The sequence below is a fragment of the Halomonas sp. AOP43-A1-21 genome, from assembly GCF_052376775.1.
Taxonomy (GTDB): domain Bacteria; phylum Pseudomonadota; class Gammaproteobacteria; order Pseudomonadales; family Halomonadaceae; genus Vreelandella; species Vreelandella colorata.
In genome coordinates this window covers 1-57,671 of sequence record NZ_JBQSWC010000002.1, presented here as the reverse complement: position 1 = coordinate 57,671, position 57,671 = coordinate 1, and the positions used below count along the sequence as shown (strand labels likewise).

44 protein-coding genes and 7 tRNA genes (1 of these 51 running past the window's edge) are annotated in these 57,671 nt (G+C 54.1%); 18 read left to right on the top strand and 33 right to left on the bottom strand.

All coding sequences use genetic code 11. The annotated features are described in order from the left end of the window. Nucleotides 1–286, top strand: the 3' end of a protein-coding gene (locus tag ACT3R7_RS01615) for a GntR family transcriptional regulator (protein WP_193092679.1). It extends 407 nt beyond the left edge of the window; 286 of the gene's 693 nt are visible here — the last part of the coding sequence; its start codon lies off the left edge, out of view; the stop codon is at nt 284–286. A 5-nt stretch (nt 287–291) separates the two neighbouring features. Here the strand turns inward: ACT3R7_RS01615 and glcC are convergent, their stop codons facing one another. Further along, complete coding sequence (gene glcC, locus ACT3R7_RS01610; RefSeq protein WP_192539832.1) at nt 292–1,068, bottom strand: transcriptional regulator GlcC; 777 nt, start codon at nt 1,066–1,068, stop codon at nt 292–294. 210 nt (nt 1,069–1,278) lie between these two features. Between glcC and glcD the strand changes: the two genes are divergently transcribed. The 4 genes from glcD (at nt 1,279) to ACT3R7_RS01590 (ending at nt 5,634) form a co-directional block, all read left to right on the top strand. After that, nucleotides 1,279–2,778 carry a glycolate oxidase subunit GlcD gene (glcD, locus tag ACT3R7_RS01605; RefSeq protein WP_193092678.1) on the top strand — a complete coding sequence of 500 codons (1,500 nt, stop codon included), beginning with the start codon at nt 1,279–1,281 and terminating at the stop codon, nt 2,776–2,778. 35 nt (nt 2,779–2,813) lie between these two features. Then, nucleotides 2,814–3,914, top strand: a complete 1,101-nt coding sequence (gene glcE / locus ACT3R7_RS01600; protein ID WP_193092677.1) for a glycolate oxidase subunit GlcE — start codon at nt 2,814–2,816, stop codon at nt 3,912–3,914. 14 nt (nt 3,915–3,928) lie between these two features. After that, nucleotides 3,929–5,167, top strand: a complete 1,239-nt coding sequence (gene glcF, locus ACT3R7_RS01595) for a glycolate oxidase subunit GlcF (RefSeq protein WP_193092676.1) — start codon at nt 3,929–3,931, stop codon at nt 5,165–5,167. 65 nt (nt 5,168–5,232) lie between these two features. Continuing rightward, entirely contained in the window at nt 5,233–5,634 is a 402-nt protein-coding gene (locus tag ACT3R7_RS01590; RefSeq protein WP_193092675.1) for a heme-binding protein, read from the top strand. Nucleotides 5,635–5,773: 139 nt separating this feature from the next. Here ACT3R7_RS01590 and ACT3R7_RS01585 read toward each other — a convergent pair. The 6 genes from ACT3R7_RS01585 to ACT3R7_RS01560 all read right to left on the bottom strand — a co-directional run bounded on the left by ACT3R7_RS01585 (nt 5,774) and on the right by ACT3R7_RS01560 (nt 7,151). Then, nucleotides 5,774–5,850: transfer RNA gene (locus ACT3R7_RS01585), tRNA-Asp, on the bottom strand. 58 nt (nt 5,851–5,908) lie between these two features. Then, nucleotides 5,909–5,984 (bottom strand) — tRNA-Val (locus ACT3R7_RS01580). Between the two features lie 39 nt (nt 5,985–6,023). Further along, nucleotides 6,024–6,100: transfer RNA gene (locus ACT3R7_RS01575), tRNA-Asp, on the bottom strand. Nucleotides 6,101–6,139: 39 nt separating this feature from the next. Next, a tRNA-Asp gene (locus ACT3R7_RS01570) sits at nt 6,140–6,216 on the bottom strand. 60 nt (nt 6,217–6,276) lie between these two features. Beyond that, a tRNA-Val gene (locus ACT3R7_RS01565) sits at nt 6,277–6,352 on the bottom strand. A gap of 88 nt (nt 6,353–6,440) precedes the next feature. Beyond that, nucleotides 6,441–7,151, bottom strand: a complete 711-nt coding sequence (locus ACT3R7_RS01560; RefSeq protein ID WP_193092353.1) for an alpha/beta fold hydrolase — start codon at nt 7,149–7,151, stop codon at nt 6,441–6,443. Between the two features lie 314 nt (nt 7,152–7,465). On the opposite strand from ACT3R7_RS01560, the gene ACT3R7_RS01555 reads away from it, so the two are divergent. From ACT3R7_RS01555 to fnr, 4 genes are all read left to right on the top strand, one after another. Beyond that, nucleotides 7,466–9,271, top strand: coding sequence for a heavy metal translocating P-type ATPase metal-binding domain-containing protein (locus ACT3R7_RS01555; protein WP_193092351.1), 1,806 nt, complete (start codon nt 7,466–7,468; stop codon nt 9,269–9,271). Next, the gene (locus tag ACT3R7_RS01550) at nt 9,268–10,023 is read left to right on the top strand and encodes a sulfite exporter TauE/SafE family protein (RefSeq protein WP_193092350.1); all 756 of its coding nucleotides are present in this window, start codon (nt 9,268–9,270) and stop codon (nt 10,021–10,023) included. The genes ACT3R7_RS01555 and ACT3R7_RS01550 overlap by 4 nt, the downstream gene beginning before the upstream one ends. Before the next feature lie 78 nt (nt 10,024–10,101). After that, nucleotides 10,102–11,529: an oxygen-independent coproporphyrinogen III oxidase gene (gene hemN / locus ACT3R7_RS01545; protein ID WP_193092349.1), complete on the top strand. Its 1,428-nt coding sequence runs from the start codon at nt 10,102–10,104 to the stop codon at nt 11,527–11,529. Between the two features lie 62 nt (nt 11,530–11,591). Then, nucleotides 11,592–12,344 (top strand): fumarate/nitrate reduction transcriptional regulator Fnr, encoded by a 753-nt coding sequence (gene fnr, locus ACT3R7_RS01540; RefSeq protein ID WP_192539155.1) that lies wholly within the window; start codon nt 11,592–11,594, stop codon nt 12,342–12,344. Here fnr and ttcA read toward each other — a convergent pair. The 3 genes from ttcA to ACT3R7_RS01525 form a co-directional block, all read right to left on the bottom strand. Continuing rightward, complete coding sequence (ttcA, locus tag ACT3R7_RS01535) at nt 12,331–13,242, bottom strand: tRNA 2-thiocytidine(32) synthetase TtcA (protein ID WP_193092348.1); 912 nt, start codon at nt 13,240–13,242, stop codon at nt 12,331–12,333. The genes fnr and ttcA overlap by 14 nt on opposite strands. A 108-nt stretch (nt 13,243–13,350) precedes the next feature. After that, nucleotides 13,351–14,004, bottom strand: coding sequence for a 3'-5' exonuclease family protein (locus tag ACT3R7_RS01530; RefSeq protein ID WP_318782775.1), 654 nt, complete (start codon nt 14,002–14,004; stop codon nt 13,351–13,353). Continuing rightward, nucleotides 14,001–15,812, bottom strand: coding sequence for a DUF294 nucleotidyltransferase-like domain-containing protein (locus tag ACT3R7_RS01525; protein ID WP_193092347.1), 1,812 nt, complete (start codon nt 15,810–15,812; stop codon nt 14,001–14,003). The genes ACT3R7_RS01530 and ACT3R7_RS01525 overlap by 4 nt, the downstream gene beginning before the upstream one ends. A 683-nt stretch (nt 15,813–16,495) precedes the next feature. Here ACT3R7_RS01525 and ACT3R7_RS01520 point away from each other — a divergent pair. From ACT3R7_RS01520 to ACT3R7_RS01505, 4 genes are all read left to right on the top strand, one after another. Then, the gene (locus ACT3R7_RS01520) at nt 16,496–16,756 is read left to right on the top strand and encodes a DUF4212 domain-containing protein (RefSeq protein ID WP_018916307.1); all 261 of its coding nucleotides are present in this window, start codon (nt 16,496–16,498) and stop codon (nt 16,754–16,756) included. Nucleotides 16,757–16,762: 6 nt separating this feature from the next. Continuing rightward, nucleotides 16,763–18,544, top strand: a complete 1,782-nt coding sequence (locus tag ACT3R7_RS01515) for a sodium:solute symporter family protein (RefSeq protein ID WP_193092346.1) — start codon at nt 16,763–16,765, stop codon at nt 18,542–18,544. Between the two features lie 103 nt (nt 18,545–18,647). Continuing rightward, entirely contained in the window at nt 18,648–19,169 is a 522-nt protein-coding gene (locus tag ACT3R7_RS01510) for a hypothetical protein (RefSeq protein ID WP_496198732.1), read from the top strand. An 89-nt stretch (nt 19,170–19,258) separates the two neighbouring features. Next, a complete protein-coding gene (locus ACT3R7_RS01505) occupies nt 19,259–23,200 on the top strand; it encodes a hybrid sensor histidine kinase/response regulator (RefSeq protein ID WP_496198731.1) in 3,942 nt (1,313 codons plus the stop codon). Between the two features lie 77 nt (nt 23,201–23,277). Here the strand turns inward: ACT3R7_RS01505 and ACT3R7_RS01500 are convergent, their stop codons facing one another. The 3 genes from ACT3R7_RS01500 to ACT3R7_RS01490 form a co-directional block, all read right to left on the bottom strand. Continuing rightward, nucleotides 23,278–23,940, bottom strand: a complete 663-nt coding sequence (locus tag ACT3R7_RS01500) for a LuxR C-terminal-related transcriptional regulator (protein ID WP_018916303.1) — start codon at nt 23,938–23,940, stop codon at nt 23,278–23,280. 272 nt (nt 23,941–24,212) lie between these two features. Then, nucleotides 24,213–26,162, bottom strand: coding sequence for an acetate--CoA ligase (gene acs / locus ACT3R7_RS01495; RefSeq protein WP_192539149.1), 1,950 nt, complete (start codon nt 26,160–26,162; stop codon nt 24,213–24,215). Nucleotides 26,163–26,331: 169 nt separating this feature from the next. Further along, a complete protein-coding gene (locus tag ACT3R7_RS01490; protein WP_496198730.1) occupies nt 26,332–26,913 on the bottom strand; it encodes a SprT family zinc-dependent metalloprotease in 582 nt (193 codons plus the stop codon). Nucleotides 26,914–26,982: 69 nt separating this feature from the next. On the opposite strand from ACT3R7_RS01490, the gene ACT3R7_RS01485 reads away from it, so the two are divergent. Beyond that, complete coding sequence (locus ACT3R7_RS01485; protein ID WP_192539147.1) at nt 26,983–27,651, top strand: YecA/YgfB family protein; 669 nt, start codon at nt 26,983–26,985, stop codon at nt 27,649–27,651. A 25-nt stretch (nt 27,652–27,676) separates the two neighbouring features. Here ACT3R7_RS01485 and ACT3R7_RS01480 read toward each other — a convergent pair whose 3' ends face one another. From ACT3R7_RS01480 to ampD, 7 genes are all read right to left on the bottom strand, one after another. Next, the gene (locus ACT3R7_RS01480) at nt 27,677–28,804 is read right to left on the bottom strand and encodes a phospholipase D-like domain-containing protein (protein WP_192539146.1); all 1,128 of its coding nucleotides are present in this window, start codon (nt 28,802–28,804) and stop codon (nt 27,677–27,679) included. 47 nt (nt 28,805–28,851) lie between these two features. After that, nucleotides 28,852–29,559 (bottom strand): class I SAM-dependent methyltransferase, encoded by a 708-nt coding sequence (locus tag ACT3R7_RS01475; RefSeq protein WP_192539145.1) that lies wholly within the window; start codon nt 29,557–29,559, stop codon nt 28,852–28,854. Continuing rightward, complete coding sequence (gene tsaB, locus ACT3R7_RS01470) at nt 29,556–30,254, bottom strand: tRNA (adenosine(37)-N6)-threonylcarbamoyltransferase complex dimerization subunit type 1 TsaB (RefSeq protein WP_496198729.1); 699 nt, start codon at nt 30,252–30,254, stop codon at nt 29,556–29,558. Before tsaB ends, ACT3R7_RS01475 begins: the two co-directional genes overlap by 4 nt. 124 nt (nt 30,255–30,378) lie before the next feature. Further along, nucleotides 30,379–31,032, bottom strand: a complete 654-nt coding sequence (gene adk, locus ACT3R7_RS01465) for an adenylate kinase (RefSeq protein ID WP_018916296.1) — start codon at nt 31,030–31,032, stop codon at nt 30,379–30,381. Nucleotides 31,033–31,330: 298 nt separating this feature from the next. Then, nucleotides 31,331–33,394 carry a pyruvate dehydrogenase complex dihydrolipoyllysine-residue acetyltransferase gene (gene aceF / locus ACT3R7_RS01460; protein WP_496198728.1) on the bottom strand — a complete coding sequence of 688 codons (2,064 nt, stop codon included), beginning with the start codon at nt 33,392–33,394 and terminating at the stop codon, nt 31,331–31,333. 59 nt (nt 33,395–33,453) lie between these two features. Beyond that, nucleotides 33,454–36,129, bottom strand: a complete 2,676-nt coding sequence (gene aceE / locus ACT3R7_RS01455) for a pyruvate dehydrogenase (acetyl-transferring), homodimeric type (RefSeq protein WP_193092338.1) — start codon at nt 36,127–36,129, stop codon at nt 33,454–33,456. Nucleotides 36,130–36,511: 382 nt separating this feature from the next. Continuing rightward, a complete protein-coding gene (gene ampD, locus ACT3R7_RS01450; protein WP_496198737.1) occupies nt 36,512–37,096 on the bottom strand; it encodes a 1,6-anhydro-N-acetylmuramyl-L-alanine amidase AmpD in 585 nt (194 codons plus the stop codon). Nucleotides 37,097–37,192: 96 nt separating this feature from the next. On the opposite strand from ampD, the gene nadC reads away from it, so the two are divergent. After that, on the top strand, nt 37,193–38,047 hold the full coding sequence (gene nadC / locus ACT3R7_RS01445; RefSeq protein WP_192539140.1) for a carboxylating nicotinate-nucleotide diphosphorylase: 855 nt from the start codon (nt 37,193–37,195) through the stop codon (nt 38,045–38,047). A gap of 6 nt (nt 38,048–38,053) precedes the next feature. Here nadC and ACT3R7_RS01440 read toward each other — a convergent pair whose 3' ends face one another. After that, complete coding sequence (locus tag ACT3R7_RS01440) at nt 38,054–38,584, bottom strand: GNAT family N-acetyltransferase (RefSeq protein WP_192539139.1); 531 nt, start codon at nt 38,582–38,584, stop codon at nt 38,054–38,056. A gap of 147 nt (nt 38,585–38,731) precedes the next feature. Here ACT3R7_RS01440 and tsaA point away from each other — a divergent pair, with 147 nt between their 5' ends. After that, the gene (gene tsaA, locus ACT3R7_RS01435) at nt 38,732–39,451 is read left to right on the top strand and encodes a tRNA (N6-threonylcarbamoyladenosine(37)-N6)-methyltransferase TrmO (RefSeq protein ID WP_496198736.1); all 720 of its coding nucleotides are present in this window, start codon (nt 38,732–38,734) and stop codon (nt 39,449–39,451) included. Between the two features lie 21 nt (nt 39,452–39,472). Here tsaA and purC read toward each other — a convergent pair whose 3' ends face one another. The 3 genes from purC to dapA all read right to left on the bottom strand — a co-directional run bounded on the left by purC (nt 39,473) and on the right by dapA (nt 42,181). Continuing rightward, complete coding sequence (purC, locus tag ACT3R7_RS01430; RefSeq protein WP_496198727.1) at nt 39,473–40,189, bottom strand: phosphoribosylaminoimidazolesuccinocarboxamide synthase; 717 nt, start codon at nt 40,187–40,189, stop codon at nt 39,473–39,475. 30 nt (nt 40,190–40,219) lie between these two features. Then, nucleotides 40,220–41,203 carry an outer membrane protein assembly factor BamC gene (gene bamC / locus ACT3R7_RS01425; protein WP_496198726.1) on the bottom strand — a complete coding sequence of 328 codons (984 nt, stop codon included), beginning with the start codon at nt 41,201–41,203 and terminating at the stop codon, nt 40,220–40,222. A gap of 93 nt (nt 41,204–41,296) precedes the next feature. Further along, entirely contained in the window at nt 41,297–42,181 is an 885-nt protein-coding gene (dapA, locus tag ACT3R7_RS01420) for a 4-hydroxy-tetrahydrodipicolinate synthase (protein ID WP_018916287.1), read from the bottom strand. Nucleotides 42,182–42,431: 250 nt separating this feature from the next. Between dapA and ACT3R7_RS01415 the strand changes: the two genes are divergently transcribed. Further along, complete coding sequence (locus ACT3R7_RS01415; RefSeq protein WP_192539570.1) at nt 42,432–42,911, top strand: peroxiredoxin; 480 nt, start codon at nt 42,432–42,434, stop codon at nt 42,909–42,911. Between the two features lie 128 nt (nt 42,912–43,039). Here the strand turns inward: ACT3R7_RS01415 and ACT3R7_RS01410 are convergent, their stop codons facing one another. Continuing rightward, a complete protein-coding gene (locus ACT3R7_RS01410) occupies nt 43,040–44,137 on the bottom strand; it encodes an AI-2E family transporter (RefSeq protein WP_192539569.1) in 1,098 nt (365 codons plus the stop codon). Further along, on the bottom strand, nt 44,134–44,397 hold the full coding sequence (locus ACT3R7_RS01405) for a sulfurtransferase TusA family protein (protein ID WP_192539568.1): 264 nt from the start codon (nt 44,395–44,397) through the stop codon (nt 44,134–44,136). Before ACT3R7_RS01405 ends, ACT3R7_RS01410 begins: the two co-directional genes overlap by 4 nt. Nucleotides 44,398–44,551: 154 nt before the next feature. Here ACT3R7_RS01405 and ACT3R7_RS01400 point away from each other — a divergent pair, with 154 nt between their 5' ends. Then, nucleotides 44,552–46,012, top strand: coding sequence for a M48 family metalloprotease (locus tag ACT3R7_RS01400; RefSeq protein ID WP_193092333.1), 1,461 nt, complete (start codon nt 44,552–44,554; stop codon nt 46,010–46,012). Between the two features lie 94 nt (nt 46,013–46,106). On the opposite strand, the gene nadA is transcribed toward ACT3R7_RS01400, so the two are convergent. The 7 genes from nadA to ACT3R7_RS01365 form a co-directional block, all read right to left on the bottom strand. Further along, nucleotides 46,107–47,135, bottom strand: a complete 1,029-nt coding sequence (gene nadA / locus ACT3R7_RS01395; RefSeq protein WP_193092332.1) for a quinolinate synthase NadA — start codon at nt 47,133–47,135, stop codon at nt 46,107–46,109. A 355-nt stretch (nt 47,136–47,490) separates the two neighbouring features. Then, nucleotides 47,491–47,566 (bottom strand) — tRNA-Lys (locus ACT3R7_RS01390). A 76-nt stretch (nt 47,567–47,642) separates the two neighbouring features. Next, nucleotides 47,643–47,718, bottom strand: a tRNA-Lys gene (locus ACT3R7_RS01385). Between the two features lie 53 nt (nt 47,719–47,771). Then, complete coding sequence (locus ACT3R7_RS01380; RefSeq protein ID WP_192539565.1) at nt 47,772–49,010, bottom strand: HlyD family type I secretion periplasmic adaptor subunit; 1,239 nt, start codon at nt 49,008–49,010, stop codon at nt 47,772–47,774. A 70-nt stretch (nt 49,011–49,080) separates the two neighbouring features. Next, nucleotides 49,081–51,321 carry a type I secretion system permease/ATPase gene (locus tag ACT3R7_RS01375; RefSeq protein ID WP_193092331.1) on the bottom strand — a complete coding sequence of 747 codons (2,241 nt, stop codon included), beginning with the start codon at nt 51,319–51,321 and terminating at the stop codon, nt 49,081–49,083. After that, on the bottom strand, nt 51,318–52,748 hold the full coding sequence (locus tag ACT3R7_RS01370; RefSeq protein WP_226940227.1) for a TolC family outer membrane protein: 1,431 nt from the start codon (nt 52,746–52,748) through the stop codon (nt 51,318–51,320). The genes ACT3R7_RS01375 and ACT3R7_RS01370 overlap by 4 nt, the downstream gene beginning before the upstream one ends. Before the next feature lie 1,055 nt (nt 52,749–53,803). Continuing rightward, nucleotides 53,804–57,671 (bottom strand): hypothetical protein (locus tag ACT3R7_RS01365; protein WP_496198725.1); only part of this gene is annotated, 3,868 nt, incomplete at its 5' end.

The following is a 57,671-nucleotide window of genomic DNA, read 5'->3' as shown; positions in this document are numbered from 1 at the left end:
TGAAGGTATTTTGGCCGCCTCTAAAAACGAAGTGCTTCAGGAGATGTACAGCAATCTTAGTCAGCGCGTAAAACGCGTGCGCTACTCGAAAAAGATGACCCAGGCGTTTTGGGATCAGGCGGTCAAGGATCATGAAAACATGATCAATGCGCTGGAAAAGCGCGATAGCCAGCTGCTCGGCCAGATTCTGCGCGACCACCTGTGCAATAAGCTTGAAGTGGCGACGTTAGCTGGGGTGATCGAAGATGAAGCGCCTGATGAAGGGCATAGCGTTGTTAACGCATAAACGTGCTACCAGGGTTCCATACGCATCGCGGAGCGCTCCAGGCGCTCGCTTTCTGCCTCCAGCTCACGCAAAAGCTCGGTAATGCTGGTGAGATGCTCAAGCGCGACCTGGCGTGCCTGCTCGGCATCGCCGGATACCACGGCATCGTGAAGCTTTGCATGCTGGCGGTTGATCATCTCGCGCGGGCCCTCGCGATGATAAAGGTGCTTGACGGAAGCAAACACCGAGCTCAGCAGCAGATCGGTCAGGCTTTGTAGCGTATGCACCAGCACGGGGTTGTGGGACGCCTGGGAAACTGCCAAATGAAACGCGTGGTCCAGCCGCGCCAGACGCTCCACATCGATAGGATCTGAATGCTCGGCATAATCCGCCATTTCCCGGTAGCGTCTAGTAATCAGCACGCGATCCATGGACGTGCCTCGCCTGGCGGCCAAAAACGCCGACTCGCCTTCCAGCAGAGCGCGCACTTCGAGTAAATCAAACAGCGTGCGCGGATGGTCATGAAACAGGTGCATCAGCGGGCTTTTATCCTGCATGGGCAGAAGCGACGCCACGGTTGAACCGTGGCCCTGGCGCGTTTCGATCATCCCTCTACTACGCAAAATCCGTAGGCCTTCACGTAGCGAGGCGCGTGACACCTTGAGCCGCTCGCACAGCCGCCTTTCTGACGGCAACAGCTGTCCAGGGCGAAAAACACCCTCCAGAATCAAACGCTCCAGCCGGGCCGCTACGTTTTCAGGCGTACGCCTGCCCATGGACATGTCTTCACTGGAAAAGCCCATGCTCGTTCCTTTCAAAAGCCCACCTAGATGATCCATAAGATAAACCTCATCGTACCGTAACTATCAAGCTCAACATTGCATGATTATCGACCAATTACTGGTCTGACCATTGCACCACACTCTGGACAGGCATACAAAAACAGCTCAGATTGACCCATGCTTGATTGACCGTGCGGTTACCTTAAACGATAAAAAACCTGGGATGTTGTGATGAATATCCTCTTTGATGAGCGTCTTGATGGCGAGCTTGCCCGCCGTGATAAAACCGAGGTTTTAACCGATATACAGCAGGCAGTGCCGACCCTGACCCTGCTCCACCGTGAAGAAGATCTGCGCCCCTTCGAGTGCGATGGCTTGGCCGCTTACCGGGTATTGCCCATGCTGGTAGCGCTGCCCGAAAACCTTGACCAGGTCGAAGCCCTGTTAAAACGCTGCCACGCATTAGACGTACCAGTGGTGACGCGAGGTGCGGGAACCGGCCTTTCCGGCGGCGCGCTGCCGCTTGAGCAGGGCGTACTGCTTGTGATGTCGCGGTTTAACAAGATACTGAGCGTTGACCCTGATGCACGCATGGCCCGCGTGCAGCCTGGGGTGCGCAATCTGGCCATTTCCGAGGCGGCCGCGCCTTACGGGCTTTACTACGCCCCCGACCCGTCATCGCAAATTGCCTGCTCGATTGGCGGCAACGTGGCGGAAAACGCCGGCGGCGTACACTGCCTTAAATACGGTCTGACCGTACACAACGTACTGCGCGTTGATGTGCTGACCATTGAAGGTGAGCGCATGACGCTGGGCGCCGAATCGCTGGATGCGCCGGGTTTTGATCTGCTCGCACTGATGAACGGCTCAGAAGGCATGCTGGGTGTGGTCACCGAAATTACCGTCAAGCTGCTGCCCAAACCGGAGACCGCCAAAGTCTTGATGGCAAGCTTTGACGACGTTGAAAAAGCCGGCCGCGCGGTGGGCGATATTATTGCGGCGGGCATTATCCCAGGCGGCCTGGAAATGATGGATAAGCTTGCCATCAAGGCCGCTGAAGATTTTGTCAAAGCGGGCTACCCGCTGGACGCCGAGGCGATTTTACTGTGCGAGCTTGATGGCGTTGAAGCGGACGTAGATGACGACTGCGAGACGGTACGCCGAGTGCTCGAAAAAGCCGGTGCCACGCAGATTCAGCAGGCCCGTGATGAGCTGGAGCGCGCCAAGTTCTGGGCCGGGCGCAAAAATGCCTTTCCGGCGGTTGGTCGCATGTCGCCTGATTACTACTGCATGGACGGTACGATTCCCCGCTGCGAACTTCCCCGCGTGCTCAAGGGCATCGCGGCGCTTTCTGAACAGAGCGGCCTGGCGGTAGCCAACGTCTTTCACGCCGGTGATGGCAATATGCACCCCCTGATTTTGTTCGATGCCAATAAAGAGGGTGAGCTGGCACTGGCCGAAGAGGTAGGCGGCAAGATTCTGGAGCTGTGCGTGGCCGCTGGTGGTTCGATTACCGGCGAGCATGGCGTAGGGCGCGAAAAGATCAACCAGATGTGCAGTCAGTTCCAGGCGGATGAGATCAGCATTTTCCATGCGCTAAAAGCCGCGTTTGATCCCAAGCGACTGCTTAACCCAGGAAAAAACATCCCCACACTGGCCCGCTGTGCTGAATTTGGCGCTATGCATGTCCATAACAATGAATTGCCGCATCCAGAGCTACCGCGCTTTTGATGATAAATCGAACAAGGCAAACACCAGGAAAGACCATGACTGATTTAGCGATTCACGCCGCCGACCGCGATATTTCTGAGCGCCTGTGTGAGCAGGTGCGTACGGCTTATGAAAAACGCACGCCGCTACGCCTTGTGGGCGGCGATACCCGCGCATTTTATGGCCGCCCGGTAGAAGGCCAGCCGCTTTGCATAGCCGAACACAGCGGCATTGTGTCTTACGACCCGGTTGAGCTTGTGGTAACAGTACGCGCCGGTACGCGATTAAGCGCGCTGCAGAAAGCCCTGGCCGAACACCATCAGATGCTTGCCTTTGAACCGCCAAGTTTCGGTGAGAACAGCACCATCGGCGGCGCGGTGGCGACCGGCCTTTCCGGGCCTCGCCGCCCCTGGGCGGGTGCAGCGCGTGACTTTGTGCTTGGCACGCGAGTAATTACTCAGGAAGGCAAGCTGCTGCGCTTTGGCGGCGAAGTCATGAAAAACGTGGCGGGCTACGACCTTTCCCGCTTAATGGCTGGCGCCCAGGGAACGCTTGGCGTGCTTGCGGATATTTCGTTTAAAGTGTTGCCGATTCCGACAGCAAACCACTGCTTGCGTCTACCCATGGGCCTAGAAGATGCTTTGAATAAACTGGCGGAACTGGGTCGTTTGCCATTACCCATCACCGCGGCCGCCTGGCATGCAGGCGAGCTTTATATTCGCCTGGAAGGCGGCAACAGCTCGGTAAAAGCGACCCAGGAGCGCTTGGGCGGCGAACCACTGGAAGCCAGTTTCTGGCGTTCGCTTGCCAATCAAACCCATGGATTTTTTCATCTTGAGGATGGTAAGGCGCTTTGGCGACTGTCGCTACCCACGCATACCGCGCCGCTTGCGCTGGATATTCCCGAAGCCGATATCTTCTACGACTGGGGTGGCAGCCAGCGTTGGGTAAAAACCACGCTTGATGCAGCAATACTACGCAACGCGTGCCAGGCCGCCGGTGGGCACGCCACCTGCTATACGCCGCAAACGCAGGGTGGAGCGGCAGAGCCGTTTACCCCGTTAAACAGCGTGGTTGAAAAATATCACCGCAATTTAAAAGCGGAGCTGGATGTTCACGGCATTTTCAACCCCGGTCGTCTTTACGCGGCGTTTTAATCAGGAGAGCTGATATGCAAACGCATTTTACCGATGCAGATCGTCAAAAGCCGCATATTCAGGAAGCGGAGCGTATTTTGCGCACCTGCGTCCACTGCGGCTTCTGTAACGCCACCTGCCCCACCTACCAGTTGCTGGGTGATGAGCGTGACGGCCCTCGCGGGCGCATCTACCTGATGAAGGAGCTGCTGGAAAGCCGTGACGAAGATGACCAGGTCACCGCAGAAACCCGGCTGCATCTGGACCGCTGTCTGACCTGCCAGAACTGTGAAACCACCTGTCCGTCTGGGGTCGAGTACCACAAGCTTTTGAATATCGGCCGCGCGGAAATTGAGCGCCGTGTACCGCGCCCGCCGGCCGACCGCGCCCAGCGCTATGCGTTGCGCAAAATGATGGTGGAACCCAAGCGTTTTCAAACGCTGTTAAAACTGGGACTCACGTTCAAACCATTGGTGCCGAGCAAGCTGCGCAACAAGATGCCTGCAGCGCCGGTCAATGCGGGCAAGCGGCCTGATAGTAAACTGCATACTCGCAAAATGCTGATTTTAGAAGGCTGTGTACAACCTGGACTGTCACCCAATACCAACGCCGCGACAGCACGCCTGCTGGATCGCCTGGGTATTAGCCTGACGCCAGTGGCGGAGGCCGGCTGTTGCGGGGCGATTGATTTTCACCTTAACGCCCAAGATGACGGCCGCGCCCGCATGCGCGCCAACATCGATGCCTGGTGGCCGCATATCGAACAGGGCGCCGAGGCGATTGTACAAACCGCTAGCGGCTGCGGAGCGTTTATCAAAGAGTATGGCTATATGCTCAAAGATGACCCGCACTACGCTGAAAAGGCCAAGAAGATCAGCGCGCTGGCAAAAGATATCGTCGAGATTCTGCGTGAGGAGCCCTTAGAAGCACTACAGGTTAAAGAGACCCAACGCTTGGCCTTCCATTGCCCGTGCACACTGCAGCACGCCCAGAAGCTTAACGGCGCGGTAGAAGGCGTATTGATCAAGCTGGGTTTTTCGCTGACACCCGTGCAGGATGCGCACCTCTGCTGCGGGTCCGCAGGTACTTACTCCATCACCCAGCCAGAGCTTGCCACCCAATTGCGCGATAATAAGCTGGCGGCGTTGGAAGCGGGCAATCCAGAGCTTATAGTAACCGCTAATATTGGCTGCCAAACGCACTTAGCGGGGGCGAGTCGTACGCCAGTGCGCCACTGGGTTGAGGTCGTGGACGCGGCACTGATGACTCACTGATCTTCCTGCTGCGCCCACCAACCGGCGCAGCAATTACCATCCTGTTGATAAAAAAAGGACCTGATATGCAAACTAAAGCCGTACTTGTTCAAGCGGATATCACGAAAATTCTTGAGGCCGCCCAGAAAGAAGCTAACAGCAACAGCTGGCCGGTCACAATTGCAATCACCGATGACGGCGGCCATCTGCTCGCCCTTAGCCGCCTGGACGGCGCGGCGCCCTTTAGCGCCGAAATCGCCACGCACAAGGCACGCAATGCCGCCCTGGGCCGTAAAGAAACCCAAGTGTTCGAAGAGATGATTAACGGCGGCCGTACAGCGTTTGTGTCCGCCCCCTTCTCAGGCCTGCTATCCGGTGGCGTACCCATCATCGTTGACGGTCAGGTAATCGGCGCAGTGGGCATTTCTGGCGTAAAACCCGACCAGGACGTGCAGATTGCCAAAGCAGGCATTAGCGCGGTTGCCTAACTGGCTTAAAAACTAGCGCACATACGAAAAAACCCCGGATCAAAGATCCGGGGTTTTTAGAATTCGTCGGTATAAAACCGAAAATAATTATACCCGTACACTTAAAATTTCAGTGCGTAAAATAAACGCTAGTGCTTAATGGCGGACCGGACGAGACTCGAACTCGCGACCTCCGGCGTGACAGGCCGGCATTCTAACCAACTGAACTACCGGTCCACAAATAAGGCACTTATACAACCGTATTACAACTGCAACCATTTAAAAGGACTTTAAATGGTGGGTGGTACTGGGTTCGAACCAGTGACCCCCAGCTTGTAAGGCTGGTGCTCTCCCAACTGAGCTAACCACCCAGGGTGTTGATCTTTAATCAACCAATCTGCAAGTTATCGTGGCGGACCGGACGAGACTCGAACTCGCGACCTCCGGCGTGACAGGCCGGCATTCTAACCAACTGAACTACCGGTCCGAATAGCGATAACTGCTACAAAGCAAAAAAGTATGATGATGGCGGACCGGACGAGACTCGAACTCGCGACCTCCGGCGTGACAGGCCGGCATTCTAACCAACTGAACTACCGGTCCGCTGTTGCATCATGCTGATGTTACTTTGGTACTGCTTTACGTTTCCAGGCCATCTTTCGATGGTGGGTGGTACTGGGTTCGAACCAGTGACCCCCAGCTTGTAAGGCTGGTGCTCTCCCAACTGAGCTAACCACCCGCTGGTCACGTGGCGCTGCATTCTACAGAAGCCTACCTGAATGTCAACACGTTATGTTTAAACTTTGTGATTTAAACCAGCGCGTTGCTCACATTCCCGAAGGCGTTCCATGAGCGCGGACGAAGGATGCCGCAAGTGTGGCCGCTTCGTCAATCAAAAACTCATGTTTTAATCCAGATGCACGGCGCGGCTTGAAATCATGATCGCCATCGGTAAGCCATTCAAGCTGGGTTTGCGCCGTTAACGAGTAGCCTGAGACCTCCTCGCGCGTACCAAAAGGGTCACGCTCGCCCTGCAAAATTAGCAGTGGGCAATGAATATCCGCCCAGTGGCTCAAACGCAGCTTGCCAGGCGCTTTAGGCGGATGAAACGGGTAACCCGCCACAATCACTCCAGGGCAAACTTGCTGGCTTGCGGACTCCGTACTTGTGGACCCTGAACTTGCAAACGCCGTACTTGCAAATGCCGTACTTGCAAACATAGTCGCAATACGTCCGCCCATTGATTTTCCGCCCACCCATAGCGGCTGGTCAGCCAATGGCCCAAGCAGCTTGTACCAGGCCGCAAAATGCTCAAGCGTTTTTGTCACAGGCGGCGGCGGGCGGCGCTTGCCCTGCGCCATCATTTGCTGCATGTACGGAAAATCAATCGCGAAGACCTGAATGCCCTGGGCGGCAAGCGCATTGATCATATGCTGCATAAATCCCGATTGATGCCCTGCGCCAGCACCATGCGCCCATAAAAGCCGCCCGATATGCGCCTGCCCGGTGACGGAAAGTGGCCCAAACCCCTCAACCATAAAACAAGACGCTTCCTCCCGCGCCAGCGCAGCAGGCAACTGGTCAAGTTGAATAGGAACATAGTCTGCGTAAGCGTTCGGCACGACCGCTCTCTCCTTCACGTTAGGGTTGGTGCAAAAAAATCATCAAGCGATAGGCAGGCATGACGACGAAACTCGCGCCCTTCCCATCAATGCTGCTAACCTTTTCACACGTTAGCTATTAGGGCCTGTGGATAGATTGCCCATCGGTTAAGCAGCGCTCATTGTAAGGAAACATAATTGCTGGATAACGCGTTAACGATGCGCTTAGCTCAAGAGCCGTCAGCCAAGTCATGACAGCGCCTGCGGCCCCCTCTTGCTACCATTGCGGCAGCCACGTACCCGCCGATGCGCCTTGGCAAATTGTGCTGGATGAAACGGGGCACCCTTTATGCTGCCCAGGCTGCGAAGCCGTGGCGCACGCCATTGTACAGGGTGGCCTGGAAAGCTATTACCGCCAGCGTACCGACCTGCCCGGCAAACCCGTTAATGAGGCGCTTAACAGCGATGCCTGGGCGCACTTTGATAGCCCTGAACGTCAGGCAACGTTTGTGACGTCAGAAAGTGATACTGAGCAGCTAAGCGCGACCCTCGCGGTCGAAGGCATTACCTGCAACGCCTGTGCCTGGCTTATCGAGCATCGCCTAAATGCCCTTGAGGGTATCACCGCAAGCGCGGTGGATTTATCCCATCATCGCCTGCGCGTTAGTTGGCACGCCAACCAGCTTAAACTCTCTCAACTACTGGCCGAGCTTGCCACTATCGGCTACAGCGCTCTGCCGTTTGAGCCCGACCCCACCCAAGAGCACCTGCGGCATAAAAAGCGTGTAAATGCTTGGCGGCTGGGAATCTCGGGGGCAAACCTTATCGGCATCACTCTGCTAGCGTTTTTTTTAAACGGTGCAGCATTAGAAAACGTTAACCCGCATGCTTATACGCTGTTTCACTGGCTGCCCCTTGGTCTAGCCACCGCCTTGATGCTATTCGCCACACCGCCTTTTTTCAGGCGTGCGCTTGTCGATATACGGCGCGGCCTGCTCGGCCCGGCGGTGCCTATCAGTTTAGCCTTGAGCATCGCTTACCTGGCCAGCGGCTACGCAACGCTGCTTCATACTGGGGAGCACTACGCAGGTTTTATTACCCTGCTGACAACGCTCTTGCTGCTGGGCGGCTACGTTAAATCATCCCTAGGCCTGGGGCATGTTCAAAATACGCTCAAAGACGCCCTTCCTGCGTCGGCCACTCGGCTTTACCACGATGGCTGCGAGAAAATCCTGCCAATAGGGGAACTCGCTCCAGGCGATCACGTTGTAGTTAAACCGGGTCAGCGACTTCCTGCTGACGGCACGATTGAGCAAGGGACATCGAGCCTGGATGAATCGGTATTGAGCGGCGAGCAGCTTCCCATAACGCGCCAAGTAGGCGATCACGTGCTGGCTGGCTGTCGAAACCTGGAAAATTCGCTGGTCATCAAGGCAATCCTGGTAGGCGCTGATACTCGCACCGCGCATATTAGCGCCCAGGTTAAAGCTGCCTGGGGCGAGCAATCCTTGGCGGCGATCAACGCGCAAAACATGCACCGCTGGGTGAGTCGTTTACTCATAGCGAGCTTAAGCGTTACAGCTATTGGCGGATGGCTTGGGAAAGCCGAGGTGCTGGATACCCTGCTCTCTATGCTGGTAGTGAGTAGTTTCTGTGCGTTGGCGATGGCGCATCCTGCGATCTTAGTAGCCAGCTACCAGCAGTTGCGCAAGCGCGGCGTGGTAATACAGACGCCTTCCGCTCTGATGACATTGTCGCAAACAGCGCATGTCTGTGAGTCTTTAGCTTCCCACCCTGACGTGGTCATTTTTAGCCCTCGCAAGGCCTGTGCCGGCGAGACTCTTGCCATTGCCCGCGCCATGCAGCGCTGCATACGCCAAACCAGCGGCTTGGCCGTAGGCATAAGCCTGATATTATTTACCCTGGCAGCGCTGGTGGGCTTTTTATCTCCGCTGGGAGCCGTCTTGGGTGTTGTGATTAGCGTTCTCGCTGTCGTCGCCAATACGCTATGTTTTTCGCGCAGCCTTTCTCTTTCAGCCGCAAAAGGCATGTTATGAACCCGACCGGGCTTGATTTTCCACCGCTTATCGCCGCGTTTGTGTTTGGTTTGATGGGCGGCGCGCACTGCATTGGTATGTGCGGGGGAATCATGAGCGCGTTGACCTTTGCCGTACCGCCCAGCATGCGCCGCCCAGCACGTATGGGCGGCCTGCTGTTGAGCTACAACCTGGGCCGCATTACAAGCTATATGGCTGCAGGCGCCTTAGTGGCCGCTCTCGGCACGCTGATTTCGCTTTCTCCTTTAGCCCGGCAGGTATTGCAGGGGCTGGCGGCGTTAATGCTGATTTTAATGGCGCTTTACATCGCCAACTGGTGGAAGGGACTTTTGCGTGTTGAAGCCGTAGGAAAGCATTTATGGCGCTACCTTGAACCCGTTGGGCGGCGCTTGATGCCGGTAGTCCATTTTCCCCAAGCGTTTGCGCTAGGCGCTATATGGGGTTGGCTGCCGTGTGGGTTAGTTTACTCAATGCTAGCGTGGAGCCTGGCAATCGCCCAGCCACTTCAAGGTGCGCTGTTGATGGGGGCCTTTGGTCTGGGCACCCTGCCCGCGCTACTGGCCACTGGGCTAGCGGCTCACAAACTTAGCCACCTTATCCGCCACCCGGCGACCCGAACCCTAGCAGCGCTGACCATTATTACCTTTGCCTTATGGCAGCTATGGACGCTCAATGCTCACCTAGGTGGTCACGACCACGCGCCCTCACACTCCGACTCCCAACCTCATTCCCACTCGCACACCAATCATTGACGTAGCTCAACACTTTCTGGCAGTAACGACGGTAAGCTATAGGTAGAGTTTTATTTCTAAGCTACCGGAGGCGTTTCCATGTCCGTTCATGCCACTGCGGCCTCCCTGCCCGTTACACCTGCCGGATTGCCTAGCGCCCATTGGGATGAAGCGTTACTACGCCGCTATGATAAAAGCGGCCCTCGATACACGTCCTATCCAACCGCGCTGGCTTTTCATGAAGGTTTTACAGCGGATAACGTGATTCAAGCGCTTGAGCAGAGCAACGCCAGCCGGCGGCCACTTTCACTGTACGTTCATGTGCCGTTTTGTCGCAAAATTTGCTTTTACTGCGCATGCAATAAAATCGCCACTAAAAACACCGCGCTGGCAGAGCCTTACCTTTCGCGCCTGGACCGTGAAATGGTCCTCACCGCGCGCCACCTGGATACTTCACGACCCGTTAAACAGCTGCACTGGGGTGGCGGAACGCCGACGTTTCTTTCGCTGGCACAGATGGGCGATCTGATCGACCGCCTGGATGCCCGGTTCGGGCTTTCAAACGCCCCTGACCGCGATTATGCAATCGAAATTGATCCGCGTGAGGCCGATGTCTTTACCCTGCGCCATTTGCAGTCATTGGGCTTTAACCGCCTAAGCCTGGGCGTGCAGGATCTGGATCCGCGCGTTCAAAAAGCGATCAATCGTCACCAGCCGCGCGTACTTACCGAAACGCTGATGGATGAAGCGCACCGCTTGGGGTTTCGTTCGCTCAATCTCGACTTAATCTATGGCCTGCCCTTTCAGACCGAAAAGAGTTTTGCCGAGACGTTAGCGCAAGTGATTGAGCTGAGTCCGGCGCGCTTATCGGTGTTTAACTACGCGCATCTACCCACGAGGTTTAAGCCCCAGCGGCGCATTAATGTTGACGACCTGCCGGGCGCTGATGAAAAGCTTTCGATCTTGCGTACCACCATCGAGATGCTAACGGCCGCTGGTTACGTGCATATCGGCATGGATCATTTTGCCAAGCCTGAAGACAGCCTGGCGCTTGCCCAGGCCAACGGGACGCTGCAGCGTAATTTCCAAGGCTATTCAAGCCATGCTAAATGCGATTTGATTGGGCTCGGGGTATCGGCTATTTCACATATAGGCGATAGCTACGCGCAAAACCCAGTCGACTTAGCCAGCTATGAAAACGCCTTGGACCAAGGTCGACTAGCGACCGTGAAAGGCCTAAGATTAAGTAAGGATGATCTAATAAGGGCCGATGTTATCGAACGCTTAATGTGCGATATGCGCCTGGATTTAGCCGCCATTAGCCAACGCTGGCAGATTGATGCTGCCGATTATTTTTCACTTGCGTTAGAACAGCTACACCCTGCTGAGCAGGATGGGTTAATCATCCGCCAGGGTGATACGCTTAACGCAACGCCAATGGGTCGTTTGCTGGTTCGTCAATTAGCCATGGCGTTTGATGCCTGTTTGCCAGAGCAGTCAGGCCAGCGCTATTCGAAAATGGTCTAGCGGGCTGAGCGCGCGTAGCCAACACCCTTTGAGCAAAAAAGACGGAACCTGGGAGAGACTCAATGCCACCACCTGCAAGCCAACGACGTGCGCTTCTGCAAGAGGCACGTTGCCAGACCTGCAGCCTAAGCTCGCTGTGTCTGCCGCTCGCGCTTGAGCTTGAAGATATGGGGCAGTTTGACGCCATTATCCGGCGCCGGGCTCCGCTTAAAAAAGGCGAGCCGCTTTTTCGCCAAGGTGACCGCTTTACCAGTGTCTACGCGGTACGCTCGGGCAGCTTGAAGCAGGTGACCAGCGAGGGTAACGGTAACGACCAGCTTACCAATTTCTTTCTGCCAAGCGAGCTGGTAGGCCTGGACGGCATCGATGAAGAGCACTATCCCGGCAGCGTGATTGCGCTGGAAACCACGACCATTTGCGAGATCCCGTTTGATCGTCTGGATTCACTTTCCGAGGAACTCCCTGAGCTGCGCGGCCAGCTGTATCGCAGTATGAGTAAGGAGCTTCGCGATGACCGGCGCATGATGCGGCTTTTATCGCGCAAGACCGCCGACCAACGGCTGGCAAGCTTCTTACTGACGCTGTCGGAACGCTTTCGACGTCGGGGCTACTCGCCTTACAGCTTTCGGCTATCCATGGCCCGGGCCGACATAGGCAACTATCTGGGATTGGCCGTCGAGACAGTCAGCCGTATTTTAAGCCGCTTTCAGCAGCACAAAGTGGTGGCCGTCTCTGGGCGAGAGGTCAATATCCTCGATATGCAGCGCTTGATTACGCTTAGCGAAGAGGATGATCAAACGATCAATTCACATTAAACGTTTGAATGCGGCTAGCCATTAGCGCCTCCTGCTTGGCTTCAAGCCCTTGGAAATCAAATAACTCACGGTCGGCCAGCTGTGAAGGGGCAACGTTGGTGACCGCCTTGAACATGCTTTCCAGGCGGCCGGGGTGCTTCTTGTCCCACTCGGCAAGCATTTCCTTGACGACCTGACGTTGCATATTGGGCTGCGAACCACACAGGTTGCAGGGAATGATGGGAAATGCCATCAGTCGGGAAAACTCCGCAATATCGGCTTCTTTGCAGTAGGCCAACGGACGAATCACGATATTTTTACCGTCATCGGAGAGCAGTTTGGGCGGCATCGACTTCAATGTGCCGCCAAAAAACATATTCAGAAATAACGTTTCCAGAATATCTTCACGGTGATGGCCCAGCGCAATTTTATTCGCCCCAATCTCTTCAGCAAACCCGTAAAGCGATCCGCGCCGTAAGCGTGAACACAGCGCGCAGGTCGTCTTGCCTTCGGGGGTTTTCTCCTTCACCACCGAGTACGTGTCGCGCTCCAATATGTGGTATTCCACGCCGAGCTTATCCAGATAGCGTGGCAACACATGCTCAGGGAAACCGGGCTGCTTTTGGTCCATATTGACCGCCACCAGCGAGAAATTTACCGGCGCATTGCGCTGCAGGCTGCGCAGAATTTCCAGCATGGTGTAGCTGTCTTTACCACCTGACAGGCAGACCATCACGCGGTCACCCTCATTAATCATTTGGTAATCAATGATGGCATTACCCACTTCACGCCGCAGCCGCTTTTGCAACTTATTGAATTCACGCTTTTGTTTGGCGTCATCAGGCTCGGGCTGGCCCGATAGGTCGCACGCCTGCGCAGCGGTCGACGTGGCGGGGTCAAAATGATCGAGGTGTTGCATGATATAAGCACTGCCAATGGTAGAAGGAGCAGCGGCTATTCTAACAAGACTCCCGCCCTTCGCCCAACTGGCAAAATCACGTTATCTGCATACTAGAAGCTGACCAGATTACGTCATATCACGCTGTAAGCGCATATACAGCAGAGCGCTGGCGGTGGCTTTGCCCAATAAACCGCTTGTCGAGGTAGCAGGAACTTGCCAACATGCTAGCGCTTCGGAAAACTGGCTAGGTGACTCGACCAGCGGATGTAGGCGACGCAGCTGACGCTGATGCAGTTTGGCCACATCAATCTGAGCATTGGGCAGCCCAAACCCCAGGTGGATTCTAAATGCGCTGTTAAGGGCGGCCAACTGCTGATCCAGCTGCCAGCCAATCAGCGGCCGATTGCCAATAAATTCGGCCAGCGCGCGTAGCGTATCGGTACTTGGCGATAATGCCGTCTCGGTATTATAAAGCTTTCGATGACGACGCAGCGTCGTCTTGTCAGCGGCCTGCAGGTCGGCAAGCGTTGCCACCCAGGCGCTGCTGGTATGAATTTGTTGTTGATTCAATACCACAGCGGCAAAGCTTAAAACGGGGGTTTCTCCTGGCGTCACCTGACAGGCCAACGCCACCAGCTCTTCACCCATATAGGGTTGGAATAACCAGGCGTAGGGAGAGTTGGCATAGCGGCGACGTTCACGTTCACGCTTGAATAACGCCCGCAACGAGCGCCCCACCAGCGTGAGGTATTTGTCGATTCCCTGCATAGCGCGGCTCATGAGTACTCTAAGTGGTAACGGTGGGAGAGGCGCTGTTTGAAATCTTTAACGATATGCAGCGACTCACGCAACACATCTCTTTCCAGCGATGATAGCTCTTGCACCACAACGCGGTTGGAGTGGCCGCTAACCTTCTGCTCACTAAGCTGCTGCTTGAGACGCAGCTCGGTAAATAGCGCCAGCGCTTCGCCCAGGTCATCGGCCACCCGGTGTTCAAGGCGGCCATCATCAGCCAGCGCCTCCAGCCGCCCCTGGGTCGAGGTCACATTAATACGTCGTTCCAGCGCCATGGTGCGCACACCATGTACAATCGGAAAGATGCCGCCTTTCTTGATATCGATGCCGTGCTGAGGCTTTTTAAGTGAGCCAAACAGAGTCAGGGGCGTTGCAAAGCGCAGCGCCGGCCGAGCAAAGTAGGACAGCAGAATCTCATCTCCCGCACAGCGTTCAAACAAGGTCTCGCGCACGCTTTCCAGCAAGCGTGGATTTCCCGCGACCGAATGGGCATCCAGCATAATGGCAAGCTTCATCAGGCTATCGCCATCGCGCTCGCGCGCCCATTTGGCGATACGTTTTTTCCATTGTGAGACGCTGGCAACCCACTGCGGATTAGATACCATAATATTGCCGGGGCAAGGCGGGTAGCCCAACGTTATCAGGGTATCGGTAAGGCGCTGCATATCACCTGCCACACCGGGCCACTGGGCATCGTCATCTAAAATCAGTCCGTTATCCTGATCCGTTTTAAGAATCTGCTCCCCGCGCCCTTCACTGCCCATCACCATTAGGCAGCTGTCGTGATGGTGCTGCTCATTAATGATAAATTCCCAGGCCTTGCTCATTATCCGGCCATTAAGCGCTGCCAGAAGATCCATCGCAAAACGCAGCTTGACACCTTGCGCCATTAGCGCCCGAACCAGCTCTGGAGTGCGTTGGCTTGCCATCGACAACGACTGTAAATCGTTGGCCTGCTCCACCTGTAGGCTCACCACGTAGCTTCGGCTGGAGAAAAAGCTCAGGACATCGGTGATTTCAACCACGCCCTTGAGCACCGACTGCTCCATCACGACAACCCGGGTAACTTTATGCCGGGTCATTAACACCAATGCTTCAAAGAGATACTGTTCAGGGGTCACCGTCACCAATGAAAAGTGGGCAATCTGATCCAATGACGTTGCCTGCGTGCAGCCTTTTAGCACTAGCGCATTGAGCAAGTCGGTTTTGGTAACCATGCCCAGTTTGTCTTGAGTTTTGACCAGCAGGCTATCGGCATGGCTGTCATTGAGCTTTTTTACCGCCCCGGCGATATCGGTTGAGGCATCCATCAATAGGGGCTCACGCATACACTCACCGACCTTGGCTAACATGAAGCCCGCCATGGTCACGCCTCCGTCGGCGCGCTTTTCGGTTAATAGGCGTGCCTTATGGGCAAGCGACTGCCTAAAGAACTGCTCAAAGGATGGGTACTGCCGACACAGCTGCATAAACAGAGCGCTGGGCATGAGATAACACAAGCATTCATGTTCGGCCTGGAAGCGATAGCGGCTTTTTCCATTTAAAATACTGATGGCGCCGAATAGATCACCTGCCGTGTAGTGCCCAATAACGGTGCTGGCAGCGGGTAAGGTGGGGTCAATCTCAGCGACGTCACCTCTATGTACCAGAAATACGTACTCGCCCGTAGCGCCCATTTCTAAAATAATTTCATCACGATCAAAATAAGCAAGATCCATACCTCGGCGAACGAAGTCACGCCCTTCATCATCGAGTAGCGTAAACGGCAGTTGGGACAGCTCAACATCAACCATCAGGCCTGACCTCACACAACAAAAGCTCATACAGCAAGCTGGCAGAAGTACACCAACGATGATGGCATTGAGATAGCCATTGCAGCAGGCAACCTCAAAACCCGTATGTCGCTTGTTATTATTAGACGGTGAACATAAATACCGTACTCAGCAAACAGCTTTATAAAAACATGCTACTTAGTGGTTAAAACCACCCTTTCGCTATATACCTTTAGCTATTATTCCAACGTCGACTCGACGTTGGTTCTAACGACTAAAGTAGTGCTTTTTTAAGCATATAACTATCAATATCAAACCATCTATTCAAAGTAGCAAACATTATCTTTTAGCCAAACACTAGACCATTGTCCAAGGACAGAGTAGCTTACCGCCAAAGCATCATAAAAATTTTTATTTTCATCGACTTAAAAACTAGGAAACCACCTTAAAAGCAGTAGTGATACCAAAGTCTGGGATTTATTTTTTAGCGATTATTGTCCAGTATTAACCATGTATCATTCAGGGTAATTGCATATGGCTAATTAAAACTTACCCAAACACTAAGAGATCAACTAGCTTAAACAGCAACAGACTAAAAATGACAACTAAGAAGCAAGTGATTTTGGTGTGCCATTACCCTGATGCGCCAAACGCTATTCCTAGTGAACTTTCCAATCCTTAAAAAACAAGTGGAGAGCAACACAATGGCAGACGACAAATCTAATGCTGCTGAATACTGGAAAGCCAACGTCCGCTTAATCTTCGGGTGCCTGATTGTTTGGGCATTCGTTTCTTATGGATGTGCAATTCTGTTTCGTCCTTTGTTGGCGGGCATTCCAGTCGGGGGGACAGACCTGGGCTTCTGGTTTGCTCAGCAAGGCTCCATTCTTACCTTCATTGTGCTTATCTTCTTCTATGCCTGGAGAATGAATAAGCTCGATAAAAAATATGGTCTTGAGGAGTAAGCCAGTATGAGCCAGTTTGCAATTAACTTACTGTTCGTTGGCGCCTCCTTCGCCCTGTATATCGGTATCGCGATTTGGGCGCGTGCGGGATCCACGAAGGACTTCTACGTTGCCGGTGGCGGCGTTCATCCGATTACCAACGGCATGGCAACAGCCGCAGACTGGATGTCGGCAGCCTCGTTTATTTCCATGGCGGGTCTTCTGGCCTCCGGTGGCTATGCTAACTCCACGTTCCTGATGGGCTGGACCGGCGGCTACGTTATTCTAGCCATGTTGCTGGCCCCGTATCTGCGTAAGTTTGGCAAGTTCACCGTGCCTGACTTTATTGGCGACCGCTTCTACAGCAATACCGCCCGTTTAGTCGCCATTGTGTGCTTAATTGTAGCGTCAGTGACTTACGTTATCGGTCAAATGACCGGTGCGGGCGTTGCCTTCTCGCGCTTTTTGGAAGTCAGCAACACCTGGGGCATCTGGCTCGCCGCGCTGATCGTTTTCCTGTATGCCGTTTTCGGCGGCATGAAAGGGATCACTTACACTCAGGTCGCTCAGTACATCGTTCTGATCGTGGCCTACACCATTCCTGCGGTGTTTATTGCCTTCCAGCTTACCGGCAACCCAGTCCCCATGTTCGGCATGTTCAGCACACATACCGAATCGGGTATTCCCCTACTGCAGAAGCTCGATGACGTGGTAAGCGCACTAGGCTTTCAGGACTACACCGCCGATGTAGACAATAAACTGAATATGGTGCTGTTCACGCTTTCACTGATGGTAGGTACCGCAGGCCTTCCTCACGTTATTATCCGCTTCTTCACCGTACCCAAGGTAGCTGATGCACGCTGGTCAGCAGGCTGGGCGCTGGTATTTATCGCCCTGCTCTACCTGACGGCGCCGGCGGTGGGCTCCATGGCACGCCTTAACCTGATGACCACGGTTTACCCTGAAATGGCTGGTCAGGTTGAAAACTATGACGAAGCCGCACAAAATCCCATTCTCTACGAAGAGCGTCCGGAGTGGTTCCGCACCTGGGAAGATACTGGGCTAATCACCTTCAATGATGTTAACAACGATGGTCGTATTCAGTTCTATAACGATGCAACTGATTACACTGATCGTGGCTGGGAAGGCAACGAGCTGACGGTTAACAACGATATTCTGGTACTTGCTAACCCGGAAATCGCTAACCTGCCAGGCTGGGTCATCGGTTTAATCGCGGCTGGCGGTATTGCTGCGGCCCTTTCAACGGCGGCTGGTCTTCTGCTCGCGATCTCCTCGGCAATCAGTCATGACTTGATCAAGACCATGATCAATCCGAAGATTTCCGAAAAAGGAGAGATGCTCGCAGCCCGGATCTCCATGGGTGGCGCCATCCTGCTGGCCACTTACCTGGGCTTGAACCCACCCGGTTTTGCGGCTCAAACGGTAGCATTGGCCTTCGGTATTGCCGGTGCCTCGCTGTTCCCGGCGTTGATGATGGGTATTTTCTCGACCCGCATGAACAACATGGGCGCGATTGCCGGTATGCTGGCAGGCCTGATCTGTACGCTGCTGTATATCTTCACCTATCTGGGCTGGTTCTTTATCCCAGGCACCAACACGTTGGCCAATACTCCGGATAACTGGATTCTGGGGATCTCACCACTCTCCTTCGGTGCGGTAGGTGCGATGATCAACTTCGCAGTTGCCTTTGCAGTCTCCAGCGTGACAGCCGCACCGCCGCGGGAAATTCAGGAGCTGGTGGAAAGCGTTCGCTATCCAAAAGGTGCTGGTGCAGCGGTCGATCATTAAGCCATAATCATTTCCTCGGCTTGTCGCAACAGACTGCTTTGGAATCAAAAGTGACCATCGGGCCTCCTAAGGGAGGCCCGATGACTTTCAGAAAGGATATTTTATGATATGGCACTTGATCGCCGCAGTATTTGCCGGGCTTGCCGCCGCCGGCATTGGGCTGATCCTTAGAACTCTTAGCCGCAAACGGCTACCCAAATGGATTGTGCCGGTATGCGGTGGACTAGGCATGCTGGGCTATCAAATCCAGGTGGAGTATTCATGGTTTGAACACAAGCAGGCACAGCTGCCTGACACTGCCATTGTCATTTCAAGCGATACTTCAAGCGCCGTATGGCGTCCCTGGACGTTTGCTTTTCCCATGACCACCAAGTTTAGCGTTGTCGATAGCGACAATATCGTTGCCCGTGAGATTGATGAAACGCCGGTGGTGGAATTTATTCTGTATCAGTTCGAGCGCCACCATACCGATATCCTCATCACCCAACCCTACGTTCTAAACTGCGACAGCCGCGAGCTGATACCACTAAATAACGCCACCGGAGAAGCACAGCTGAGCGAGCTTCGCCGACTGCGCGAAACATCGCCGCTATTAACCACCGTGTGCGGACTCGCTAGCGCCTAAGCGAGACGTAAGTGTTCGTCTTCGCCTAGAATGAGGCTCTTTGTACGCGCTGCTCGCTGGGCGAGATAAACGTTGGTGGGGGAATAGGCATGTTTCACGGTGGGCTACTGGTCGCAGTATCACTGCTTTATATTGCGATTCTATTCGGTATTGCCTGGTACGGTGACCGCCGTGCACGTACCCACGGCGCCAGCCGTCGGCGCCCCCTGATCTATAGCCTGGCGCTGGCAATTTACTGCACCTCCTGGACGTTTTACGGGGCGGTGGGCCAGGCAGCTACAGCAGGCTGGTCTTTTGCGAGTATTTTTGTTGGCCCTATTCTGACGTTTTTGCTCTTTTGGCCAGTGCTGGCCAAGATGATCCGCGTCGCCAAGCACCAAAACGTCACTTCCATTGCGGATTTTATCGCCTCGCGCTACGGCAAAACCCAGTCGCTTGCGGCGTTCGCAAGCTTAGTAGCGCTAGTCGGTACCCTTCCCTACATCGCGCTTCAGCTCAAAGCCGTATCGACCACGTTTAGTGTGCTGACCGAAGCCAATGATGCCGTCGGTGCGCCGCTGTTTGGCGACACAGCGTTTTACGTTGCCATCGTGATGGTGGTTTTTGCGATTTTATTTGGTACTCGCCACACCGATGCGACCGAACACCACGAAGGCCTGATTCATGCCGTTGCGTTTGAATCGATCGTCAAGCTGTTAGCCTTTTTGGTGCTAGGGGCTTACGTTACCTGGGGCATGTTCGGCGGTTTGGGCGAGTTGATGAGCCATGCCGACAGCCAGCTTGAACTTCAGCGCCAGTTGGCGAATCAGGATTTTGGACACGGCTTCTGGGCACAGACACTGCTCGCCATGCTGGCCATTTTATGTCTTCCCCGGCAGTTTCATGTCGCCGTGGTTGAGAACATTCACCCTGACGATGCCACCAAAGCCCGCTGGTTGTTCCCGCTTTATCTGTTTGCCATCGCCTTTTTCGTCGTGCCGCTGGCAGCAGCCGGGCTGTTACTCTTTTCAGAAACCGGCGTGGAACCCGATACCTACGTATTGGCGCTTTCCATGCAGTCCGGCCATCAATGGCTAACCCTGCTGACCTTTATTGGTGGATTTTCGGCTGCGACCGGCATGGTGATCGTGGCGGCGGTCGCCGTATCCATTATGATCTCCAATGAAATCGTGATTCCCGCGCTGTTCCGGCTGCGCTGGTTTGATACCAAAGCGCGCGACTATGGACGCCTGGTACTGCGCACGCGCCGCATCACGATTGCCGTCGTCTTGGCGATGGCCTACGGCTTCTACCGGCTGATTGCCGAGTTCACCTCGCTTGCCTCCATCGGCATGCTTTCGTTTGCCGCCGCCGCTCAGTTTGCACCCGCGGTTATTGGCGGCCTTTACTGGAAACGCGGTAACCGTCTAGGCGTTATTGTGGGCATGAACGCGGGTTTTGCCATTTGGGCCTATAGCCTGTTGATGCCCGCAATGATCAATGCTGGCGTACTGCCTCAAGAGTGGCTAGCTGGCGGGCCGACAGGTATTCACTGGCTCTCCCCGACGGGGCTTTTTGGCCTGAACCTGGGCGACAGCTTTACCCACGGCGTGATGCTATCGCTGGGCATTAACCTGTTCTGCTATATCTTTATTTCCCAGGTGACCTCGCAGCGTGTAGTGGAGCGTATTCAGGCCTCGCTATTTGTCGACAGCGTTGAAACCCGCCAAACTTCGGTTAACCGCCCTTGGACCGGTGCCACAACGGTGGGCGATCTTAAAGTATTGTGTGAACGCTTTCTGGGCGCCGGGCAAGTCGATCGGGCATTTGAGGATTACGCCCGCCGGACCGGCAAGCCGCTGGACAACAGCACCCGAGCCTCCATTGATATTATTCAGTTTACCGAGCGTTTCCTTGCCTCGGTACTTGGCGCCTCCTCGGCGCGTATTGTGGTCAACTCTGCTCTTCAAGGGCGCGGTATCGGCATTTCCGATGTTATCTCGATTGTCGATGAAGCATCCCAGGTACTGGAATTTAACCGTGCCCTGCTGCAGGCCACGATAGAGAACATCAACCAGGGCATCAGCGTTGTCGACCAAAACTTGCGCCTGGTGGTCTGGAACCAGCGCTATCTTGAGCTGTTTCGCTTCCCCGATCACCTTATCCGCGTGGGCGCGCCGATTGATCGTATCTTCCGCTACAACGCGCATAACGGTGAGTATGGCCCCGGCGACCCGGAAGAGCATGTTCAACTGCTGCTGGACAACATTCGCGATGGTCACCCCCATCGCTATGTTCGCTACCGCCAGGATGGCAGCGTACTGGAGGTACAGGGTAACCCTATGCCCGGCGGCGGGTTTGTTTACACTTATCAGGATATTACCCAGCAAAAACGCATTGAAGAAGCGCTAATTCGTTCGGAAAACAATATCCGTATTTACACCGATAACGTCCCTGCGCTGATCGCCTATTTTGATAAAGAGTGCCGCTACCTATTTACCAACCGCGCCTATGAGCAGGCATTCGGCATTGATCGTAATGCGGTCATTGGCCGACGCTTTGAAGACGTGCTCTCGCTAAAACAGGCGGAAGAACGCAGCCCTTGGGTCGAACGTGCGCTGGCCGGGGAGCGGGTGAGTTTTGAGGTCGCCATGCGCGTCAATGATGCCATGCGTTATATGCTGGTGACGTATACGCCTCACTTTGGCGATAGCCAGTCGATTCTCGGCTTTTTTGCGCTGTATCAAGATATTACCGAGCGACGCCGGGCGGAAATTGCCCTTAAAGAAACTAACGAAACGCTTGAAGAGCGCGTTCGTGAGCGTACCCAGGCGCTGTCCGAGGCTAACGCCGCGCTGCGTCAGGAGAACCGCGTACGGGCCGAGGCTGAGCAAGCCTTGCGCCAAGCCAAACAGCTAGCCGAAGACGCCAACGCCTCCAAAACCCGCTTTTTGGCTGCCGCGAGCCACGATTTGCTACAGCCGTTAAACGCCGCACGGCTGTTTACCTCGGCTTTGATGCAAAACGTGACCGCCCCCGATACTCAGCGCACCATCGGACATATCGATAATTCGCTGCAGGCCGCTGAAGAGCTTCTCGGCACGCTGCTGGATATCTCCAAACTGGATGCCGGCGCCCTGACACCTCGCCGCAACCACTTTGCCCTGGCGGATATTTTCCGGCCGCTGCGCGCTGAATTTGAGGTGATGGCCGACAACCGCGGCCTTGACCTGGAGGTAGTGCCTACCCACCAGTGGGTCGACTCTGACCCGCAGATGCTTCGCCGGATTGTGCAGAACTTTTTATCCAACGCCATCCGCTACACCCAGGATGGCCGCGTGCTGCTAGGCTGCCGCCGTCAAAGTGGCCGGCTGGTGATCGAAGTATGGGACAGCGGCCCGGGTATTCCGGAATCCAAGCTGACGGAAATATTCCAGGAGTTTCGTCGCCTGGATCAGGTATCGCGGCATAAAGAGAGTGAAAAGGGGCTGGGCCTGGGCCTTTCGATTGCCGACCGGATGAGCCGAGTGCTCGACCACCCTATCAAGGTGCGTTCCTGGGAAGGCCATGGCACCGTATTCTCAGTCAGCGTTCCTATCGTTGCCGCCAGGGAAATCAGCCCGGACGAACAGGAGCCATCAAGCCGGCGCAGCGGTAATAAGCTTGCCGGTACCCGGATCGTGTGTATCGATAACGAAACGCTCATTTTGGAAGGCATGACAGCCATGCTGAGCGGCTGGGGATGCGAGGTGTTTACCGCGACCAGCATTGGGGGCGCTAAATCGATACTGCGCAATATGGACGGTGACCCCGACGCGATTCTGGCCGATTATCACTTGGACAATGAAGTCACCGGCTTGATGGCCCTGGAAGCGCTTAGTGAACGTCTATCCGGCGCGGTGCCCGGCATTGTAATTACCGCCGACCGAACGGAAGCCGTAGCCGAAGAGATCAAGCGCGATGGGTATCAGCTGCTTTTGAAACCAGTAAAACCGGCCGCCTTGCGGGCGCTCTTGACCCGCACGCTGCAAGCCAGCCGGGCAAATGTCTAAGTAGTAAAGGGCTGTGTATAAAGAAAAAACCTCGCTTACGGTCAACGTAAGCGAGGTTTTTTCATAAGCGCAGGCGCTTATGACACGACTTTAGGCGGCTCGACTTCCAGCTTCTGGGCGGCAATAACGGCCTGGGTGCGTGAATGCACGCCAAGCTTGCGCAAAATGGCCGTTACGTGGGCCTTGATGGTCGCTTCGGAAACATTAAGCTCGTAGGCGATCTGCTTATTGAGTAGACCTTCGGTCAGCATGTTCAAAACGCGAAACTGCTGTGGGGTTAGCGAGGCAATTGCTTCAGCAAACCGCGACTCTTCCTCGCTGGTTTCTTCCAGTACGTTGGCCAGCGCTTCCGGCAGCCAGACTTCGCCCTGCAGAATTTCGCCTACCGCCTCGGCAATCAGCTGAAGCGAAGATGATTTGGGAATAAACCCCGAGGCACCGTAGTCGATCGCCCGGCGGACAACGTAAGGCTCGTCGCTGCCCGATACGACGGCTACCGGAATATCCGGCATCTGGCCACGTAATTGAATCAGCCCGGAAAAACCGTGGGCGCCGGGCATATGTAAATCCAGCAAAATCAAATCGGCATCGGGATGACGATTTACCACTTCCGTTGTGGCTTCCATGGTGTCGGCTTCGACAATCTCAGCCTGGGGGGCTAATTGGCGCAAGGCCTGTGTGAGCGCTGCACGAAACAGCGGATGGTCGTCTGCAACGATAAACTTATGGGCTACTGCCATGGATATTCCTCCGGTTCCTCGTGCAGCGGAATTACTTGCCGCTACGACGCTAGGCTCATACGGTCAACGCATGGTACCCCAGGGCTTCTTGTTGCCCAAGTATACATGCATATTTTGTCATCATTATGTCACCCATTTAAACGCAACAGTGCCGGCTCTGTGGCCGGCACTCCAACGCTTAAGCGCGGTATGCTGCTATCGACGCTCTTGTTGGCTGACGCTTATCAAGTCGGGTAGCGCTCAGTGAGCTTAAACCACTGAGTAGTAAGCTACTATTGATTGGCTCTATGCTCAATCAATTCGTCAACCACCGACGGATCTGCCAGGGTACTGGTGTCACCCAGACCATCACATTCGTTGGCAGCAATTTTGCGCAGAATACGCCGCATGATTTTGCCCGAGCGCGTTTTGGGTAACCCCGGCGCCCACTGAATCACATCGGGAGACGCAATTGGCCCAATATCTTTACGCACCCAAAGCGACAGCTCTTTCTTGAGTTCATCGGTGGGGTCGATGCCGTCATTCAAGGTCACATAGATATAAATACCCTGGCCCTTGATATCGTGAGGGAAGCCTACGACCGCGGCTTCGGCAACGGCTGAGTGCGCGACCAGCGACGACTCAATTTCAGCGGTGCCCATACGGTGGCCTGATACGTTCAATACGTCATCAACGCGTCCGGTAATCCAGTAGTAGCCGTCTTCATCACGGCGGCAGCCGTCGCCGGTAAAGTACATGCCATCATAGGTCGCAAAATAGGTCTGCACGAAACGCTCATGATCCCCCCAGATTGAGCGTGCCTGCCCCGGCCAGGAATCCAGAATCACCAGATTACCTTCAGTGGCGCCTTCCAATAGATGGCCTTCGTTATCCACCAGTGCCGGCTGTACACCAAAGAAAGGCAGCGTGGCTGAACCGGGTTTTAGGTCGATTGCGCCAGGCAGCGGGGTAATCATGATGCCGCCGGTTTCGGTCTGCCACCAGGTATCCACAATCGGGCATTGGCTATTACCGATCACGCGGTAAAACCACTCCCAGGCTTCCGGGTTGATCGGCTCACCTACCGAGCCGAGCAGACGCAGGCTATCGCGCGAACTGGTATCCATGACGTTATCGCCATGGGCCATCAGGGCACGCACAGCGGTCGGTGCGGTATATAAAATGTTGACCTTGTGCTTATCGACGATCTCACCCATGCGACCGTGGGTCGGATAGCTTGGCACGCCTTCAAACATCAGCGTGGTCGCGCCATTGGCAAGCGGCCCGTAAACGATATAGCTATGTCCGGTGACCCAGCCGACATCCGCGCTGCACCAGTAGACCTCGCCATCCTGGTAGTCGAACACGTACTGGTGGGTCATGGCAGCATATGTCAAGTAGCCACCGGTGGTGTGCTTGAGGCCTTTGGGCGCGCCGGTGGAACCTGAGGTATACAGAATGAACAGCGGGTCTTCGGCGCCCATCGGCTCGGCGGTGCACTCGGGTAGCTGTCGATCGACCAGCTCATCGAACCAGAGATCGCGGCCCTCAACCCAGTCAATATCACCGCCGGTGCGTTTCACCACCAGCACGTTCTTGCAGACATCGGTGCCGTCGCGGGTCAGTGCTGAATCGACGTTCTCCTTGAGCGGCACCTGCTTGCCGCCGCGTACGGACTCGTCGGCGGTAATGATCAACTTGGAATCGGCACCAATAATCCGCTGAGCCACCGCGTCCGGCGAGAAGCCGCCAAACACTACCGAGTGAACCGCGCCAATCCGTGCGCAGGCAAGCATCGCCATGGCCGCTTCCGGAATCATCGGCATGTACAGCGTTACCGTATCGCCTTTCTCGATACCCAGTGATTTCAGGGCATTAGCCAGCTGACAGGTGCGCTCGTACAGCTCGCGATAGCTGATATGCTTGGATTCGTCAGGGTTATCGCCTTCCCAGATAATCGCGGTCTGGTCGCCACGCTTTTCCAGATGACGATCAAGGCAGTTCGCGCTTACGTTGAGCACGCCATCCTCGAACCAGCGGATATCCACGTTATCGCGTTTGAAAGAGGTGTTCTTGATCTTGGTCGGCGCTTTTATCCAGTCAAGACGCTTGGCCTGTTCCGCCCAGAAACCTTCGGGATCATCCTTAGACTGCTGGTACATGGCCGTGAATTTATCTTTATCGGCCCAGGCATTGGCGGCGATAGCATCGCGCACCGGATAGACGTTTTGATGTTCGCTCATAGTTGCCTCTGTCCGTGGAAACGCACTCTCAATAGGAATGTAGTCGGTATTATTATTGGTTGCCCCGACACCACTAAATGTTCCCCTAGCATAAACCTCCCTTAGACACCTTCCTCTTAGACATTGGTATTAGCAATTTTTAATTTAAAAACAGCAACCTAGAAGCAACCTACGGCTTTGAACATGAAGTATAGACCAACATCTGCTGACAATGGCGACAACGATAGCCGCGGCCTTTTTTGACTAAACCATGGCGTCTGGCCGTCAACTGATGGGTACGACAGCCGCACTGGTAACGATAAGGCGCAGGCTGGGCCTTTTGCGTATTAAAGCGATGGGTAACCTGAGGCACCAGACCAAACAGATTGCGCATCACGCTTTGCCATTCGCGCCCGTGCGGCTTTAAGCGCTGCCCATCGCGCAGGTGAAAGACCAGCCAGTGAGCCATCTCATGGGGAATGACTTCATCAAAAAAAGCGCTGCGATTTTCACTGAGCAAGATGAGGTTGAAGCGTAAGCCGCCCCGCCCCAGGTGGGCCTGCCCTGCCGACGCACCTTTTAAATCAAACCAGATGCCTGGGCGCGGCAGCTGTGGGTAAACCTCAAGGCAGCGCTCCCAGGCCTGTTCAGCACGCTCAACAGCGGCTTGCTGCAGGGCTTCTAAACACAAAGCTTCCAACTCATCATTCGGCCAGGGCGGCAGCGGCGATACACCCGTTAGCGATGCGCCTATTAGTGATAAACTTGTCATTAATGAATGCCTGAAAGATCGTTCCCCATTAGTATCATTTTTTAAACGACTCAACCCATGAGGCTTGCTATGGCAGAGCGCCCCGACGATTCAAACGCGCCAGACACCGCCCCTCCTCAGCCACTGCTTACCGATGAGCAGCTCGACAGGCTGGATGACTTCCTCGACTCCGAGCAGGTAGACGAGGACGCGCTGGATCTGATCTCGGCCCACGGTTTTTTGGTGGCGCTAGCGGTCGCGCCCAGCGAAGTATCGCCAGCACAGTGGCTTGCTGAGCTGTTTCAAGGCGAACCGCGCTATGCCGATGATAGCGAGCGCGATGAAATCATTAACCTGTTGACGCTACTGCGCGATAACGCGATGGCGGTACTCGAGCAAGGCGGACTTCCCGAACTGCCCTTTGAATTAACCCTGGACGGCCTGCCTGCGGAAGAAACGCCTATCGGCGACTGGTGCGCGGGCTTTATGGAAGGCGTCTTCAGCGACGAAAGCGCCTGGTTCCAGGACGATGAAGAAGCCGCGGCGACGCTGCTTTTACCCTTTATGCTGCTTTCCGGGCTATTTGATGACGAGCCCGACATGGCCGAGATGGCAAGCGATAGCGCACGCCAGGAGACGCTGGTAGAGCAATTGCCAGAACTGGTGCTTGATCTGTACTTGCACTACCGCGTCCCGCCGGAAACGCCTAAGCCCAAACCGCGCAAAAAGACGCCCGCCAAGGGCCAAAAGCGCCGCTAGGTAAATGGCCGCGTTATGCGGCCCCTTACTTAAGCCGGGTAATTACTGAGTCCAGGGTACCGAACACCCACTCAAAAACACGCTGTGTCCAGGGGCGCGCAGCCCACTCTTCGGCCAGCACTTCTTTGCTGGCCGAAAAATTACGCTCGAACATCGCCTGCACGTCTTGGGCAAGGCCTTTATCCATGGCTTCCTGATTAGCTTCCAGATTCCAGTGCAAATTCCAATGATCGAAATTGCATGAGCCAATACTCACCCATTCGTCAGCGAGTATGAATTTGGCGTGTATGAACGTGGGCTGGAATTCATAAATGCGCACGCCCGCTTTCAGCATCGCCTGGTAGAAGCGCTGCCCGGCATAACGCACGCTGGGATGGTCATGCTTGGAGCCAGGAAGTAAGAGACGTACATCGACCCCACGCCTGGCTGCACGAGCCAAGCGGCGGCGCAATGCGAAGGTAGGCACAAAGTAAGGCGTACATAACCAGAGACGGTTCTGAGCCCTACCCACCTGGCGATAAAGCGAGTGGCGAATTGCTTGATAACGATAGCCTCTGCCCTGCATTGCGCGCCCTGGGGCGCCATCATCAAACGCCATCGCTTTGCGCTGTTTGGGAAGGGATTCTGGAGAACGCTTGTCGTCGGCACGCGTTAACCGCGAACGCCATAGCCGCCGAAATAGCGCCTCCCAATCGGCAACCACCGGCCCTTCAATACGCACGGCAATTTCGTACCATGCCTTTAAGAATTCATCTACCGCGCCAAAGCCACCGGTAAAGGCAACGTCGCCATCAATGACCACAATCTTACGGTGGTCACGACTCAGGTTGCGAGCCAGCGAGTGTAGCCCCAGCGGATTGAAAAACCGTAGAGCTACACCAGCATCCAGAAGCCGCTCACGGTCTTTTCTGGCAAGCCCCATGGCACCAAAGCCATCAAGCAGCAAGTAAACGCTGATGCCACGCTGGGCGGCTTTACCAAGCGCTGCTATAAGCTGGTCGGCAAGCTCTCCCGACTCCATCAAGTAAAGCTCTACCATTACGTAGTGGCTTGCATTGTCGATGGCGTCGAACATGGCAGGCAAGAAACGCGAAGCCTCGGGCAGTAGGCTAAACCGGTTGCCCTCGTGCCATGTTTGAGGCTGATACTGCATAGTGTCCTGCTCCTTATGGGCGTCCTTGATCAGCAATGCACATCAGTCTAACGATGCAGCGACTGTTTGACATACAAATCGTACCGGCTGGTCTTGCCTTCCAGCACATGCTGAGGCGCAGGCCCCTCGATGGGCGGGGCTTTACGGGGACGCTTTACCACCACTCGATGCGTCGCGACATCGAGTGCGGCTTCCAGCAATCGGGGGGCATCATCATCATCGCCCGCCAGCTCACGAAACAGGCGCATGTCTTTTTTGACCAGCGCGGATTTCTCGCGATGCGGAAACATCGGGTCCAGATGAATCACCTGGGGGTCAAACGCGGCACCCTCAATCAGGGTTTCAAGCGACGCTACGGCATCGCCATGTCGCAGCGTCATGCGCGCCACTATCTCAGCGATTGCCGGCGCTTTGGCGGCCCGTCTCAGGCCGTCTTCCAGCAGCGCGGCAATCGCTTCGACTCGCTCGATCAACAGTACACAAGCACCCAGGCTTGCCAGCACAAAGGCGTCCCGGCCAAGTCCTGCGGTAGCATCGACAATGCTTGGCGTCACGCCTTTCGCTAACCCGCAGGCCTTGGCCACCAGTTGACCTCGGCCGCCCCCGAATTGGCGGCGATGGGCAGCTTTGCCCGCAGCAAAGTCAACGCTTAACGGCTTACCGTAAAGCTTTTCATCCCCCGCCAGCACCAAGCGGCCCTCGTCATACACCAACCTAAGCCCTTCGGGCAGTACGGCCGTTTCAGACAGACTCATGCCGGCTTTTTCCAGGCAACGTTGTTACGCAGATAGACCGGCTGGGCCAGATGAGCAGGTTGCCCAAGACCTGCCGCTAAATCTTCCGCGCCGAGCCAGGCCATTTCTTCAGCCCGTGGTTCCAGATCAACAAGGTGCTGGGACATGCGTACTTGTACCGTGGCCGCAAAACGCTCCCATAGGGTAAAGCCTGATCCTACCCCAACCCAGTCGGTTTCGTCTTCGGGCAGATAAAACGCTTCGGGCGGCAGTACTGCCTCGGCGCGCTGCAGGCTAACGGTGTCGTTCAGGCAGTGCCAGGTAGCAGCGTAGATTTCTCCCATCCGCGCGTCCAACGCCGTCACAACGTAGCGCAGGTGAAAACGCCGATGTGCCTGCAAGGCCAGAGCTTTCAGTGTAGATACACCTAGTAACGGGCGATCAAGGCCAAAGGCCAGTCCCTGCGCCGTACCTGTGGCGATTCTTAAGCCGGTGAACGACCCAGGCCCCTGCCCAAAGGCAATGGCATCAAGTGCCGCCGGGGTGATCTGCGCTTCTGCCAACAGCTCATCCACCATGGGCATGAGTCGCCGGGTATGCGCGCGTGGCGTCATCTCGTAGCGCGCTAGGCACTCGTGAGTTTCGCCATTCTGGCGTAGCAGCGCTACCGAGCAGGCGCTTGATGAGGCGTCTAGCGCAAGAAGGTGTAACGACATAGCGATTCAGCACTCGTGATAAGTATCCAGGCATTATACCTTTAGTGCACCCATACGACAGTGCACCCATACGACGATGGCCCGCGTTAGGCGGGCCATCGGTAACTGCTTACACAAGGTATAATCAGTTAAGCGCTTCTTTTACCTGACGGGTAATATCAGCAACGCTACCCACACCTTCAACGCGGTGGTATTGAGGCGCAGACTGCGGATCGCTGCTGGCCCACTGCTGGTAGTAATCTACCAACGGCGCGGTCTGATCGTGATAGACCGACAGACGGTTACGCACAGTGGACTCCTGATCGTCCTCACGCTGAATCAACTGCTCTCCGGTCACATCATCCTTACCCGGTTCTTTAGGGGGATTGTGATCGACGTGATACACACGACCCGAGGCTGGATGAACGCGACGTCCTGCCAAACGGTTCACGATCTCTTCATCCGGCACGGCGATCTCAAGCACGTGATCGATTTTTACGCCACCGTCCTTCATCGCATCGGCTTGCGGGATGGTGCGCGGGAAGCCATCGAACAGGAAACCGTTTTCACAGTCAGGCTGGCTGATGCGCTCTTTCACCAGATCAATGATGATCTCGTCAGACACCAAACCGCCGGTGTTCATGATCTCTTTTACTTTTAGCCCCAGCTCCGTGCCGTCTTTAATCGCCGCGCGCAGCATATCCCCGGTGGAAATCTGGGGAATCTTGAACTGCTCACAAATATATTGAGCTTGAGTCCCCTTCCCCGCGCCGGGGGCACCCAACAGGATTAAACGCATGGCACTGCTCCTTGAATGTAAAAAATGCGACACAATGTATTAACCGACAATAACCGCGCCACTCAGGCGGCACAACTCCCCAAAAGCCTGAGAGGGGCATTTTTCTGAGTTTTTTTTAAATAAAACAGATAAGTGATGTCTGTCTGCTACTTTGGTCACTCTTATTAAGGCATCAGGGGTTGTACGAAACGTCAGCCGATACCGATAACTTTTCGTACAAAGCCTAAACGCAAGCGGCGCCCATCGCTGGGCGCCGCTTAGTAAACCGCATCAATTCCCGCTCACTCCATTTACCACATTACAGGAGCAGACGGCGGATATCGGTCAGTACATCTGCCAGGAACGCGGTGAAGCGTGCTGCATCAGCCCCGTTAATGGCGCGGTGGTCATAGGAAAGCGACAACGGCATCATCAAGCGCGGCTGGAAGGCATTACCATCCCATACGGGCTTCATCTGCGCTTTGGAAACCCCAAGAATGGCCACTTCCGGCGCGTTCACGATCGGCGTAAAGGCGGTACCACCAATCGAGCCCAGGCTCGAAATAGTGAAACAGCCGCCGGTCATTTCTTCACGCTTGAGCTTTTTGGTTTGTGCTTTCTTACCCAGCTCCGCCATATCCTTGGCAATCTCTATCAAGGATTTCTTGTCGGCATCGCGCAGCACCGGCACCATCAAGCCATCGGGCGTATCCACCGCAATACCGATATGGACGTAGTTCTTCCATACCAGCGTTTCGCCATCGCCTTTCAGACTGACATTGAACTGCGGGAATTTACGCAGCGCAAACGCACAGGCCTTAACCAGGAACGGCAGCGGCGTGAGCTTGGCACCCTGGGCTTCGGCTTCCGCCTTCATCGACTTACGGAAGTTCTCAAGCTCAGTGATATCCGCTTCGTCAAACTGAGTAACGTGAGGCACGTTAAGCCAGCTGCGATGCAAATTGGTTGCGCCCATTTTAAGCAGGCGACCCATCGGCTTCTCTTCGACTTCACCGAACTGGCTGAAATCGACTTCCGGAATCGGCGGAATACCCGCACCACCCGTGGCGGTTGCTGCTCCGCCGGAGGCTTGCGCCTTGCCCTGATTAGCAATGACTTGCTTCACATAGGCCTGCACATCCTCTTTCAGCACGCGCTCTTTAGGCCCACTGGGCTTGACCAGACCGATATCGACGCCAAGCTCACGCGCCAGCATACGCACGGCTGGGCCAGCGTGTACCAGCTTGCCATCACGTGGCTTGTGCGCGGCCATCTGCGCTTCAGGGCTAGGCGTACCTGCTGATCCGCTCTGTTTAGAAGAATCTGGCTTTGCAGCGCCCTTTTCAGCTGGCTTTTCGGAAGCTGATTTTTTCGGTGCAGGCTTGGACGCGGCTTTTTTAGCGCCAGCGACTTCGATATAGCCAATCACATCGCCTTCAGAAACGGTGTCACCCTCTTTAACGGTTAGCTCGACGAGCTTACCTTTATAGGGGCTGGGTACGTCCATGGAGGCTTTGTCAGATTCAAGCGTAATCAACGCATCTTCTTCGTTGATTTCATCGCCTACCGCGACACCAATCTCGATAATCGGTACGTCGGTGGAGCCTGAAATATCCGGAACACGAACTTCCTTGCGTTCTGGTTCAGCACTTTCAGATTCAGTGCTGTTGCCTTCTTCCTCGGCGGTCTCGGAAGCTGCTTCAAGGTCGTCGGATACGTTGGAATCCTCGGCACTTTGCGGCGCGTCAGTAGATTCGCTTGCGTCTTCAGCGTCACCGTCGCCTTCACCCTCGATTTCCATCTGGCCGATAACATCGCCTTCGGAAACCGTATCGCCTTCTTTTACCGTAAACGCGACAATTTTACCGGTATGCGAGCTCGGTACATCCATGGAGGCTTTATCGGACTCCAGGGTGATCAGCGTATCTTCAGCGTCGACACTATCGCCTTCACTAACGGCGACTTCGATGATTTCAACGTTATCAGAGCCGCCAAGGTCGGGCACCTTGATATCCACGGTCTGCTTACCGCCGGATTTCTTGGCACTTTTCTGCTCGGTCTTGGGCTTCTCTTCCGCCGCCGGGGCTTCTTTCTGCTCGGGTTCAGACGCTTGCTTGTCGTCCTCTTCCTCGGCATCGCCGCCGCCTTCAGCTTCCAGCTCAACGATATCGTCGCCTTCGGAAACGGTATCGCCTTCCTTCACCAGCACTTTGATGACTTTGCCGCCCTTCGGGGCAGGAATGTCCATGCTGGCTTTATCGGACTCCAGCGTGATCAGGGTGTCTTCCGCTGCAATGACGTCGCCTTCCGACACCGCGATCTCGATGATTTCGACACCTTCGCTACCGCCGATGTCGGGCACTTTGATGATTTCGCTACTCAAGGTCGCGCTCCTTCCAAATCGGATCGAGCCGGCGGGTACTTAACCCGCCGGGCAGCGGTTTAGCTAGTCAGCGGGTTCGGTTTGTTGGCGTCAATACCATATTTCTTCAGGGCTTCGCCAACGTGCTTACGCTCAATTTCGCCACGTTCCGCCAGCGCACGCAGAGCGGCAACGGTGACGAAGTAACGATCTACTTCGAAGAAGTAACGAAGCTTCTCGCGCGTGTCCGAACGTCCAAAGCCATCGGTACCTAAGACAGTATAGTCGCCTGGCACCCATGCACGAACCTGATCCGCGTAGAGCTTCATGTAGTCAGTCGAGGCAATGATCGGGCCATCGCGGCCTTCCAGGCACTTCGTAACGTGAGGCTTGGTAGCCGCCTCAGCATCCGGGTTCAGGAAGGACTCACGCTCAAGCAGCAACGCTTCACGACGTAGTTCGTTAAAGCTGGTGACGCTCCAAATGTCAGCGCCAATGCCCCAATCTTTTTCGAGCAGCTCAGCGGCGGCTTCGACTTCGCGCAAGATGGTACCGGAGCCCATCAACTGAACGCGACCCTTGTCACCTTGGGTCTCGCGCAGCAGGTACATACCCTTGACGATATCGTCGACCGGCACGTTCTCAAGCTCCGGATGCTCGTAGTTCTCGTTCATAACGGTCAGATAGTAGAAGCAGTTCTCTTTATCAGTGAACATGCGCTTCAAGCCATCCTGAACGATGACGGCAACTTCATGACCGTAAGTCGGGTCGTAGCTGCGGCAGTTAGGAATAGTCGACGCCTGGATCAAGCTGTGACCATCCTGGTGTTGCAAACCTTCACCGTTAAGCGTGGTACGCCCAGCGGTGCCGCCTACCATAAAGCCGCGCGCCTGCAGGTCACCTGCCGCCCACGCCAAGTCACCAATACGCTGGAAACCAAACATGGAGTAGTAGATATAGAACGGCAGCAGCGTGACGTCGTTGTTGCTGTAGGAAGTGGCCGCCGCCATCCACGCCGACATCGCGCCCGCTTCCGTAATACCTTCCTCAAGGACCTGGCCTTTCTGGTCCTCGCGGTAGTACATGATCTGGCCTTTATCCATCGGCTCGTACTTCTGGCCTTCGGCGGTATAGATACCCAACTGACGGAACATGCCTTCCATACCGAAGGTACGTGCCTCATCAGGAATAATCGGCACCACCTGCTTGCCAAGTTTCTTATCTTTCACCAAGCCGTTAAGCACGCGTACAAACGACATGGTGGAAGAAACTTCACGGCCCTTCGAGCCACCCATTTGCGAAGCAAAGACCTTGTCTTCGAGGGTGGGAATTTCCAGTGCTTCGAAGTCACTTTTGCGGCTGGGCAGGTAACCGTTCAAACGCTCACGCTGCAGGTGCATGTACTTGAGCTCGGGAGAATCATCTTCCGGCTTGTAGTACGGCACTTCCTTGAGCTGCTCGTCAGAAAGCGGAATACCGAAGCGGTCGCGGAATTTCTTCAGCGCTTCGTATTCCATGCTCTTGACTTGGTGCGCCTCGTTGGCTGCTTCGCCATCGCCGCTACCCATACCGTAACCTTTAACGGTATGCGCAAGGATTACCGTCGGCTTACCATTCGAGGAGTTGACGGCTTCATGATAGGCCGCATATACCTTGAACGGGTCGTGGCCGCCGCGATTGAGTTTCCAGATATCTTCATCGGAAAGCTCTTTAACCATTTCTTCGGTTTCAGGATATTTACCAAAGAAGTGTTCACGGGTGTAAGCACCGCCGTTGGCTTTGTAGTTCTGGTACTCACCATCGACTGCTTCGTCCATACGTTTTTGAAGGAAGCCTTTCTTATCCTTCTCAAACAGCGGATCCCAATGGCGGCCCCAAACCACTTTAATCACGTTCCAGCCAGCACCGCGGAAGACGCCTTCAAACTCGTCCATAACGCGGGAGTTACCGCGTACCGGGCCGTCCAGACGCTGCAGGTTGCAGTTGATAACGAAGATCAGGTTATCCAGGTTTTCACGGCCAGCAAGCGAAATAGCGCCTAAGGATTCTGGCTCGTCGCACTCGCCATCGCCCAGGAAACACCAGATCTTACGATCGTACATGTTTTTCATTTCGCGATGATGCAGATACTTCATCACGTGGGCCTGATAGATCGCCTGGATCGGACCAAGCCCCATAGAAACCGTCGGGAACTGCCAGTAATCCGGCATCAGCCACGGGTGCGGGTAGGACGACAGACCGTCGCCATCCACTTCCTGACGGAACTTGTCCATCTGTTCTTCAGACAGACGGCCTTCCAGGAAGGAACGCGCATAAATACCTGGCGCGACGTGGCCCTGAATATAGATCAGGTCGCCCGCAAAATCGTCCTTCGCTGCGCGGAAGAAGTGGTTAAAGCCCACATCATAAAGCGTCGCAGAGGACATGAAACTTGCAATATGGCCGCCAAGCCCGGGGTTTGCCCGGTTATTACGAATGACCTGGGCGATCGCGTTATAGCGGATTAAGGAGCGAATACGCCGCTCCATAAACAGATCACCAGGCATCGGCGCTTCACGATGAAGCGGAATCGTATTGCGGTGCGGGGTTGTCACCGAGAAGGGTACCTTCATCCCGTCACGGCGTAAGCGATCCGCCAAGCGGGTCATCAGGTAACGGGCGCGATCTTCGCCCTCACGATCCAGTACCGATTCCAGGGATTCCAGCCACTCCGTGGTTTCGATCGGATCGAGATCTTCTCTTGTCTCCAGACTCATAGAGGTCTCTCCGAATGACGATAAATGACATGAGCCCCGCTAACCCACGTGGGCTTGGGGCAGCTGCGATGATTGGTGGCCACCGCAGAACAGCATTGGCGCGGTAACGCTTAAGTCTTTTTTGCTCTAGATTCAATGAGCTACAGTGAACTCAATGTAGTAAAGCTACACAAATTTCTTAAAAGTTAGTCTTTTGTATATAGGAAGATACCGCAAAGTCGCCACGCTGCCAATTACAGAACAGCGTAAAAGCCCATCGAAAACAAACTATTGCACCGCAACATAAGCAATTTCAAAAATTGTTTCCAGATTCTCCGGCGATCAATAGTGTAGCTAAACTACCGTTTTATTTTCTTATAGTTGAAGGACTTAACATAGGTATTTAAAGTGCATCAAGCCTTCTTGCGGTCAACAATTGGTAAAAATATGCCCAATCAAACGCCGGACCGGGGTCGGTTTTGCGCAGTGGAGCAACATACGCATGGCTGGTAATACGCGAAGCGTTTAGCCTCGGATAGCGGGCGATCAACCATTCAGTCGCCTTCACCAAGGCTTGATATTGGGCCTTGGTAAAAGGGGTCGTATCGTCGCCTTCAAGTTCGATTCCCACGGAGAAATCGTTGAGCGTCCGGCGCTGCTCTTTTAAGCCATTATCCCACCACTGTGAGCGCCCTGCGTGCCAGGCCCGCTGGCCCGTATTTACAAACTGCACACACTCGCCATCCCGGCGAATCAACATATGCGCTGAGACGCGTAGATGAGCGATTTCAGCAAAAAAAGGATGATCATCCACTGCCAGTTGGTTGGTAAACAGTGCTTCAATCGCCGAACCACTAAACTGCCCTGGCGGTAGGCTAATCGCGTGCAGTACCAGCAAAGACACCTCATCGCCGGGGCGCTCATCGCAGTTGGGCGACTCGACCTTTCGCGCGTATTTCCACCAGCCATCCGTCATCTCGTTATTCATCACTCGAAAGGTCTCCTCTACGTTGGCGCTCTCTTTCACTGCGCTCTTTTACTATAATGCCGGTCACACTTGATGTTGCCCAGAGAACTCACCGTTATGAATGATCAAATTGCGCTTGCCGAAGAGATCCGCACCGGCGTGGCTCACCTGCTAGCCGAAGACGTTGGCACTGGCGATATTACCGCACAGCTTATCCCAGAGAATCATTGGGCGACCGCGAAGGTAATTACCCGTGAAGCTTGCGTACTATGCGGTAAGGCCTGGGTGGATGAAATTTTTCACCAATTAGATGAGCGGGTCACGCTACGCTGGCTGGCGGCCGATAGCGACTCACTAAATCCAGAGCAATGTTTTTTAGAGCTTGAAGGGCCCGCACGTAGCCTGCTAACCGGCGAGCGTGCAGCGCTTAATATACTGCAAACTCTGTCGGCTACGGCGACCGCCACGCGCGCTAATGTCGATTTAATCGAGGGTTGCGGGGTGCGTCTGCTGGATACCCGTAAAACGCTTCCTGGACTGCGCCTGGCGCAGAAATATGCCGTTACCTGCGGCGGCGGTCACAATCACCGCATTGGCCTTTGGGACGCTTTTCTTATCAAAGAGAACCATATTGCGGCGTGCGGCGGCATTCAGGCAGCAGTGACTCAGGCACGAGCGCTAGCCGCCAACCTACTGGTTGAAGTTGAAGTCGAGACGTTTGAAGAGCTTGATCAGGCCCTGGCGGCCGGTGCCGATATCATCATGCTGGATAATTTCGCCATTGAAGATTTGCACGTTGCAGTTGAGCTAAACGGCGGGCGGGCAACGCTTGAGGCCTCGGGCAACGTCGATGCTACAACGCTCAAAGCCATTGCCGACACCGGCGTTGACTGTATTTCCAGCGGCGCGCTGACCAAGGACATTAAATCCATCGACCTTTCCATGCGAGTCACCCATACCTATAGCGTATAGGCGCACTCAGGTCTCAATAGCGCTCAGGCGTTTTTCCAGTCGATAGCGCTTAAGCGACTCACCGCTTCGCTCGACCCACTGCTCGCCCAGGTTTTCCCATCCTCGGCGCAGCAGTCGGTCAAACAGCATGACGCTGGCCTCAATTTCGACCCTATCAATGCCCTGTTCGAGCAGCATACGTTCGGCGTGAATCAACAGCGTGGTACCGATGCCTCGACCAGTTAATGAAGGCCAGACATAAAGCGTCTCGATACGCCCTTTTGGAGCATTAAACTCTAAGAAGCCGACGCAGTGCCCATCACAAACGGCTACCAGCGTTGTGTAAAGCGCCTGACGGGCTGCCCAGGCACTCGCCTCGCGGGGCAGCGCATTGGCCCAGGCGCGGCGCTGACTCAGCTCATAATGGTTTGCTGCGCCTTGCATGACCGCATGATAAAACACCTCAGCCTGATCCACGGCGTCCCGCGCTAATGCGGCGCGATAGGTTACCCGGGCAGTCGATGCTTTAGGCTCAGAAGGCACCTTGGTATTAGACATGCATCACCTCTCGCTGTTATCGAAAACAAGCTGTTCTCGAAAGCCAGCTGTTATTAAAAAATTGGGAGCGTTCAATACTCGGTGTCAGGCTGAATTCTGTTCAGTCTGCTTTATACTAGGGCGCCTATCTCAGCATAAGGCAGCATGATGCACAATGGCCCCGAAAGTGAGTCTTTTACATTGGCTCCTATAGGCTACGTTGAGAGCGACTACCCGGATAAGTTTGGTATTCCCCGTCAGCCGGGCTTAGCCCCTGCGGCGGATGCCCGCCTGATACTGGTGCCCCCTTATAACGACCCGTTAACCGTGCGTGGCCTGGATGATTTTAGTCATCTGTGGGTGACATTTATCTTCCACCAAAGCCCCGAGCGCTGGACACCGCTAGTGCGCCCGCCCCGGCTGGGAGGTAATCGTAAAGTGGGCGTATTTGCCAGCCGTAGCACCCACCGGCCTAATCGGCTAGGGCTTTCACTGGTGAAGCTCGCGGGCATCGACACACGCCACGGAGTTCAGTTAAGGCTCGAAGGGTGTGATCTGGTCAGCGGCACTCCGATAGTCGACATTAAGCCTTACTTACCCTGGGCCGAAGCCCACCCTTCCGCCCAGGCAGGCTTTGCCCCTGAGGCACCTGCGTTACTGCACGTGATTTTCAGCCAATCAGCATTGGATGTGCTAACCACCCGCGCCGATAGCGCCACGCTGCATGCCCTTATCGAGCAGGTGCTAAGCCAGGACCCCCGCCCCGCCTATAAACGAGGCGAAGCGCCAGGACGTACCTATGGCGTGCGCCTGCGCGATGTGGACGTGAAATTTCGCGCCCTCCAAAACGACGAAGCCACCACGTTAGAGGTGGTGGCTATCGACTAAGCTTCAGGCTAATGCGCTACGTTAAGCGGGAAACGTGATGCCCAGACGGCGGCCTACTTCTTCGTAGGCTTCGATCACACCGCCCAAACCTTGGCGGAAACGGTCTTTGTCGAGCTTCTCGCGGGTATTGGCATCCCACAGGCGGCAACCATCCGGGGAGAACTCATCGCCCAGCACCAATTCGCCTTTGAACACGCCAAACTCAAGCTTGTAGTCCACCAGCAGCATATCGCCTTCGGCAAACAGCTGTTTTAACACGTGGTTAACCTTGAAGGTCAGCGTTTTCATCTTGCCAAGCTGCTCAGGCGTTGCCCAGCCAAAGGTTTCAGCCAGCGACTCGTTGATCATCGGGTCGCCCTTATCGTCATTCTTCAAGAACAGCTCAAAGGTAGGCGGCGTAAGCGCGATACCTTCTTCAATGCCCAAACGCTTTACCAGTCCGCCGGCGGCAATGTTACGGACCACGCATTCGACCGGAATCATCTGCATTTTTTTAACCAGGCTCTCGTTGGGAGAGAGCTGTTTTTCAAAATGCGTAGGGATACCGGCCTCTTGCAAGCGCTCCATGATAAACGCGTTGAAGATGTTATTGACCATCCCCTTACGGGCCAGAGCTTCTTTCTTCTTGCCATCAAAAGCGCTGGTGTCATCACGAAACTGCAGCACCAGCAGGTCCGGATCATCGGTGGTATATACAGATTTTGCCTTACCGGCATAAAGTTCTTGGCGCTTTTCCATGACAGCTCCGAAAGGGATCAAATAAACAGATTAACGTAAATAGCCAGCAACACGTTCTAACAGCTCACGCTGGTCATCGGGACTAAACCCGCGCTCGCTGGCATTGACCGCACGCAGGATGGTCTGGTTACCATCGGGCTGCAGAACAAGGCGTATCTCTTGAGACATCCGGCGCACATCGGCACTAAAGACTATCTGTAGCGGATTACGATCGCGCTCGGTAGCCGTCATGTACTCGACCAGGAACTCATAGTTTTCAGGATTGGTGGCCAACAGGTTGCGCTGCCCTTCCTGAGTGAAATCCAGGGCCAGATAGTGGTTAAGCTCAGCCCATACGCGCTCCACCGGCTGAGGAATGGCGACTTCCCATTCATCGCCTTCCTGACGGATCTGTAACGTTTGCTGGTGGTTCAAGCGCTGCGCGTTCCACGAGGACGCCACGCTTTGCGATGCACTGCGCGCGCCTAGAAACTCCTCCAGGGCGTCCAGGCAGCTCGTCATGGTCTGGCCACCACGTTCACAGCGCACTTCACTACTGCCGGAACGCATGGCGCTTTGCAGACGCAGGTCCGCCTGGGACGTTACAATCACCCCTTGGGAAACATCGCTTTGCTGTACGCCAAGCTGGCGACTGCGGGCAAAACTTTCCAACTGCGGCCAGACGGCGCCGGTGTCAGCAGCCACTACCAGCCAACTTTGGTTACCCGCTTGGCGCCGCTCAACGTATTCAGGCTCCAAACCGCTACCCATGGCCAGCGACTGAGGCGGGCGGATTTCTGCGGCCTCATCAATGCGTGCGCCCTGCATGGCTGCCTGAGGAACCGGCAACGCATCCTGATAGCGCTGAGCATTACGAGTCTCTGGCAGCACTAAGGGAGGTGCCGGAGCGGCTTTGGTGTAGTCCAGGTTGCGGTCGTGGTAATAACCATCACGCGCGCACCCAGCTAGAGTGACAGCCGTTACGAGTGCCAGCGGTATCCATTTAAGCGCACGTTTTTCAAGCACAGAGCTCATCAAGCCACCTTAACAGTCAACAGAGCAGCTACCCGGCACACCATTGGGTGCGCCAAGTAGCCATAGTATCGCGCCGGGTGTGATAAAAGAGCATTACTCCTCGATCACGCCCGCCAGTTGCATCGCTTCACTCACAGTGGCGTGGTACTTCTCAGACAGCCACGTCAACGGCAAACGAATTCCTGCATCCATATACCCCATGCGATTGAGCGCCCATTTTACCGGGATAGGGTTCGACTCAATGCCCAGATTGGTATGCAGAGGCATCAAGCGGGTATTAATTTGGTGAGCTTTATCCGCATCGCCAGCAACGGCCGCCGCACACAAATCATGCATCGCTTTGGGAGCCACGTTTGCCGTTACTGAAATATCGCCATGCCCGCCCATCAGCATAAAATCACACGCGGTCGCATCGTCGCCGGAGTACAGCATAAAGTCGCTGCCCTTCAAGCGAGAGATTAGATCTTCCGCACGCTCAAGGTTCCCTGTGGCATCTTTTAGGCCAATAATATTGTCAACAGCAGCCAGGCGCACCACGGTCTCGTTGTACAAGTCAGAGCAGGTACGGCCCGGTACGTTGTACATAATGACCGGTAGCTTGCTGCCTTCGGCCACTGCTTTAAAGTGCTGATACAAGCCTTCCTGGGTCGGCTTGTTGTAGTAAGGGCATACCGACAAGCAGTAGTCAGCCCCCACTTCGCTTGCGTAACGAGCAAGCTCAACCGCCTCAGATGTGGCATTGGCGCCCGTACCGGCAATTACCGGGATACGCCCATTAACCTCTTCAACGACGCTGCGGATCACATCAAAGTGTTCAGCAAACGACATCGTCGTAGGTTCGCCCGTGGTACCGGCGGCAACGATGCCATCGGTGCCATTTTCAAGGTGGAAATTTACCAGACGACGAAGCGCCTCCCAGTCGATGTCGCCATTGACTTTCATCGGCGTCGCCAGGGCGACGATGCTGCCTGTGATCATCCGTTTATTCCTCACCTGCAAAGTTATGAAATCAAACCCAATATGGACAACAAGACAAAGCGCCGAATGCTATCTTGAGCAGCATGACGACCGCCCTTTTGGGCCTACAGGGGTAAATGGTACTCAGGCGACTCGACCCTGTACAGCGCAAACCGTAGTGAGTTTGCGTGATATGCCCCTCCCACCTTTGACATGCTGGCTAAGGTTGCGTGTAATCAGCCTGATAAGTGACTAATGATGAGGAGTTTGCATGAGCATTGAACTAGGCCAATCTGTCCCCGATTTTTCGGCCAGCGCCACCGGCGATACAACGGTGACACTATCGCAACTACGCGGTAAGCAGGTCGTTATTTATTTCTATCCGAAAGCCAGCACACCGGGCTGCACGACTGAGGGCGGCGACTTCCGGGATAATAAAAATGCGTTTGATACCGCCAATACCGTTATTCTAGGTGTTTCGCGCGATGGCCTGCGCGCCCAAGAAAACTTTAAAACCAAGCAGGACTTTAACTTTGCGCTGATTTCCGACAAAGACGAAACGCTCTGCACCCTGTTTGACGTGATCAAGCTGAAAAAAATGTACGGCAAGGAGCATTTAGGCATCGAGCGCAGCACTTTTCTGATTGATGCAGACGGCAATCTTGCCAACGAATGGCGTGGCGTTAAAGTCCCGGGCCACGTCGCTGAAGTATTGACAGCCGCGCAAGCGCTGCACGCCAGCCGCTCATAAAAACGCCCGCCCGGTTTTATAACTGGGCGGGCGAAAGCGGATGCTCAAAGCAATTCATGCGGCTGAAAACGGCACTGTATCTGTTGACCTAAGAAAGCTTTTAGCCGAAGAAACAGCCGCGCGTTTGCTTAAGAGTCTACCTGAATAACGCTATCGGCCCCCTCCTGCTTATGAATACCGCGCGGCCAGGCATAAATCAGTGCTTTTAACAGCGTCGCCAGCGGAATGGCGAAAAACACTCCCCAAAAGCCCCAGATACCGCCAAAGAAAAGCACGGCGACAATAATTGAAACGGGATGAATGTTGTTGGTTTCAGAGAAAAGCACTGGTGATAGTACGTTTCCATCCAAGGCTTGAATGATCCCATACGCAATCAAAACGTATGCAAATTGATCACTTAACCCAAAATAAAAACCGGCGACCGCCGCGACCGGCAGGGTTGCCACCGCCGCACCGATAAAAGGCACCAATACCGAAAACCCCACCAAAACAGCCAGCAGCGCCGTATAAGGCAGGCCAAAAAAGGTAAAGGTAAAAAACGCCACCGTCCCCACAATCATAATCTCGATGAATTTACCGCGAATATAGTTAGCGATCTGATGGTCCATCTCTTTCCAGATCCGCGTTAATAATGCGCGCTTTTGTGGCAACAGAGAAAGGGTAAACCCGACCAGCACCTCGCGGTCTTTAAGCATAAAGAAGACCAAAATAGGCACCAATACCAGATAAATGATTAACGACATAACGTTGCCCAGCGAGGCTAGCGATAGCGTCAAGGCGCGCTGACCTAACTGACTAATCTCACGGCTCGCCACGCCTATCCAGCTTTGCATTTGATCCGGGGTAATCAAGTTGGGGTAGCGTGCCTGCATTTCATCCAGCCACACTTGGCCACTTGCGAACATGCGCGGTGTTTCTTGCACAAGCCCCACCAGCTGATTCCAAATGAGCGGCATTAAGATAAACGCCAGCGCCAGCAAGACGCTCACAAAAGCAAGGAAGATGGTAATAACGGCCAATAAATGCGGCACGCCCCGCCGAGTTAATGCACTCACGACACCTTGGAGTAGAAAAGCCACGATCAGTGCGGTAAAGAAGGGAGCCAGCATGCGCCCAAACCAAATAATGGCGGCAAAACCAGCGACCAATATCAATAATAAAACGAGTGCTTCTTCATCGGAAAAATAGCGCTCAACCCAACTTTTAAAAATGGTACGCATGGTCATGAGCGGGCATCTCCCGCTTTGCGTATCCAGAAAAAGTACGTTTCATGGCACTGCTCTCGCGCTTCCATGGCATGATTACTCTGGTCAGCAAAGGAGACCATATCGCGCCAGGAGCCTGCATCAGTGGCGCGCACTTCTAACACTTGTCCGGCAACCATCCCGGCCAGCGCCTGTTTTGTTTTGAGTAACGGTAACGGGCAAGGCAGCCCACACGCATCAAGCACTACGTCTGGTTGACAACGCGTTAATGGTTCAGACATACCAACTCCTCAAAATGCCTGCATGATCACGACATTGTTGCATAAACTGTTTACTTTGCGATGATCATTGACCATTTGATTTAACGGCACTTCACTGCACCATTCAATGTCACAGTGGTAAATGCTGCGCTTTATTATAATGAACGAGGATGCCATGCCGCACCTACGGAACGCTTACCCACGCTGGATTTGCGCGCTTGCTATTGCTTGCAGCATCAGCATGTCGAGCCCGCCAAGCTACGCACTTAATGACTATCATTTGCCAACGCTTGGCGGTGTCGCATCATCGGCAAGCAGTGAAGAGTTTCGCCTGGGGCGGGCATGGTTGCGTCAATTTCGCGCCCAGGCACCGCAATGGCAAGATCCGATCGTCAATGACTACCTGGATAGCCTAGTGGCACGCCTTGTGCCCTATAGCCAGTTAGGCAGCTTACAGACCACAACGGTAATGGTCGATAACCGGTCGCTCAATGCGTTCGCAGTACCCGGAGGCGTGATCGGTATCAATTCGGGGCTTTTTGCCTTCGCCGAAGATGAAGGCGCTTTCGTTTCGGTGATTGCGCACGAATTAGGCCACTTATCGCAGCGCCATTATGCCCGAGGAAGCGCCAGGGCTGAGCAAACACAGCTACCCGCCATGGCCGCCATGCTGGCGGGTATGCTGGTGGCGGCAAGCGGTGGTGGCGATGCGGGTATAGCGGCCGCTATGGGCTCTCAGGCGGCACTGATCCAAGACCAGCTCACCTATTCCCGACGCTATGAACAAGAAGCCGACCATATTGGCTTACAGGCGATGGCAGATGCCGGCTATGACCCTGAAGCGATGGTACGCATGTTCTCCGCCATGCAAAGAATGGCGCGCCTACAGGGCGGCACGCCGCCCGAATTCCTGCTCACACACCCCGTGTCGGATAGCCGTTTAAGTGATGCTCAAGCACGCGCCTCTCAGTTGAGCGTCGCCAATGCCTATACCAGCGACACGCTTTACGACATGATGCGCGCACGCGCCCTGCTGAGCATTTACAGCAACTCGCCACACCAGGCAACCTCGCACCTTACCCAGGCAGGCGCTGAGGAGCCCGCAAGACGCTATCTAGAAGCGTTGATCAGGGGACGAAACGGGCAAACTGACAGCGCCCTGCAAGCGCTTGACCAACTGGCTGCCGAACTACCCGACTACGCCATGCTGCCCGCCTCTGCCGCGAGTATTGCGCTTGAAGCCCAACGCTATGACGAGGCAATTACGCGCAGCCAGCGCTTATTGAGGATAATGCCCGCTTATCTCCCTGCTCAATTAACCCTGGCCGAAGCCCAGTTACAGCGTGATCCTGAGGCGGCTTATCAGCTACTCAACAATATTACCGCGCGGCATCCTGATAGCCCACAAGGGTTTAACCTGCTTGCCGAGGCGGCAGGACGGAGTGGGCATGGTAGCTGGGGGCATTTAGCACGCGCCGAGCAGCTACAGCTGACCGGGCGGGTTGATCAAGGCATACGCCAGCTGTCGATTGCCCGCGACGCTGCCGAACGTGAAAGCAACCAACAGGCACTTGCTCGCATTGAGCAGCGCCGCGAAGCGTTCATTGAGTATCGCCAAGCGTTGGAAGATTTCTAAGACAACATCTACGTAAACGCCTCATGCTAAAAGCGCCCGACTGCGTAGGCCGTCAGGCGCTTTTTTTGAATAGCGCAATGCTAAGTCAGCCTGATCAGGCGTTGAAATTGAGCATCCGTTCTAATGGCTTAAGCGCACGCTGACGCAGCGATGCATCCACATGGATTTCTCCGCTGCCGTGGCGCAAAGCCCCCGCCAGATTGTCCAATTCATTCATCGCCATCCACGGGCAGTGCGCGCAGCTTCGGCACGTAGCGCCATTACCCGCCGTAGGCGCCTCGAACAGTACCTTGTCGGGAACAGCCTGCTGCATCTTGAAAAAAATGCCCCGATCAGTGGCCACAATAAGCTTATTGTTGGGCAACGCTTGCGCAGCCTTAATTAATTGCGACGTCGACCCGGCAACATCGGCCATATTAACGACCGAGTCAGGCGATTCAGGGTGGACCAGCACAGCTGCATCAGGGTAAAGACGCTTTAAGTCTTCAATGCCTTTTGCCTTAAACTCTTCATGCACAATGCAGGCACCGTCCCACATCAGCATGTCAGCACCGGTTTTTTTCTGAATATAGCCGCCCAAGTGCTTATCAGGCGCCCAAAGAATTTTTTCACCCTTAGCCTGCAGATGCTCGATAACCTCAACCGCAATGGATGAAGTCACTACCCAGTCAGCGCGCGCTTTTACCGCCGCCGATGTGTTGGCATACACCACCACGGTTCGATCGGGATTCGCATCGCAAAAGGCGCTGAACTCATCTACCGGACAGCCAATATCCAGCGAGCAAGTTGCCTCAAGCGTGGGCATGAGTACGCGTTTTTCGGGCGAAAGAATTTTGGCTGTTTCCCCCATGAAGCGTACGCCAGCAACGACCAGCGTTGTGGCATCATGCCGGGCGCCAAAGCGCGCCATTTCCAGGGAGTCTGCCACACAGCCGCCCGTTTCCTCGGCCAACTGTTGAATAGCATCATCGGTATAGTAATGCGCGACAAGCACCGCATTATGCGCTTGCAATAGCTGCTTTATTTCAGCAACGCGCGCTTGGTCTTCCGCGGGGATACGAGTGGGGCAATACGGGCTTGGGAGCGGAGCATCTAGCTCAGCTTGAGAAGTCATAATAGTCATCGTGTCTACCACTGTGACGAACAGGGAATCCCCCTGTTAAACACCAGGCGCGGTTTGTGTAATCCACACATCCCGCTCGCGATTGCAACGGGCCGCTGCGTCTCTCGCGGTGGCCCACTGCGCTACTAGCTCTAACTATTTCTGTTGTTAACCAATCCTGAGCCTAACGGACTCTACCGCTAATAAGAGCAGCCTCTAAATATAGCCTATCGTTTAACGACTTTCGATCACCAATGACACTCTCTTAAGCCGGACTTTACGCTGCATTAGCAGTAGCAACCTGAGAGATGGCATAGCGGCAAAATAGACGCATAGCAAAACGCCCCTGGTAGCAAGCTACCAGGGGCGTTGAATTTGGTGGGTCGTGTAGGATTCGAACCTACGACCAATTGATTAAAAGTCAACTGCTCTACCAACTGAGCTAACGACCCAAATTATTGCTTACCTAACTTTTACAACATTCTTTTTGCAACATTGCCGCTTAAAACGGCGGTCTCTTCATTCGAATGGTGGGTCGTGTAGGATTCGAACCTACGACCAATTGATTAAAAGTCAACTGCTCTACCAACTGAGCTAACGACCCCCTCGAACGGATGCATATACTATAGATATGCCTTATCTATAGCAAGGGGTTTTTTATCTTTCTCTCAGCGCTTCACGTGCATGATTGATCGGCTTAATCAGATAATCAAAAATAGATTTATTGCCGGTACGGATATCGACCGTGGCAATCATGCCTGGAACGATAGGGAAGCGGGTTCCCACATCATTCACCAACGCATCGCTTTCGGTAAGAATAAATACGCGGTAGTAATACACTTCCGGCTGAACCTCGTCCTGAATGGTATCAGGTGAGATCAGCACCACTTCCCCATCAAGCCCGCCATAGGTTGTGTAATCATAAGCGGTTATTTTTACACTCGCTGGCTGGCCCGGATGAATGAATGCAATATCCCGAGGAGAAATCCGCGCCTCGATACGCAACTGATCGTCCAGCGGCACAATTTCCATAATCCGTCCATTGGGGGGGATAACCCCGCCGGTGGTGGTGACCTCAATATCTTTTACGATACCTCTGACGGGCGAGCGCAGCGTTAACCGCGTCAGTGTGTCTGAACGGCCCCTAATAACTGATGAAAGCGCCTCCACCTCGGCCTGGGCCTTGGATAGCTCCTCGCGGGCTAAAATCATATATTCGGAGCGAATTTCCGTTGCCTGGAGCTGCAGTTCGGTCGCTTGTCGGCGTAACCGCAATACTTCTACATTACTGGCAGCACCTATTTCAAGCAGTGATTGGGTAAGGTTTAGCTCTTGCTGTACCAAGCGTAATGAGTCGTTAACACCATTCAGCGACATCTCAAGGCCATTACGGCGCGTCTGATAGAGTAACGTCTCCATCGCCGTTAACGCAGGGTAATCTTCAAGGGTGTCGGGGAAACTTAGTGGCGTGTCATTAACTTCGGCCTCAAGCCTTGCCACACTTGCCAAGGCCGCTCGGTAGCGGGCCGCACTTTCGTTAACGTTGGACTCTGTCTGGGTCGGGTCAAGCTGGGCAAGTATCTGTCCTGGCTCGACAATATCGCCTTCTCTTACACGCAATTCGGCTAAGATCCCGCCCTCCAAGGACTGAACAACCTGCTCTCGGGAGGTTGGAATAACCCGCCCGCTGCCGGTAGAAACCTCAACGACGGTAGCAAAATAGGACCATCCAATAAATACAGCTATCACCAGAAAGAAAAACCAGATCACCCGCGTGGAGCGAACAATAGCCGCATCATCAATCTCAGTGTTATAGCGACGGCTATCTTCCTCATAATCCAGCAAAGGCAGATCGTTAGAGGCACTTTTCGAACCACTTAGCGTCTTATTGGCCATAACGACAACTCCCCATACCGGTCATTGCGATTGTCTTAATCATGCCTACCCCTCAGCTATAGTGCTGCGGCTAATTGGTTCGCGCTGCTTGGGCTGGTTTTTTCGATAGTTTGGCAAGGATCTCGCTTTTCGTACCATCCATCACAACCTGGCCGTTATCGACCACAACGATACGCTCAACCAAATTAAGAACACTCATGCGGTGGGTCGCGACGATAAAGGTTTTGCCTGGAAGCCAAGCATTTAGCTGTTGAAGAAAGCGCTTCTCAGTCGTCTCATCCAGGGAGGCCGTTGGCTCATCCAGTAGCACCACGGTCGGCTGACGTACGATGAGACGTGACAGTAATAGGGATTGACGTTGCCCGCCAGAAAGACCAGTTCCACCCTCTAGAATGACGTGTTCAAGGCCATCGGGAAGTTTGCGGATAAACTCATTGGCACCGCTGATGTCGAGCGCGTCCAGCAGCTCCTGATCCGTTGCGTTCGGTGCACCCAGCGCCAGGTTGTCACGGATGGTTCCATGAAATAACCGAGAGTTCTGGCTTAGCAACCCCACATCACGGCGCACATCGGCAGGATCAATATGCACAAGGCTAAGACCATCCAAAAGCACTTCACCCGCCTGTGGCTCTAAGAGCCCGGAGCAAGCCTGAAGTAGCGTGGACTTACCCGCGCCGTTTCGTCCCAAAATGGCAATACGTTCACCAGCAGCAATACTTAGCTTCTTTACTTGCAGCGAAGGCGTCCGATCTTCACTGGCATACTTGAATGCTGCCTGAGTGAATTGATAACTTCCCCGAATGGAAGCCCGGTGAACACGCTTGGTATCTTCAGGGTTATCGACGGGGCGCTCCATAATCTGATTAAGACTCTCGGTCGCCACTTTTGCCTGCTGCCACTTACTCAGCACCTGAGTAATCTGCGTCATCGGGGCCATCATACGCGAGGCTAAAATTGACGCTGCCACCAAGGAACCGGTAGTGAGATCGCCCGCCATCACCATCGGCGCCCCAAAGAAAACCACGGTGGCGAACACTCCGGTCTGCACCGTCTGACTCCAGACGCTCAATGAGTTGGTAACGTAACGAAGCCGCAGGTTCATATCGGCAGTGACCGCATTGTAGTGATTCCACTGGTTTTGGAACCGTGGCTCCGCCTGCAATGTTTTAATATCTTCCATGCCCTGAACGGTTTCTACGAGCATGGCGCTGCGTAATGAGGACTCACGCATGGAGTCGTTCGCCAGGCTGCGTAACTTGCGCTGCACCAGCAGCCCAGGAATGATCATCAGCACAACGGCCCCGATAGGTACTAATACCAACGAGCCCGCGATATACCAGAATACAAAACAGAAAAGGATAAAGAACGGCATATCCGCGAATGCCGTAACCGTTGTGGAAGTAAGCAACTCGCGCACGTACTCCAGCTCACGGATTTGTGAAATAAAGGTACCTGTCGACTTGGGTCTTGCGGTATTACGTATTCTTAGCGCATGACCAAAAACACGATCAGATGCCCGCATATCCGCGCGTTTTCCCAGAAGATCTGTAATTCTTACCCGGGATCGACGCAATATAAAATCGAATAGCAGTGCCAGCAGCACCCCACTAAATAGCACGTAGAGCGTGGGCATCGATTCCGCCGGAATAACCCGGTCATAGACCTGCCGCGAAAAGATAATGCCTGCTAACGCCAGCGTATTGGCAATGAGCGAGGCCAGCATCACATGACCATAAGGTTTTAAATCCCTTAAGATGATCTTGCGCAGCCAGTTCTTTTCATAGGGCTTGATATAGTCATCTACCCTGGCATCAGGGATGGATTTTGCAGGGCGCAGGATGACCGCGACCGTTACATGTTGCACAAGCTCTTCGCGACTCAAAGAGCTTTTCATTCCTTGGTCACTGCTATATACAATGCCCACATTGCCGTCACTATCGACCGTTTCAACGACGGCAATTTGGCCATCACTAAACTGTACGACCAGTGGCAAACGCCAAGGCGTCAATTCTTTCACGTTAAGCTGGCTGGTTTTAAGCGTCATACCAAGTTGGCGCGCAATACTCCTCAGCACTTCGCCAATCGGTTTGTCCTGCCGCCATGAGGCCGTTAAGCGAACATTTTCAGCCGAATATTCCAGCCGATAATGTTTGGCCACTATCAACATGGCCTCAATCCAACTTGCATAATAATGGCTAGCTTCAAACTCAGTGGCTATTTCATCATGAGCGCTACCCTCTTCTAAAGCAGAGGCTTTTGAAGCCGGTTTATTTAGCTCGTTGTTATGCTGGCTATCCTTATCATCACTCATGGCGAAACGCTAACTCCTTGTACCATGGAATCTTCTAAACCAAACGCGTCACGAATATCGGCAGAACTGTAGAGACAGTCGATTTGTAAGCGGTATAAATCGTAACGGGTGTTTTCCTGGTCAAAGCGGGACTGATGAATCTCCTGTTCGGCATTCAGCAGGTCTAGCAAGGAGCGTGTCCCAAGCGATAAGTATTGCTGGCGATATAATTGCTGGGTATCGCGGATACTACGTGCCCGGGCATCCAATGTAACAAGACGCAGACCAAAGCTGGCGGTTTGCTCTTTGGCTTCACGTAAGCTGCGTGAAAGCGACAGATAGGCGGCATCTTTAGCTGCCTGAGAGGCTTGCAAGCTATAGTCGGCCGCCCGACGGCGAGCGCTCGTAGCGCCTCCCTGATATAAGTTGCTGGATAAATTAACCCGCATGATGACCTCGGTATCATCTTCCGCCACATCCCGGTTCAAGAACTGATTAAGGTCAGCGTCAAGCGATACCGTTGGGAAAAATGAGGCCTGAGTTTGGGCAATGATAGCGCGAGCCTCCGCCTGCTCGGCTTCTGCCACCATCAGTTCGGGCACATTATCAAAATCTTCAGAGGCTAAAGCACATGACTGGGTCAGCGGCTCTGGAAAGTTACGATTAATAGTGACGGGGCCGTTAGCACCGACTAACGTGCGTACCGTATTTTGCCATGTCAGTAGCTGGGCTTCTATTTGAAGCTCTGTCGCTTCAGCCGCCTCTACACGTGACTGAGCCTGAATTTCATCGGAGCGCGTACTTGCCCCAAGCTCTGAACGTCTGGCTGCAAGCTTTTGGATATCCGTTAAACCTGCGATTTGCTCACGTGCAATATCCAGCAGTGCCTGATAGCGCTGAACCTCGATGGCCGCCTGAGCGGCGTCTCTTGCCAGTTGATCCATTGCGAGCCAGACCCTCGCTTGATCGCGGTTAACACCAAAGCTGGCGGCATCCACCTGACTAGAAACACGTCCAAAGTCATACAGCATTTGTGAGGCAGATACCGTCACCGCATCTTCAGACCGCCCTGTAGAGCTGCGGCGCTCGGTTGTAATACCGGCACTCACCTGCGGATAGTAGCCAGACCTCGCCACGCTTACCTGCTCGCCCTGTTGGTATAAACGACCTAATGCTTCACCAATAGTCGGATGCCAGGCGATCGTTCTCTGTACCGCTTCAAGAATGCTCATTCCCTCTTGATCGGTCGCGGATGATGGCGTTGAAGAAGCAGCGATGACAGAAGCCGCCGAACTCACAGCAGGCAACTCATTAGCACTTTCCAAAGCGCTATGCACTGGCGGGTTACGCTGAAACTCTATTGCGATAGGTCGAGCCTCTTCAGCTAGCCTGTTATTTTGGCTATCTGTCGCTGACAAAGCCGTTTCTGAAGTCACTGACTCAGGCATTATCGGCTCTGGCGCTATGTCTGAGACTGCGGCCTCGCGTACGGGAGCATTTATCTCCCCAACATCAGCGTCTGGCACTAATGGCCGGCGAGAGCTTGTTTGAATATCCTGCGCTAATCTACTTTCCGATCGCTGAGCGCCTAGGTTTTGTTGCGGTTCGGATAAACGCACGTTGGTGGGTATAGCCGTTCTCGTCGCCGCCCGCAGACCCGCCGCTTCGCTCTCTTGCGGAGCTCCGCCATACCCATTCTGGCTGGCATTCACTGGTTGAGGGGAGGGGGTGACAGCACTACCGCCTGACGAGCGAGTCCCCGATCGAACAATGTTAACTAAACCATCTGATGACGATGAAGGCTGAGAAGTCGCCTGAACAACCGATGGCTGATAGCGAGTTTGACCTTCCACACTTTTATTATCGTCTGACAACCCCGTTATTGGATTAGCACGGCTAGTAGAAATAGGCAGGTTTTCGGAGCGAGCACTATCGCCGGGGACCGAAGAGCTTTGTATTACAGGGCGATGCTGAGAAGTGATCGGAGCATCCGATAGCCCAACAATTCCATGGGCAAGAACATGCGTTGACTGAACGCCTAAAACAATACTCCCTGTCAAAAAAGAAGCGATACATGAACGTAGCATTTTCTTCTTTTTCATGCGTTCCCCAATATACTGTAAAACATAATTTTTTTAGTAAAAACTTCTTATAATTGCAGCATAAATTAATTCATTACGCACTTAAATACATACAACCAAAGTAGAATGCAGAGGGAATAATTTTCATTATTTTTCTTTAAAAAAGCAGTTAAAACCTACTGCTTATAATCTTCATCTTCCGTGTTTTTATTTTCAAATCAAACGTTTTTTGCGTACCCTACAAAATAAGAGAAAGTCTGTAGATTTTATCAGTCTAAAAAGCATACGCCTAACGACAGGAATTTCATAAGCGACATTATGAATAGGCAAATCTAACAAATAACTGATTAGAATATTCATAAAAAAACCGGGCCTTTCGGCCCGGCGCTAGGAGGTAGCAAGCGCTATCTAGATTGATTTCTTTATAACACCTGGTTCTGTTCAAGCTCACTATTAAGTCGGCTAACTTCCAAAGCGCTAGTGTCAGAGAAGTTATCAACTACCTCGACAGGTTCGACTAAAGTCTCCTCGCTATCGCTATTAATGGCATAGATCGTTTCTCCATTGTTTTCCAGCGCAACTTCTTCTATAAGAATATCGAAGTCAGTATCACTAAAGAGATCCTCATTCGGCTCCTGCAACAAGTCACCGATAGTGTTGGCATCGAATACTGACTCTACACCCTCAGACTCATCTGCAACGTTATCCAGATCAAACCCAGCGATACTGAAGCTTTCATCGCCTTCAATGCTAAACGAGGCTAGAGATACTGGATCATCGTCTGAGGCAATAGAGGTTAATGACAATCCACCAAAAAGCCCTCCACCAATGCTGCCAATGAGATCACCAATACCGCCTAAAAGACCGCTTAAACCCAAGCTTCCGATTAAACCATTTTCACCCAGCAGCCCTTCGACCAGATTTCCCACGGTGCTTTCGTCTACAACACCATTCAGGACTCCGTCCTCTTCAAGTAAAGTTCCTACAATACCATTGACTAGGCCGCCATCCCCTGTCAGTCCATCTACTAAAATCTGGTCATCCATATCCCCCAGCGCTCCACCAGATTGCAAGAGACCTTCAAGCAAACCATCAGTTCCTATCAAATCTGCCAGCAAGCCCTCGCCCTGCTCAGGAGTCAGTGTGGCATCGGTCGATGCCAATATACTTGTTAAGAGTCCACCCGGCCCTACGATGGGTGAGAGTACGCTGGAAAGTAGCCCATCATTGCCGAGCCAGTTTTCTTGGTCTGTACTGTCCACTAGGCCGCCCAACAAGCCGTCATCTCCTAATAGGGTGTTAAGCGTTTCAGTGACTAGTCCATTCTCACCCAAGAGGCTATCAAGAAGGCCTTCAGTACCTCCTTCCACCGGGTCGCTCAATGCCACGCCACTATTTACCAGTCCGGCTAAAAGGCCACTTTCGCCTAGAAGTCCATTGACCAATCCGGTCAGTAGTCCTTCATTGTCGGGGATGCTTCCAGGCAGACTACTAAGCAATCCATTCTGACCAAGCAGCGTATCCAGCAGGTTACTGACCTGACCTTCGCTGCCCAGTTCGCTATCGCTGAGTATTCCCTCACCGCCCACTAGTGTACCTAGCAGATTAGCGACTACACCGCTTTCTCCTAGCAGTCCTTCCAGCAACTCACCTTCATTAAGCTGGCCACCCAATGGCCCACCATCACCTAGCAAACCAGCCAGCATTCCATCTGAGCTCAGTAAGTTATTGACAAGGTTTGTTTGTAGCTCCGCATCTACTGATACATCAATGAGCAATCCGCTTATAAGACCAGTCGGTCCTACCAGCGTATCCAGCAGGTTACCCACTAAGCCTTCTTCACCAAGCAGGCCATCCGCACCACCCAGTAGATCTTCACTGGTCAGATCTCCTAAGAGGCCGCCGCCCACCAGGGTACCAACCAGTCCATTCACTAACCCGTCGTTACCCAGCAGTCCATCGAGTAACTGGCTATCTTCCAAGCCTTGGCCGCCAAGCAGCCCAGCCACCAGACCGTTTTCACCCAGTAGGCCATCCAGTAGACCGGTGACTTGCTCACCGTCCACCGGCGTGGTGGTGAGTAAGCCACTCAGCAGGCCGTTCGGGCCCGCCACGGTATCCAGCAGACTGCCCACTAGACCCTGCTCACCCAGTAAGCCACCTTCGCCGCCCAACAGGTCGCCTTCGGTCAGGTTACCCAGCAGACCATTCTCGCTTACCACCGTATCGAGCAGGTTAGCAACAACGCCGTCGTTACCCAACAGGCCATCAAGCAGACCTTCGTCACCTTCACCCAGCAGGCCTTCCAGCACCCCACCGGTACCGATCAGACCCGACAGCAGGCCACCTTGGCCTAGCAAACCGTCGAGCAGGTCGTTCAGCAAGTCACCTTCCAACGCCTCGTTACCCAGCAGGTCGGCCAGCAGCCCCTGTTCGCCCAGCAGCGGCTGTAGCAGGGTACTCAATAGCTCACTGCCCTCGGGGTCACCTTCCAGCAGGCCGCTAAGAACGCCTTCCTCGCCTAGCAAGGTTTCCAGCAGGTTACCGACGATGCCGTCATTCCCCAATAACGCCCCGAGCGCTTCCTCCTCACCTAACAGATTACCTAGCGGGCTGTTGGCTCCTAGTAGACCAGCCAATAGGCCGTCTGGCCCAAGCAGGTTGGCAAGAAGATCCGTTTGTAGCTCAAGGTCAACCACAGCTGTAAGGGATAGGCCTGCCAGTAATCCATTAGGTCCCAAGATGGTATCAAGCAGATTATTGACAAAGCCTGACTCGCCCACGAGGCCTTCTTCGCCTATCAAACCTTCAAGTAAGCCGCCGTTACCCAGTAAACTATTTACCAATCCTGCAAGCAGCCCTTCTTCATCCAATAGACCATTCAACAAGTCGGTATCTTCAAGCACGCCACCCAAGGGACCATCCGTTCCCAGGAGATTAGCCAGCAATCCTTCTTCGCCCAGCAACCCTTCCAACAGACCATTAACTTGGCTGTCATTGAGTGACAAATCACCAATCAGATTGGTTAGCAGGCCGCCTTCGCCAACAAGGCTTTCCAGCAGCGATCCAAGAGGGCCTTCAGCCCCAAGCAACTTATCTGCAAGCTGTCCACCAGCCCCTTCAGTCCCCAGAAGCTGCGTTAAAACTCCTTCAGCCCCTACTAGCGAGCCTAGAAGTTGGTCAACGCCCCCCCCTTCATTTAGAAGGTCTGGGAACAGTTCATCGTCAAGCAGTTGACCCAGATTTAGACCAAGGCTCTCAGTCAAATCAGTTAAGGAGGTTTCTAATTCGTCAATAACGCCACCCAGCACACCTTGAGAGCCCACAAGGGCAGTGAGCAATCCCGCTTCATCCAACAAGCCTTCCATTGCTCCATTCTTTAACAGGCCGCCGAGTACACCGCCTTCGCTGCCAAAGAGGCCAGAAAGCAGACCATCTAAGATCCCTTGATCATTTAACAATGCGCTTAAAAGATTATTAAGATCGCTTCCGTCGGCCAGGAGCCCACCTACCAACCCATCATCAGCAAGTAACAATCCGACGAGCCCATTTTCAACAAGCAGGTTACCAATAGTGCCATTTTCAGCTAGCAAGCCGCCTATTAAGCCCTGTTCGGCTAGCGTTCCACCAATCAGACTGCCATCGCCCAATATCGTCTCTAGGAGGCTATCAAGCTGACCACTCTCTCCTAGCAAATTCTCAAGCGTTGTCCCTAACCCCAGGCCAACCAGCAGACCGCCCAGCAAACCGTCCTGCAACAGGGTAATTACGCCATCCGTTATAAAATCAACCTGCAGGTCTAATGCATCTAAAACATCTTGGGTTAGCGCTTCTCCAATCAACGGGCCAAGGACATTACCTAAACTATCGGTTGCCCCAGCAAACAAATTATCAAATTCATCAAGACCATTAGGGTCGTCAGGGTCAAATTCGAAGCCTAGTAGTGGCCCGAGCGCGTCATTAAGACTCGAAGTCAAGGCGTCGGTATCTATAACCAAATCGCTTAATACGCCCTCGTCCAAGTTTAGGAGTCCTTCAAGACCAGGCAGCAGGGCGCCTAGCAATACCTGAGATGGATCTAGCAAACCATCTCCGCCATCCAAATCACTATCAATAATGACGGCACCCAGCGAGCCAAGGTCACTGGTATTACCGGCAGCATCCGTCTGGCGAGCGATCACATCGCCCGCCGCATAGTCGCCATCGGGAAGCCCAAAACTCTCACCAACGCCCTCGACCCAGGTATCGCCACCATCAAGGGAGTATTCCCACGTAGCGTCGGGTTCGAGA

What these genes read in the sequence shown, in the direction of transcription:
- hemN (WP_193092349.1), top strand. Translation starts at nt 10,102, where the DNA reads ATGTCCGTTCATGCCACTGCGGCCTCCCTGCCCGTTACACCTGCCGGA.
- tsaB (WP_496198729.1), bottom strand. Translation starts at nt 30,254, where the DNA reads ATGTCGTTACACCTTCTTGCGCTAGACGCCTCATCAAGCGCCTGCTCG.
- ampD (WP_496198737.1), bottom strand. Translation starts at nt 37,096, where the DNA reads ATGAATAACGAGATGACGGATGGCTGGTGGAAATACGCGCGAAAGGTC.
- ACT3R7_RS01380 (WP_192539565.1), bottom strand. Translation starts at nt 49,010, where the DNA reads ATGGCCAATAAGACGCTAAGTGGTTCGAAAAGTGCCTCTAACGATCTG.
- ACT3R7_RS01500 (WP_018916303.1), bottom strand. Translation starts at nt 23,940, where the DNA reads ATGGCAGTAGCCCATAAGTTTATCGTTGCAGACGACCATCCGCTGTTT.
- dapA (WP_018916287.1), bottom strand. Translation starts at nt 42,181, where the DNA reads ATGATCACAGGCAGCATCGTCGCCCTGGCGACGCCGATGAAAGTCAAT.
- ACT3R7_RS01525 (WP_193092347.1), bottom strand. Translation starts at nt 15,812, where the DNA reads ATGGTTGATGTTGAGCTGTCCCAACTGCCGTTTACGCTACTCGATGAT.
- acs (WP_192539149.1), bottom strand. Translation starts at nt 26,162, where the DNA reads ATGAGCGAACATCAAAACGTCTATCCGGTGCGCGATGCTATCGCCGCC.
- ACT3R7_RS01440 (WP_192539139.1), bottom strand. Translation starts at nt 38,584, where the DNA reads ATGTCTAATACCAAGGTGCCTTCTGAGCCTAAAGCATCGACTGCCCGG.
- ACT3R7_RS01370 (WP_226940227.1), bottom strand. Translation starts at nt 52,748, where the DNA reads ATGCCTGAGTCAGTGACTTCAGAAACGGCTTTGTCAGCGACAGATAGC.
- bamC (WP_496198726.1), bottom strand. Translation starts at nt 41,203, where the DNA reads ATGAGCTCTGTGCTTGAAAAACGTGCGCTTAAATGGATACCGCTGGCA.
- ACT3R7_RS01510 (WP_496198732.1), top strand. Translation starts at nt 18,648, where the DNA reads ATGATATGGCACTTGATCGCCGCAGTATTTGCCGGGCTTGCCGCCGCC.
- ACT3R7_RS01590 (WP_193092675.1), top strand. Translation starts at nt 5,233, where the DNA reads ATGCAAACTAAAGCCGTACTTGTTCAAGCGGATATCACGAAAATTCTT.
- ACT3R7_RS01410 (WP_192539569.1), bottom strand. Translation starts at nt 44,137, where the DNA reads ATGACCATGCGTACCATTTTTAAAAGTTGGGTTGAGCGCTATTTTTCC.
- ACT3R7_RS01475 (WP_192539145.1), bottom strand. Translation starts at nt 29,559, where the DNA reads ATGAGTCTGTCTGAAACGGCCGTACTGCCCGAAGGGCTTAGGTTGGTG.
- nadA (WP_193092332.1), bottom strand. Translation starts at nt 47,135, where the DNA reads ATGACTATTATGACTTCTCAAGCTGAGCTAGATGCTCCGCTCCCAAGC.
- ACT3R7_RS01485 (WP_192539147.1), top strand. Translation starts at nt 26,983, where the DNA reads ATGGCAGAGCGCCCCGACGATTCAAACGCGCCAGACACCGCCCCTCCT.
- ACT3R7_RS01405 (WP_192539568.1), bottom strand. Translation starts at nt 44,397, where the DNA reads ATGTCTGAACCATTAACGCGTTGTCAACCAGACGTAGTGCTTGATGCG.
- ACT3R7_RS01560 (WP_193092353.1), bottom strand. Translation starts at nt 7,151, where the DNA reads ATGGTTGAGGGGTTTGGGCCACTTTCCGTCACCGGGCAGGCGCATATC.
- ACT3R7_RS01520 (WP_018916307.1), top strand. Translation starts at nt 16,496, where the DNA reads ATGGCAGACGACAAATCTAATGCTGCTGAATACTGGAAAGCCAACGTC.
- ACT3R7_RS01490 (WP_496198730.1), bottom strand. Translation starts at nt 26,913, where the DNA reads ATGACAAGTTTATCACTAATAGGCGCATCGCTAACGGGTGTATCGCCG.
- ACT3R7_RS01400 (WP_193092333.1), top strand. Translation starts at nt 44,552, where the DNA reads ATGCCGCACCTACGGAACGCTTACCCACGCTGGATTTGCGCGCTTGCT.
- glcE (WP_193092677.1), top strand. Translation starts at nt 2,814, where the DNA reads ATGACTGATTTAGCGATTCACGCCGCCGACCGCGATATTTCTGAGCGC.
- ACT3R7_RS01555 (WP_193092351.1), top strand. Translation starts at nt 7,466, where the DNA reads ATGACAGCGCCTGCGGCCCCCTCTTGCTACCATTGCGGCAGCCACGTA.
- ttcA (WP_193092348.1), bottom strand. Translation starts at nt 13,242, where the DNA reads ATGCAACACCTCGATCATTTTGACCCCGCCACGTCGACCGCTGCGCAG.
- tsaA (WP_496198736.1), top strand. Translation starts at nt 38,732, where the DNA reads ATGCACAATGGCCCCGAAAGTGAGTCTTTTACATTGGCTCCTATAGGC.
- adk (WP_018916296.1), bottom strand. Translation starts at nt 31,032, where the DNA reads ATGCGTTTAATCCTGTTGGGTGCCCCCGGCGCGGGGAAGGGGACTCAA.
- glcF (WP_193092676.1), top strand. Translation starts at nt 3,929, where the DNA reads ATGCAAACGCATTTTACCGATGCAGATCGTCAAAAGCCGCATATTCAG.
- fnr (WP_192539155.1), top strand. Translation starts at nt 11,592, where the DNA reads ATGCCACCACCTGCAAGCCAACGACGTGCGCTTCTGCAAGAGGCACGT.
- ACT3R7_RS01550 (WP_193092350.1), top strand. Translation starts at nt 9,268, where the DNA reads ATGAACCCGACCGGGCTTGATTTTCCACCGCTTATCGCCGCGTTTGTG.
- ACT3R7_RS01530 (WP_318782775.1), bottom strand. Translation starts at nt 14,004, where the DNA reads ATGAGCCGCGCTATGCAGGGAATCGACAAATACCTCACGCTGGTGGGG.
- ACT3R7_RS01515 (WP_193092346.1), top strand. Translation starts at nt 16,763, where the DNA reads ATGAGCCAGTTTGCAATTAACTTACTGTTCGTTGGCGCCTCCTTCGCC.
- nadC (WP_192539140.1), top strand. Translation starts at nt 37,193, where the DNA reads ATGAATGATCAAATTGCGCTTGCCGAAGAGATCCGCACCGGCGTGGCT.
- aceE (WP_193092338.1), bottom strand. Translation starts at nt 36,129, where the DNA reads ATGAGTCTGGAGACAAGAGAAGATCTCGATCCGATCGAAACCACGGAG.
- ACT3R7_RS01505 (WP_496198731.1), top strand. Translation starts at nt 19,259, where the DNA reads ATGTTTCACGGTGGGCTACTGGTCGCAGTATCACTGCTTTATATTGCG.
- ACT3R7_RS01480 (WP_192539146.1), bottom strand. Translation starts at nt 28,804, where the DNA reads ATGCAGTATCAGCCTCAAACATGGCACGAGGGCAACCGGTTTAGCCTA.
- ACT3R7_RS01375 (WP_193092331.1), bottom strand. Translation starts at nt 51,321, where the DNA reads ATGAGTGATGATAAGGATAGCCAGCATAACAACGAGCTAAATAAACCG.
- glcD (WP_193092678.1), top strand. Translation starts at nt 1,279, where the DNA reads ATGAATATCCTCTTTGATGAGCGTCTTGATGGCGAGCTTGCCCGCCGT.
- purC (WP_496198727.1), bottom strand. Translation starts at nt 40,189, where the DNA reads ATGGAAAAGCGCCAAGAACTTTATGCCGGTAAGGCAAAATCTGTATAT.
- ACT3R7_RS01415 (WP_192539570.1), top strand. Translation starts at nt 42,432, where the DNA reads ATGAGCATTGAACTAGGCCAATCTGTCCCCGATTTTTCGGCCAGCGCC.
- glcC (WP_192539832.1), bottom strand. Translation starts at nt 1,068, where the DNA reads ATGGGCTTTTCCAGTGAAGACATGTCCATGGGCAGGCGTACGCCTGAA.